Origin of the sequence: Psychrobacter sp. JB385 (assembly GCF_900163785.1) — a bacterium.
In the GTDB taxonomy this organism is placed as follows: domain Bacteria; phylum Pseudomonadota; class Gammaproteobacteria; order Pseudomonadales; family Moraxellaceae; genus Psychrobacter.
On record NZ_FUKN01000001.1, the window covers coordinates 1 to 57,671 of the forward strand.

Genomic DNA, 57,671 nt, shown 5'->3' on the forward strand with positions numbered 1-57,671 from the left:
AGGCGCTGGTGTTGTTGCTAACGTATTGAACTAATCATTAAGTCTCAGTAATGAGCTTATGAGTTAGTCATAAAAAAGCCATCCTAAATAGGGTGGCTTTTTCTTTGTCATAAGAAAATAGATTCAAATTCAGAGACGCTAATCTCAGTACTATTTTCTAGAAAGATTTTCTCAATAAGAATAATGAATTTATCTTTTCTTCTATTGTAATCTATGACATACCTTGTTATATTAGCGCTCCCTCTTATCGTTAGTATTTTTTTAGACTGATCGATAAATATGACGACTTTTGATTCAGAGGAAGCGAGATAAAAAATTATCTCTGAAGGCTTGCATTTTACACTAAATATTGTATAATGCTGTCCTTTACACCCATAGGCGATTGGCTCAATTGGTAGAGCATCGGTCTCCAAAACCGAGGGTTGTAGGTTCGAGTCCTACATCGCCTGCCATCTTCTTATCACATCTTTGTTATACCCCACCATCTCCGAAGTGAGTTCTTTATGAGCAATAATCAAGATAACCTCGAGACTAAGTTATCTGATGCCAAGGCGGTTACTGGTGGAATGCTGTCTAAAGATAAGCATGTATCAGCGGTCAATACTTCTGCCGTTGAAGTTGCTAAAACAGGCTCAATAAAAGATGTGATCTTGTGGCTACTTGCTGCAGCAGTTTTGATAGGGGCGACTTTAGTCAACCAATATCTACCCGGTTATTGGCAACCAGCCAATGATATCTGGATGCGTATTGGGATTATCGTTGCCCTTGTTGTATTTGCATTTGTCTGCTTGGCGCTGACACATCAAGGCCGTGCTTTTAAAATATTATTAAAAGATGCTGCCGTTGAACTGCGCCGAGTGACATGGCCAAGTAAAGATGAAACCTTTCAATATACATGGCAAGTGATTGTCATGATTGCTATTGTTGGATTCTTTGTTTGGTTGTTGGATAACTTCTTTAACTGGTTCGTTGGTATCTTTATTGGTTAATAGCACGTATTGGTGACTGTTGACGAGAGATTTACCCATAACAACTTATTTATAATGATCAGGAGCGTGATATGCGTTGGTATATTGTTCAAGCGTTTTCAGGATATGAAAAGCAAGTACAACGTTCATTAACTGATCGTATTAACCGTAGCGACTTTGCTGAGTCATTCGGTGATGTATTGGTTCCTACTGAAGAAGTCGTCGAAATGAAGGACGGCAAAAAACGTAAGAGTGAGCGTAAGTTTTTTCCAGGGTATGTATTGATCCAAATGGAAATGAACGACAACACTTGGCATATTGTCAAAGACTGTCCCCGTATTATGGGTTTCATTGGTGGTACGCCTGAAACGCCAGCACCTATTACACAGGTAGAAGCAGATCGTATTTTAAATCGTCTCAATCAAACTGAAACTGACCCACGTCCTAAGACGCTCTTTGAGCCAGGCGAAGAGCTGTTGGTTATTGATGGTCCATTCACTGACTTTAAAGGGTTGGTTGAAAAAGTGGATTATGAGAAATCTAAATTACATTTGACGGTAAACGTATTTAATCGACCGACTCAGGTCGAGCTTGAGTTTAGCAAAGTTGAAAAACTAGACTAAACCAGCAAAAAGTTCATCAACCGGGGAGCTGTTAGTCAATTCGGTATATACCACGTTGATTTGGCGCTATCACCCATTTAGGAGAGTATCATGGCTAAGAAGATTGATGGTTACATCAAACTGCAAGTGCCTGCAGGCAAAGCAAACCCTTCACCACCGATTGGTCCAGCATTGGGTCAAAAAGGCGTGAACATCATGGCATTCTGTAAAGAATTTAACGCTGCGACCTCAGGCCAAGAGCCAGGTCTACCGATCCCAACTGAGATCACAGTATACAGCGATAAGTCTTTTACCTTCATCATGAAGTCACCACCAGCTGCGTACTTACTACGTAAAGCTGCTGGCATTGCTAAAGGTTCAGGTACACCGAACACTGCTAAAGTCGGTAAAGTTGACCGTGCACAACTAGAAGAAATCGTTAAGACCAAAAACGCAGATTTAACTGCTGCTGATCTTGATGCTGCTGTCCGTACCATCGCTGGTACTGCACGTTCAATGGGTATTACCGTGGAGGGTGTATAATGTCTAAGCTAACCAAACGTCAAAAAGAAATCCAAAGCCGTATTGATAACGAAAAGCAATACACTCTTGAAGAAGCCGTTCAAATCCTAAACGATTTGCCAGCGCTAAAATTCAAAGAGTCTATTGATATCGCAGTAAACTTGGGCGTTGACCCACGTAAATCTGATCAAGTGGTTCGTGGTGCAACTAACCTACCTGCGGGTACTGGTAAAACCAAACGCGTTGCTGTATTTGCTCAAGGCGCTGCTGCTGAAGCCGCTAAAGAAGCTGGTGCAGACATCGTTGGTTTTGAAGACCTAGCAGAGCAAATCAAAGCTGGTAACATGGACTTTGATGTTGTTATCGCAGCTCCAGATGCTATGCGTGTTGTTGGTCAATTGGGTACGATCCTAGGTCCACGTGGCCTAATGCCTAACCCAAAAGTTGGTACGGTAACGCCAAACGTTGCTGAAGCTGTGACTAACGCGAAAGCAGGTCAAGCACAGTACCGTGTTGATAAAGCTGGTATCATCCATGCAACTATCGGCCAAGTTGGTTTCACTGCTGAGCAAATCGAGCAGAACGCGCAAGCGATTCTTTCTGATCTAAAGCGTGCTAAGCCTGCTACCTCTAAAGGTACTTTCATTAAGAAAATTACCTTGTCTAGCACGATGGGCCCTGGTCTAACGATCGACGCTGTTCCTTATCGTACTGCAAAATAATTAAAGTCTCTATCTTTGAGTATTTGAACTTCAAGTATTTTGAATGATGAGCACATACTATATTAAAAATTAGGTCAGCGTAGTATTTGCTACGCTGTCTAAGACCGTAGGTAGAAAGTGGTTTAGCGTCATAAGTAACAATTTTCGAATGGTTAAATATGATACTGAGTCTCTTTTGTTAATCGACGACAGATGAAAATCTTAGTTGTCCTACGCAGACGGTGGCCCACACAGTTTAAGACACGAGCGAATAGGGCAGTAAGGTTATTTATATAATCTTCAAACTATTACTCAACGTCATTCTGATAACGGTGCCGTAATCAGTCGTTACCAGTAGATGCTTTTTTTATTAATTGAATCCGCTGGTAATGTGTCGTATCAAGTCAGTCCTAGCTTAAAATTTGAGTCTGCGAAAATCTCGATTTTTAGCGCTTTTATGATAAGCAGATTGATAAGATTAAAGGAGTCAACTTATGGCATTAACGCTAGAGCAAAAACAACAAGTTGTGGCTGAAGTGTCTGAAGTTGCTGCTAATGCTTACTCAGCAGTAGCTGCCGAGTATCACGGAATTGGTGTTGCTAAGCTTACTCAGCTTCGCGAACAAGCTCGTGATAAAGGTGTTGTTTTGAAAGTGGTAAAAAATACCCTTGCAAAACGCGCTTTTGAAGGCACTAAGTTTGAGAGCATGTCAGACCGTATGACTGGTCCACTACTTTTGGCTTTCTCTATGGAAGATTTGGGATCTGCAGCGCGAGTCGTTTTCGACTTTAGCAAAGATAACAAAGCTTTAGAGACCAAATTGGTATCAGTCGGTGGTGAAGTTTATGGTCCAGAAGAGCTAGAGCGCGTATCGAAGCTACCAACTCGCGACGAAGCAATCTCTATCTTGATGGCGACTATGAACGCACCAGTGACCAAGCTTGTCCAGACTATGAACGCTGTTCCTGGCAAGTTCGTTCGCACTGTAGCGGCAATCAAAGACGCAAAAGAAGCTGCTTAATTGCTTGTTTTAACGTAACTTTAACATCGCTAATTTTGGTTGCATTTTATTGCCACATTCGGCAAGCAATCAAAGCGATATTAGAATCAATTAATTTTTATCAGATAACGGAGAGTTCTCATGGCACTATCTAAAGATGATGTGTTAAACGCAATCGCTGAAATGTCAGTAATGGATATCGTTGAATTAATCAGCGCTATGGAAGAAAAATTCGGCGTAACAGCTGCTGTTGCTGCTGCTGCACCTGCTGCTGCTGGTCCTGCTGCTGCTGCTGAAGAAAAAGACGAGTTTGACGTTGTTCTTGCTAGCTTTGGCGAGAAGAAAGTTGGCGTAATTAAAGCTGTACGTGAAGCTACTGGTCTTGGCCTAAAAGAAGCGAAAGATTTGGTTGAAAGCGCTCCAGCTCCAATCAAAGAAGGCGCATCTAAAGCTGAAGCTGAAGAGTTGAAAAAGAAACTTGAAGAAGCTGGTGCAACTGTTGAACTAAAATAAGTTTAACACTGTACAAAAAAAGCTGGTAATGCCTTGCATTGCCAGCTTTTTTTTACTATAATTTGTAGCTTGACCTTTTGTGTCTGCCAACATACGTATGCAACAACACGGTGGATACCCATCAAAAGGACAGACGATATACATGCAAGCACACATGCCAGTTTTTGAAATCAGTTAAATAAGCTAAACGTCCGTAGATGTTTGGCATTTTTTTGTGTCTGCATGCTTTCCCATTAACACTATAGTTTATACTGATTCTAAAAGTTATAGTTATCCCAATTATTATTAATTCCGAAAACTGTTGGTATTAGATTATCTATTTAGCATGGTTTACTGTCATTGCATAGGCTTAAAGACGGTTCATACCAGCGACGATATCAGTTTTAGTGATGAACTGGCTCAACAATCCTGTCAGTTTTAATGACGAATCGTTCAAAATTTTAGTAAAAATTATTTTTTCATAAATATATTAAAAAGTTAAGCCCTAAAGGCAATGGTTTGTACTAGGTTGAATTCTTCGGTATGCGCATCTATATAGATGGGTTCATATACTGATTATAAGATTGAATAAGGTGTGCTAAATACACACTGGTTAGTGAAGTGATAAGTGACAAAAAATATGAGTTGAACACGAACACCTGTTTTGTATTATCGTTTACGTCGCTCAGTTTGCATCGTATTTATGCATACTGGCCACGCTTTTAATTTGTTTCCACGTTTACTGTAAGGACTCTCGATGGCATATTCTTATACTGAAAAAAAGCGTATTCGCAAAAGTTTTGCTGAATTGCCCACTGTGATGGACATTCCCTATTTACTGTCTATTCAAGTAGATTCTTATGAGCAATTTTTGCAAGAGCACAAAAAGCCAAAAGCTCGTGAGAATACTGGCTTGCAAGCTGCGTATTCCTCTATTTTCCCAATTGAGAGTCACTCTGGTAATGCTGAGTTGCAATTTGTTGAGTATTATTTAGGCACGCCTGAATTTGATGAGCGTGAGTGTATCTTACGTGGTTCAACGTTTGCGGCGCCAATGCGCGTCAAAATCCGTTTGATCATCAAAGACAAAGACAGTAAAGACAAAGATAGCAAAGCTGCTATCAAAGATATCCGTGAGCAAAGCGTTTACATGGGCGAGATGCCTTTGATGACTGCTAACGGTACTTTCATTATTAATGGTACTGAGCGTGTTATCGTATCTCAGCTACATCGTTCACCTGGTGTGTTCTTTGACCATGATAAAGGTAAGTCGCATTCAAGTGGTAAAGTGCTTTATAACGCACGTATCATCCCTTACCGTGGTTCATGGTTAGACTTTGAATTTGATGCAAAAGACTTAGTCTTTGCTCGTATTGACCGTCGCCGTAAACTATTGGCTTCTATTATCTTACGTGCACTTGGCTTGACCACACCTGAAATTCTAGATTTGTTCTTTGATAAAGTCGCTGTTTATAAAGCTGAAGAGACGTTTGAAATTGATCTAGTTGCTGATCGTCTACGTGGCGAGATGGCTCAGTTTGATATCGTATCACCTGAAGGTGACGTTATTGTAGAGCAGGGCAAACGTATTAACGCACGCCGTATCCGCCAGCTTGAAGAAGCAGGTATGACGAAAATTGCTGTGCCTGATGAGTATCTATATGAGCGTATTTTAGCTGAAGACATCGTTGTTAATGACGAAATCATCGCTAAAGCAAACACGCCAATCGACCACGAGTTATTGGTAAAATTGAACTCATTTGAAGCCAGTGGTGCCATCAAAGAGTTTAGCATTCTGTTCACGAACGATATCGACCAAGGTAGTTATATTGCCGATACGCTACGTGCTGACAGTACTTCAAGCCGTGAAGAAGCGTTGATCGAAATCTATAAAGTTATGCGTCCAGGTGAGCCACCAACGGTTGAAACTGCTGAGAAACTATTTGAAAGCATGTTCTTCAACGCAGATCGTTATGACCTATCTAATGTCGGCCGTATGAAGTTCAACCGTCGTCTTGGTCTGCCATTTGAAAATACCGATGATCCAGACGTACAGCGCGAACGCAGTGTATTGACCAACGATGATATCGTTAACGTTCTAAAAGAACTTATCGAGATTCGTAATGGTCGCGGCGATGTCGATGATATTGACCATTTGGGTAACCGCCGTATTCGTTCAGTGGGCGAAATGGCAGAAAACCAATTCCGTGTTGGTTTAGTACGTGTCGAGCGTGCCGTAAAAGAGCGTTTAAGCTCAGCAGAATCAGACAACTTGTCACCACAAGATTTGATTAACTCTAAGCCAGTTGCGGCTGCAGTGAAAGAATTCTTTGGTTCAAGCCAGTTGTCACAGTTTATGGATCAGAACAACCCGTTGTCTGAAGTTACCCATAAGCGCCGTGTATCAGCGTTAGGACCTGGTGGTCTAACTCGTGAACGTGCAGGCTTTGAAGTACGTGACGTACATGATACGCATTATGGCCGTGTATGTCCTATTGAAACTCCTGAAGGTCCAAACATTGGTCTGATCAACTCATTAGCGACCTTTGCTAAAACCAACAGCTTTGGCTTCTTAGAAACGCCTTATCGCCGTGTGGTTGATGGTAAAGTAACAGACGTTATTGAGTATCTATCAGCAATCGAAGAAGTCGGTACTGTGATTGCACAGGCTGATTCTCCGATGACTGAAGATGGCGCGTTATCTGACGAGATGGTCAGTGTACGTAGCTATGGTGAATTCGTTCGTATGCCGCCAGAAAAAGTGACGCATATGGACGTATCACCAAGTCAGGTAGTATCGGTTGCAGCAGGTCTGATTCCATTCTTAGAGCATGATGATGCTAACCGTGCCTTGATGGGCTCGAACATGCAGCGTCAGGCAGTTCCTACACTACGTGCTGATAAGCCGTTAGTAGGTACTGGTATGGAGCGTCACGTCGCTCGTGACTCTGGTGTTTGTGTGATCGCTAAGCGTGGCGGTGTGATTGAAGATGTTGATGCCTCACGTATCGTTGTTCGTGTCAACGAAGACGAGATGACTGCTGGTGAAGCGGGTATCGATATCTATAACTTGATCAAATACACGCGCTCTAACCAAAACACTTGTATCAACCAACGTATCATCGTTAACCAAGGTGACGAGATCGCTTTGGGTGATATCTTGGCTGACGGTCCTTCAACGGATCTTGGTGAGCTAGCACTAGGCCAGAACATCCGCATCGCATTTATGCCGTGGAATGGTTACAACTTCGAAGATTCAATCTTGTTATCTGAAAAAGTCGTGAAAGAAGATCGTTTCACTACGATCCATATCCAAGAATTGACTTGTGTGGCTCGTGATACCAAACTAGGTACAGAAGAGATCACTGCTGATATTCCAAACGTTGGTGAAGCAGCATTATCAAGTCTTGATGAAGCAGGTATCGTCTATATCGGTGCTGAAGTTGACGCTGGTGATATTCTAGTTGGTAAAGTGACGCCAAAAGGTGAAACGCAACTAACGCCAGAAGAGAAACTACTACGGGCTATCTTTGGCGAAAAAGCGGCTGACGTGAAAGACACTTCACTACGCGTACCAACTTCAAGTAAAGGTACGGTTATTGATGTACAGGTCTTCACCCGTGATGGCGTTGAAAAAGACGCACGCGCAAGAGCGATTGAAAAATCGCAGCTTGATAGCTATCGCAAAGATTTGAAAGAAGAGCTACGTATCTTTGAAGAAGCAGCACGCGGTCGTATTGGTAATCTATTAGATGGCCAAAAAGTCAGCGGCGGTGCTGGTCTAAAAGCGGGTACAGTTATGGCATTGGCTGATATGAAAGATATGAGCCTTGAGACCTTGCTTGATATTCAACCAGTAGAAGAAGAAATCTCTGAGCGTCTAACGCAAATCGCTGATTACTTGGTTGATAAGCAAAAAGACATTGATGTGAAGTTTGCTGAGAAAAAACGCAAATTGACTGCTGGTGATGACTTACAACATGGCGTACAAAAAATCGTTAAAGTATATCTAGCGGTTAAGCGTCGTATTCAGCCTGGTGATAAGATGGCTGGTCGTCATGGTAACAAAGGTGTTGTATCGCGCATCATGCCAGTTGAAGACATGCCTTATGATGAAAATGGTAATACCGTTGACATCGTATTGAACCCACTTGGTGTACCATCTCGTATGAACATCGGTCAGGTTTTAGAGACGCATTTGGGTATGGCAGCGAAGGGGTTGGGCGAGAAGATTGATGGTATGCTCAAATCTCAAGCAGCGATCAAAGAGCTACGTGACTTCTTGGACAAAATCTACAACCAAGTAGGCGGCGAACAAGTTGATCTTGATAGCTTAAGTGATGATGACATCATGGCGCTAGCAGACAACTTACGTGGCGGCGTACCGATGGGCACAGCAGTATTTGACGGCGCAAGAGAAAGCCAAGTTAAAGACCTGTTAGAGCTTGCTGGTATGGATCGCGATGGTCAGCAGACGTTATATGATGGTCGTACAGGTCAGAAGTTTGACCGCAAAGTAACCGTCGGCTACATGTACATGCTCAAGCTTAACCATTTGGTTGATGACAAAATGCATGCGCGTTCAACAGGTTCTTATTCTCTAGTGACGCAGCAGCCACTTGGCGGTAAAGCTCAGTTTGGTGGTCAGCGCTTCGGTGAGATGGAAGTATGGGCACTAGAAGCATACGGTGCGACTTACACGTTGCAAGAAATGCTAACGGTGAAGTCGGATGACGTTGAAGGCCGTACTCGTATGTACAAAAACATCGTTGATGGTGAGCAGTATATGGATCCAGGCATGCCTGAGTCGTTCAACGTACTGACCAAAGAAATCAAATCACTGGGTATCAATATTGAGTTAAAACAAAGCAACTAGCCCGTTGTTTAACTTAGTTGTCCACTAAAGGCAGTCTGCTTTATTGCTGCTGCTTTTAGTGATTTGTCTCAACCCTATTCATTGCCTTCATTCATCTTATCTGCGTCAATGGTACGCTGTCAGATGATTATAAAGATAACGGAGAAGCAACTTGAAAGATTTACTCGATATCATGCAAAGCCCTACCGGCAACGGTAATACAGAGTTTGATAGCATTCAAATTACCTTAGCCTCGCCTGACGTCATCAAGTCATGGTCACATGGCGAAGTAAAAAAACCTGAAACCATCAACTATCGCACGTTCAAGCCTGAGCGTGACGGTCTTTTTTGTGCCAAAATCTTTGGTCCAGTAAAAGATTTCGAATGTTTATGTGGTAAATATAAGCGCCGTAAGTTCCAAGGTGTTATCTGTGAAAAATGTGGTGTTGAAGTCACCACTGCTAAAGTCCGTCGTGACCGCATGGGTCATATCGACCTAGCCAGTCCAGTGGCGCATATTTGGTTCCTAAAATCACTACCAAGCCGCATCGGTCTATTACTAGATATGACATTGCGTGATATTGAGCGCGTTCTATATTTTGAAAGCTATATCGTGACTGAGCCTGGTCTAACTTCTTTAGAGAAGTACCAATTGCTTGATGATGAAGATTATTACAAAGCCCTAGAAGAGTTTGGCGATGAATTCACTGCCAAAATGGGTGCTGAGGCTGTCCAAGACCTATTGAAAGATATCGATATGGATCTTGAGATTGACGAGCTGCGTGAAGCAATTCCGCAAACAGGTTCTGAGACCAAGCTTAAGAAGATGTCTAAGCGTCTTAAATTATTAGAAGCATTCCGTGATTCTAATAACAAGCCTGAGTGGATGGTAATGAACATCTTGCCAGTACTACCACCAGATTTGCGCCCGCTAGTACCGCTAGAAGGTGGTCGTTTTGCGACATCAGATCTAAACGATCTATATCGCCGTGTGATCAACCGTAACAATCGTCTTAAGCGTCTGCTTGAGCTAAGCGCACCTGACATCATCGTACGTAACGAAAAACGTATGTTGCAAGAGTCAGTGGATGCGTTGCTTGATAACGGTCGTCGCGGTCGTGCGATTACTGGTAGTAACAAGCGCCCATTGAAATCTTTGGCAGATATGATCAAAGGTAAGCAAGGTCGTTTCCGTCAAAACTTACTTGGTAAGCGTGTCGATTACTCTGGTCGTTCGGTTATCGTTGTAGGTCCAACACTACGTCTACATCAGTGTGGCCTACCTAAAAAAATGGCGCTAGAATTATTCAAGCCATTTACTTATAACAAACTATTATCTCATGGTTTGGCAACGACGATTAAAGCTGCCAAAAAGATGGTAGAGCGTGAAGAGCCACAAGTTTGGGATATGCTGGCCATGGTTATCCGTGAGCATCCAGTACTACTTAACCGTGCGCCAACGCTTCACCGTTTGGGTCTGCAAGCCTTTGAGCCAGTATTGATTGAAGGTAAAGCTATCCAGTTGCATCCACTGGTTTGTACCGCGTTCAACGCTGACTTTGATGGTGACCAAATGGCCGTTCACGTGCCATTGACCCTAGAAGCACAGCTTGAATCACGTGCACTTATGATGTCTACTAACAATATTCTATCTCCTGCGAACGGTGATCCAATCATCGTACCATCACAGGATGTGGTATTGGGTTTGTATTACATTAGTCGTTCATCAATCAATGCTAAAGGCGAGGGCATGATTTTTGCCACTGTTAATGAAGCATTGCGTGCGATTGGTTCAAACGATTTGCATGTGAACGCTAAAATCAAAGTGCGTGTTACAGAGACGCATATTGATGAAGATGGTAACCAAACCAAAGAAATTAGCATGAAAGAAACGGTTGCTGGTCGCTTACTGATCTGGAACATCATGCCTAAAGGTATGTCGTTTGACGAGTGTAACCAAGAAATGACGAAGAAAAATATCTCTCGTTTGATCAACTCTTGCTACCGTAAAGTTGGCGTAAAAGAAAGCGTCATGTTTGCCGATCAATTGATGTATCTTGGTTTTGCTCAAGCAACGCTATCAGGTGTGTCTATCGGTATCGATGACATGGTCATTCCGCCACTCAAAAAGCAAATAATCGAAGTGGCAGAAGGCGAAGTTCGTGAAATTGAAGATCAATTCGAGCAAGGCTTTGTAACGGCTGGTGAGCGTTATAACAAAGTCGTTGATATCTGGTCACGTACCAATGACAAAGTCGCTAAGGCAATGATGGATAACTTGGCAACGGATAAAGTCATCAATGCACAAGGCGAAGAAGACGAGCAGAAGTCATTCAACTCGATCTTTATCATGTCAGATTCTGGTGCTCGTGGTAGTGCGGCTCAGATTCGTCAGTTGGCTGGTATGCGTGGCTTGATGGCGAAACCAGATGGCTCAATCATTGAGACGCCAATTAAAGCCAACTTCCGTGAAGGTTTGACCGTACTTCAGTACTTCATCTCAACGCATGGTGCACGTAAAGGTCTAGCGGATACAGCACTAAAAACGGCTAACTCAGGTTACTTGACACGTCGTTTGGTTGATGTGGCACAAGATTTGGTTATCACCAGTGATGACTGTGGTACTGAAGAAGGCCTACTCATGAAGCCACATATCCAAGGTGGTGAAATCATTGAGAAGCTAGGTGAGTTGGTACTGGGTCGTGTCACTGCACGCGATGTGACTTACAACGATGACGAATCAAAAGTCTTGATTCCAGCTGGTACTTTGATTGATGAGCATTGGGTAAACGTGCTTGATAACAATGCCATCGATGATATCTGGGTACGTTCAGTTATTACTTGTGATGTTGAGCATGGCGTTTGTTCACAGTGTTATGGTCGTGACCTTGCTCGTGGTCACAAAGTGAACATTGGTGAATCTGTTGGTGTTATGGCTGCTCAGTCTATCGGTGAGCCAGGTACTCAGTTAACCATGCGTACGTTCCACGTGGGCGGGGCAGCAAGCTCAGCATCTGTGGACAATAGCATCTCTGTCCGTAACGCAGGTCAAGCGCATTTCGAAAACATGAAAACAGTACAGCATACTGATGGTCACTTAGTCATCGTATCACGTTCAGCTGAAATCGCTTTAACTGATGAACTTGGTCGTGAACGTGAGCGCTATAAAGTGCCATATGGTTCAAGCGTTCTTGTAAAAGACGAAGAGCAAGTTGAAGGCGGCCAAACTATCGCCAAATGGGATCCGCATACGCATCCTATCATCACAGAATTTGCTGGTACAGCGCGCTTTAGTGATATTGTCGATGGTTCAACGGCAACGGTTAAAGTTGATGATGCAACTGGTATGAGCTCATTTGAGATTTTAGCGACTCGTGATCGCTCAAGTTCAGCAAAAGATCTACGTCCTGCGATTATCTTGAATACGGACGAAGGTAAAGAAGTGGTTTACTTCTTACCAGCTGAAACCATCATCCGCGTAAGCGATGGTGAAAAAGTAGCAGCCGGTTCAATTTTGGGCCGTGTGCCACAAGCGTCTTCTGGTACAAAAGATATTACCGGTGGTCTACCACGTGTTGCTGACTTGTTCGAAGCACGTCGTCCGAAAGATCACGCTATCATGGCAGAAATGACTGGTGTCGTGAGCTTTGGTAAAGAGACCAAAGGTAAGAATCGCTTCATTATTACCAATGAAGATGGCGAGGTTCATGAGGAGCTGATCCCGAAATGGCGTCAAATTAACGTCTTTGAAAACGAGACAGTAGCACGTGGTGAGATTATTGCTGATGGTCCACAAAACCCGCATGACATCTTGCGTCTGAAAGGTCAGACGGCACTTGCTGATTATATCGTTAACGAAGTACAGGACGTTTATCGCTTGCAGGGTGTAAAAATCAATGACAAGCACATCGAAGTCATTATTCGTCAGATGCTGCGCAAAGTTGAAATTACCGATGGTGGTGATTCAAACCACTTCAAAGGTGATCAAGTCGAGTATGCTGATATCAAAGCATTGAACGCAAAACTAGAAGCGGAAGATAAATTCCCAGTACAGTATGAGCGTCAATTACTTGGTATTACCAAAGCAAGCTTGGCAACAGAAAGCTTTATCTCAGCGGCTTCGTTCCAGGAAACAACCCGTGTACTAACGGCGGCGGCTGTGACTGGTAAAGTGGATGAGCTACGTGGTCTAAAAGAGAACGTAGTGGTTGGTCGCTTGATTCCTGCTGGTACAGGTCTTGCTTATCACAAGACACGTAAAGAAAAAGCCGATCAGAAGCTACAAGATAAAGATCTGAATGCTGCTTTCGATATGACTGCAAGTACAGATGCTAAAGATTTTGCTAGCTTTGATGAAGCCTTTGCTCAAGAGTTAAATCAAGATAATTAATGGTATTCACTATTTTTGATTGTTTCTTAATTTGATAAAAAAGCCAGCCTAAGATGCTGGCTTTTTTACGGCTGTAAAAAATTAAGAAAGGCATGGTGCTATTATCCAAAAAAATAGTAAACTGGAAAATATGCCTTAATTCACTATTCATAGAAGGATCAGTCGCAAATGGCAGGTAAAACTCGCGTTGCCAAATATCAAGCAGATCGAACCAATCAGAAACTTTATTTTTGTCGCCTCTCTTGCCAAGCAGCAGGAAACACCAATGATAAGCAGTTATATCAAGCACATTGTGAGACGGCGATTTTTCATTTGTACGGCGCTTTTTTGGCATTCATACAAGAGCTGAGCCATTTTTACAGTTTGAACATGGCAATGCCTACTTTGGTGGATGTAGAAAATGCATTGGCAGAACGTACTCAAGTGTCTCCTGAGGTTCAGCGCTTGCATCAATTGCGACAGCAAGGGTTTCTTGCAGATGTAGAGCGAGCTTACCAGCGCTGTTTATATGCCGTACAATCAGATACGGTGGTAGAAGACAGTACAACCAACGGAAGGGTACAAGCACCTGATTTGATTGTGAATGTGGTCACGCTATCCAACCAGTGGTTGCCAGATGAAGCCACCATACGTGAATGGCGTCAGCAGCTTTTAGAGCTGATTGAGCAGTTACGTGCTGGTATGGTTGAGTTTTAAAAAATATCAACAGATAGCAAAAAGCCTGTTTAGTGATTACTAAACAGGCTTTTTTTGTGGCGATATATCAAAGTTTAATAGGATGATTTATTCTGGCATCGGCGGCATCTCATCAAGTGGTGTCACTGATAAGGGATTTTGCGGCACACTGTCGTTATCACGGTTAGTCGACCGTGCTGATGATGAAGTGTTTGTCTCATCACTAGAGGTATCAACTGGCACTCTACGCTGCTGAGCTTGTGTCTTGACAGGTTTTTCAACCGCGCTGTCTTCAGCGTCTTCATCCGTCACAATACCATCATCTGTCATCTCGATTATTCTTTGCTTTTGCTTTTGAGATTTAGAGCGATTGTTGATAGAAACCCATTGGTGAGGCGTGTCTTTAAGTTGGGCTTTCATAAAGTCCATCCATACGGGCAGGGCAGCAACGCCGCCATACTCTCGGCGACCCATGGTAGAGGGTTGATCAAAACCCATCCACACTACAGTGGCATTGGTAGGATGGAAGCCTGCAAACCACGCATCTTTAGCATCATTGGTTGTGCCTGTTTTCCCACCGATATCATCACGGCCTAAAGCCTTTGCTCGTACCGCTGTACCGCGCTGTACCACATCACGTAAGATATCTGCCATCTCAAAAGCCACTCTCGGTTTTAGTATGCGCGGCGCTTGTTTTGCTATCGTATACTGTACGGCAGGTGCTTTTAAACGATCCGATTGCGGGCTGGCATCATAAACGCTTGTATTCATGACTTCAGATTTTTGCGACTCGTCATCATTAGATGCTGAATCTTGTTCTTTATCGGTGACTTGATCGCCAGTGGTGCTACTGGTAGTGGCCTGATCATGTTCTTCTACTAGTTTTTTATTCAGTGTGTCGAGCTGCTCATTGAAACACAAAGCGCAGGCGTGACGCGGATTAGCTTGAAATAATAGCTCATTATTATAGTTATAAATATGTTCAATAAAGTAAGGTTGTATACGATGACCACCATTGGCAAAGGTAGAATAGGCCGTTGCCATTTGTAATGGCGTCGCTTGCCCTGCACCTAATGCAAGCGATAAGGTGGTCGGTAGCTTTTCTTTATCAAGGCCAAACTCATCTAATAAGTTGCGTACATCAGAAATACCAATAGACTGTAGCAAACGAATAGAGACCAAGTTACGAGATAAGTAGAGACCACGACGTAAGGTAATATCACCTAGGAAACGTGCATCAGAGTTTTTTGGTTTCCAGTCACCTACTTGGATAGGACGATCCGAAACAATACTGTCTGGACGATAACCTTTTTCTAGTGCAGCGGTATATACAAGAGGTTTGATAGTAGAACCTGGTTGACGCCAACCTTGCAAGGCACGGTTAAATTTACTGTGATTAAAGTCAAAGCCACCAACCAATGCATTCACTGCACCCGTTTCTGGGTTTAGCGAAACCAAACTGCCTTGTATTTTAGGAATTTGTCCTAGCTGCCAGTTGCCATTTGCAGTAGGTATCACACGAACGATATCGTTTTTCTTAACAATTTGGCCAGCATTATCAGGAAGGTAACCAACACGGTCAGCAGAGATGTACTTGCGAGCCCAGCTCATACCAGACCAGTTCACAGTCACATTCTCACCAGAAGGCATGGTCGCTTCAAAACTTCGATAGTTGACTTTGGTGACTTTAGCAGGAGACATATTGCTATAGCGACTGAAGTTTTCTAATGGTTCATCATTCGCTTCTGCACCGCGCCAACCGTGACGATGCTCATAAGCGATTAGACCCGTTAGTATGGCTGCTTCTGCATCGGTCTGTGCTTTGCTATCAACGGTAAGACGGACACGCCAACCACTGTGCATTACTTGCTCACCATAACGCTCAACCAAAGCGCCACGTGTCATTTCTGCTAGATAAGGCATATTGACGTCAAGTTTTTCTTGATATAGTTTGATGCCTACTGGTGCATTAATCGCTTCATCACGCTGTGCTTTAGTAATATATCCCAGCTCATGCATACGTCCAATGATCCAGTTGCGGCGAGTCAGGGCTCGAGTAGGATTGGCAACTGGATTGTATTTAGAAGGGGCTTTTGGCAAACCTGCCAACATGGCCATCTCAGCAATAGTCAAGTTGTCTAATGATTTACTATAGTATTTTTTGGCAGCAGCCCTAATGCCATAAGCGCCTTCACCCAAATAAATTTTATTCACATAAAGGGTTAAAATCTCATTCTTACTCAGCTCGTCTTCCATTTTGCGTGCCAAAAAAAGCTCAGTCAGCTTACGATTTAGCGTGCGCTCAGGACTCAAGAAGTAGTTTTTGGCGACCTGCATGGTGATAGTAGAGCCACCTGTCTGCCCTTCGTCATCAGTAACCACTTCAGTAACTGCGCGACCAAGACCTTTAATACTGATACCACTATGTTGAAAAAAGGAGGAATCTTCTGCGGCTAAAAAAGCATGAGTCAAGTCTTCAGGGATTTCTTGAAAAGTGACTGGTAGGGATAGGCGATTGCCATATTGACCAATGAGCTTGTCATCTCTGCTATAAATCTGCAATGGCATTTCAAGATTTGCCGTTTTTATTTCTTGAGTGCTAGGCAAAGTAGGCGATAGATACATGGCCATGCCGTAAAAACCGATGGGCACCGCGAGGGCTAATATAACTGCTAACGCTAAGCAGGCAATAAAAAGTCCCACCAAAAAATGAATGAGACGAGCGGTAGCAGTTTTTTTAATCATAATAAGGCTTATTAAGTAAAATTTGCAACAGGTCAGCTATTATACCTTGAACAAAATACACAGGTCACACTAAATGTGTAAGTTATCCTTCATGGCCAATTTAAACGCTTGAATCTCTCTATTAAGTAAAGTATTGTGTTCAATTATTACAAATAACTATCAAAGTGTACACTTAATATAAGGTATAGAGTTTGTGAGGCTATTTACTTCCAAAAGTCGACATTTGATTGGCGTGGATATTTGTGCCACCTCAGTGAAGTTAGTTGACATACAGCGTCAACAGGGTGCTTTTCACTTAAAGTCTTATGGTATTGAGAGACTGCCGGAAGGTGTGGTCGTTGATAAACTTTTAGTAGATACAGAAGCGGTTGGTCATATTATTGCTACTGTCGCTAGGCGTTGTCAAGTTGGGGGTAGCAATGCTGCAACCGCCGTATCAGGCTCGGCTGTGATTACCAAGATTATTGATATGGATGTCGCGCTAAGCGATGTAGAGCGCGAAGCTCAAATACGTCTGGATGCCGATCAATATGTTCCTTATCCATTGGAAGACGTCAATTTGGATTTTGAAGTCTTGGGTCCTTCTTTGATAAGCGATGATATGGTGCAAGTATTGCTTGCTGCATCTCGTTCAGAAAACGTCGACCAACGCGTTGATGCCCTAACTTTTGGCGGTATGCAAACCAAGGTGATGGACATCGAGTCTCATGCAATTGAGCGTGCTTTTGGACTGATGACTGATAGTTTACCAAATTTTCCAGAGTTAGTAGCACTGGTAGATATTGGGCACAATCAAACGACCTTATATATCGCCAAAAATGGTGAGTTTATCTATAGCCGCGAACAGCTATTTGGTGGTGTTCAACTGACAGAAGCTATACAGAATCGTTATGGCCTGTCGGCTGAGGAAGCGGCGTTTAGTAAGCGTGAGCGTACTTTGCCTGATGACTACTATATCGAAGTATTGACACCTTTCATTGAAAACACCATTCAACAAATCACCCGTTCATTGCAATTTTACTTCTCCTCTAGTCAATACAGTAGTATCGATCATATAGTGCTTGCTGGTGGCAGTAGCGCTATAGCAGGTCTTGCAGGTATGGCTCAACAGAGACTTGGTGTGCCTGTTAGTGTGGCCAATCCATTTACCAATATGACCATTGCACCACATATTGACAATGAGCAATTGGCCATTGATGCACCAAGTTTAATGGCCGCTTGCGGTCTTGCGTTAAGGAGCTTTGACTGATGGCTCGTATTAACCTTTTACCGTGGCGACAAGAAGAGCGCGAACGTCGCAATAAAGAGTTTATAACTCTGGTGGTTGCCATCACTTTACTGACTCTACTGGCTGCATTTGCTACGTGGAGTTATTTTAACAATGAGTTGGATGAACAATTGGATGCCAATGCACTGGTTGAGCAAGAAAACGCTCGTCTAGATGCAGTATTGACTGAAATCGATGGCTTGGAGCAACGTAGAGAAGATATCATCTCACGTATGCAGGTCATTCAGGATTTACAGGGTCGACGTCCTGTGCCTGTTCGCTTGTGGGATGATCTGGCAAGAGCCGTACCGCCTGCGCTCTATTTGACCAACCTAAAACGCGAAGGCGATGTCCTAACTTTAACGGGTCTTGCTGATAATCCAAATGTCGTATCGAGCTTGATTCGCAATCTAGACAATAGTAAATGGATGGGCAACTCAGCGGTCAGTAATATTCAACAAAACATTAATGCTTATGAGACGGCGCCTACGCTTAACGCGCCTGCGACTACGGGCAACAGTGAAACGCCGCGCCCTGTGTACCCTGAAGACAGCTATGTTCAGTTTGTGGTAACAACGAAAGTACAGTCAGAGTCGGCTGTGCCAGCTGATACTGAAGCCAATACTAATGCTGGGCTTGGAGGTGCGTCATGAAGCTTGTCCGCAAAAAAAGCCTAGTCAAAACCAAAAAATCAGATTTGAAACCCAAAAAACAGTTTGATTTACAAGAGTTTCGTCGAAGTTTTGAGTCGTTAGATTCAGAAAACTATGGTAGTTGGCCAACGCCAGTAAAAGTGACAGTCATCGGACTGATTATTACTTTTATTGCTGCGATGGCATGGGCGTTACCGATTAGCAGTAAGATCGACGAGATCACGGCAGCTGAAAGTCAACAACAAACCTTGCGTGATAGCTACCGTGAAAAAGAATCACGCGCGCGTCATCTAAAAGCTTATCAAGCTCAAGTTGTCCAGATGGAAACAGAGTTCAATACCTTGCTTGATCAGCTACCAAAGGATACTCGTGTGTCGGAGCTTGTCGAGGGCATCAACATGACAGGCGTGGGTAGTAACATCCGCTTCCAAGATATTTCAGTAGAGCCTGAAATTGAAAACGAGTTCTTTATTGAGCAGCCTATTCGTATTGCTGCTTTGGGTGATTACCACCAATTTGGCAGCTTTATCAGTGGTCTTGCTGCTTTGCCGCGAATCATCACGATGCACGACTTTGAGGTGAATAACCCTCAGCCGTCATTGGATGTGCTACCAGAGCTTACTTTGGTATTACAAACCAAAACGTACCGCTCAAAAGAAGCCGCTCCTGAAGGCGAAGAAACTGCGGCGGCAGGTGACGCTGCTGCTACCCCTGATACTGCTGGAGGCAATTGATGAACATTCAAAAACTGCCTACGCTACTGGCTTTGAGTGTGGCTGCTTTATCAATAACAGGATGTACGGATCGTATTGGCTTGGCAGAACAGGCAATGGCCGATATACGTAATCAACCTGCACAGCCCATTGAGCCACCGCCCAAGGCTGAATTGGTAGAAGACTTTGTTTATAGTGCCAGTGCCCTGCGTAGCCCATTTTTGCCGCCAAGCTTGGTCAATGTAGAGGGTCCTACCACTTCTATCGATGGTGTGCGCCCAGACATTACAAGGGTAAAACAACCTCTTGAACAGTATGAGCTATCGCAACTGATCTTTCGCGGTGTGGTGATTTCGCCAGAAGGCCAGCAATACGCGTTGATACAACGCCCTGATGGCTCGGTTGCTAGTGTAAAAGTAGGTGATTATCTTGGATTAAATGACGGCCGTATTGTTGAAATCACGCCGACTCAGATTAACTTGATTGAAATTGTGCCAGACAGCCGCGCTGGGTTTGTTGAAAAACCCCAGTCGCTGGTTTCCCCTATAAGCTAAGTCGGCAGATTTTTTGAGGAATACATAATGACAGTACGCAATAACAAGGTAATGATGATGAGCAACCGCGTGTCTTCTGCTTTTGCCATTTCAGCATTGGCAATCAGTATGGTAGCAGTGAGTAGCAGTGCCCATGCTGCACAGCGTATTAACAACATCTCTGTGGTACAAACGGCGCCTGCTGTAACACAAATGCGTTTGGGTTTTGCAGGCGCGCCAGTATTACCTGCCGCTTATCAGCTTGATGATCCGAGTCGTTTGGTACTAGATTTTGAACAGGTACAAAACGGCTTGGTAAGCCGTTTTAATGAGTACAATGTTGGGATGGTCAATGAGGTCACTACTTTAAGTAGCGACAGTACCACGCGTCTTATTGTTGGTCTTAAACAGTCAGGTAATTATACGACAGAGATTGAAGGTAACGATCTACTACTCACCATCACAGATCCTGCTCGCCCTGCTGTGACTAATGACCCGGTTCAAGACGTAATCAATAACAGCAATGCGATGACGACCACGGCAGTTGTGACACCAATCGTTGAGACCAGCGTTGCCCCTGTTGCTGCGGTTCGTACAACCAGCACGGCGGTAGTAAAAAATGAAGTACCAGCTGATACGATGGTAGTCAGAGTTAATCCATTATTAAACCCGCAACTTGCTTCTGCACAGGTCAGTAAACAATACAGTTATGATGGTCTGAGCGCAGTTAATTTTTCGGCAGGTAACGATGGTGGCGGTGATGTCAGCATGGTACTTGCCAACGAAGCCATTCCAGTAGATGTGCAACGTCAAGGTAATAAACTGGTCGTACGTTTGACTGGCAGTACCGTACCTAGAAACCTGTTACGTCGCTTAAACATCAATAGTGGTCTTGTGAGTAGCATTGATACCCAAAACCAAGGCCAAAACGGTGTTATCACTATCAACATGGCGGAAGACTATGAATATCAAGCGTATCAGTCAGGTAATCAGTTAAATATTAGTATCAGCAAGCCTGAATTGCTACGTGAACCAACGCTTGAAGAAAAAGTGTATAGCGGTGAGCCGCTGTCTATGGAATTCCAAGACGTCGAAATCCGCAGTGTGTTAGATATTCTAGCGCAGTTTACAGAAATGAATATTGTGGCGAATGATTCGGTCACTGGCAATATTACCTTACGACTGATCAATGTACCGTGGGATCAAGCGCTTGATATCATCCTAAAAAGTAAAAACCTAGGCAAACGCGAAAATGGCAACGTCATTTTGGTGGCGCCTGCTACTGAACTGGCTGAGCAAGAAGCGCGTGAACTTGAAGCCCAGCAAGCGGTTGAATCTTTTGCCCCACTGCGTACTGAATACATTCGTCTGAGCTATGCTAAAGCCCAAGATGTATTAACTCTGATTTCTCAGGGTAGTGGAGCGACTGGTGGCGCCAGTAGTAGCGGTATTGCAAACCGTGCCAATGACAACAATACATTGTTGTCCGATCGCGGAACGGTAACGGTTGACGAGCGTACCAATACTTTAATCGTTAAAGATGTCGCCAATAGCATTGAGAATATTCGCACATTGATTGGGAAAATTGATATTCCTGTGCGTCAAGTTATGATTGAAGCGCGTATCGTAAGTGCTACTGATAGCTTTAGTAAAGAGATTGGTGTGCGTTGGGGTATTTTATCCAACGGTGCGGCCAATAATCGCAGCTTATTGGTGGGCGGTAGCGATCAAACCTTATGGGATTTGAAAAACTTCGACGTAGAGACGACAACGGTCAATGGTCAGACCGTTTCTTATCCTTCGTACGATATTAGCCGTCCTGATAATTTAAACGTTGATTTAGGAGTGGCTAACCCAGCAGGTAGCATCGCTTTTGGTCTACTTAGCCTGTCTGATGTGATGCTTGATCTTGAACTATCAGCATTGCAAGCAGACAACCGCGGTGAGGTTATTTCTACGCCGAAAGTTTTGACAGCTGATAAGCAAACGGCAAAAGTCTCTTCTGGTACTCAGATTCCTTATCAAGAAGCATCAGCAAGCGGCGCAACTACAACCAGCTTTAGAGAAGCGGCATTAAGTCTAGAGGCGACACCAAATATTACGCCTGATGGTAAAATTGGTTTGCAGTTGCTGATCACTAACGGTACGCCAGTATTTACCAATGGTATTGTTGCTATCAATGAAGACTCTATCTCAACCAATGTGACTGTAGAAGATGGTCAAACCGTGGTGCTGGGTGGAATCTTTAGAAACCGTACCAATAATGATGTGAGTAAAGTACCTTTCTTAGGAGACTTGCCCTATATTGGCCGCGCCTTCCGTAAAGATGTGCGTAACAATAACAAAGAAGAGCTATTGATATTTATTACACCAAAACTCATCAATGACGGTGTTAGCCGCTTGAATTAAGCAGCTACTGATGGATTTTTACTTAAAAAGGCAAGCAGTGATGCTTGCTTTTTTTACGCATGACTTTTGAGCAGTACGCACAATAATCATGACTGCTTACTAGCCAGAATATCAATGACGTTGTATCATACCTAATTTAGCTGAGTGAGTATTATGGTGGAGGAATTACCGTCGGTGTTTTTAGTAGGACCGATGGGAGCAGGGAAGACCACGATCGGTAAATTGCTTGCCAAGCAATTAGGGCGCTCTTTTGTAGACAGTGATTGGTATATTGAGTCTCAGACAGGGGCGGATATTGCTTGGATCTTTGCTAAAGAGGGCGAAGCTGGGTTTCGGGAGCGTGAAACACGAGCCATTGATGAGTTGACTCAAAAAAATCAAATTGTCTTAGCGACTGGCGGCGGCGCAGTCATGTGTGCCGAAAACCGAGAGTTTTTAAGGCAACGTGGTATCGTGGTCTATTTGAATGCACCAGTTGATGTGCAAATGGCACGTACTGCCAAAGACAAAACAAGACCATTACTACAACAGCCCAATCCCAGAAAAATCTTGCAAGAACTGTACAATAAACGCGATCCCTTATATCGCCAAGTTGCACATATCATTATGCCGACCGGTCATACTTATCCACGCCACATGGTGAATCAGCTCTTACAGCAGCTGAGCGCATTTATTCCTTCTATCTCTAAAGAACCAGAACCCAAAGAAGAGTAAGACTGACGAACGACTGATGGTAGAGTCATGCGACGTCTTCTGCTTTTACTTTATTACATACGTTTAGGGAGTATTCAATGTCATTGTTTCAGGATGGCTTAACGGTTCATACGCAAAGCCATGATTATCCCATTGTCATCACTGAAAAAACAGTGACAGAGCACGACAGTATGGCGAAGCAAATTGTCCCTTATATTGTTGGTCGCCAAGTACTGATTGTCACGAATGATACAGTAGCACCTTTATATTTAAACGCGTTAGAAGAAGAGTTGGCAGGGCAGTTTACAGTTAAGGTATGTGTGCTGCCAGATGGTGAGCAGTATAAGAATCAGGATAGTATCAACCAAATTTATGACGCGCTAATGGCTGAGCATTTTAATCGTGATGTCACACTGATCGCGCTTGGCGGCGGGGTAGTTGGTGATATGACAGGTTTTGCCGCGGCAAGCTTTATGCGCGGTGTGAATTTTATCCAGATTCCAACGACGCTATTGTCACAAGTAGATTCAAGCGTCGGTGGTAAGACAGGTATCAATCATGCTCAGGGCAAAAACATGATTGGTGCCTTTTGGCAGCCGCAAATGGTACTTGCTGATATGAGTACGCTGAAAACATTGCCTGCGCGTGAGCTATCTGCAGGACTTGCTGAAGTGATTAAATACGCCCTCATCATGGATGAGGCGTTTTTGACATGGCTTGAAGACAACCTACCTGCCATGATGGCACTAGATCTGGCGGTACTTGGCGAGGCAGTAAAACGCTGCTGTCAGTATAAGGCCGATATCGTGGCGCAAGACGAAAGAGAGTCAGGCGTGCGTGCATTGTTGAACTTTGGACATACCTTTGGACATGTGATTGAAACCCATCAAGGCTACGGCAATTGGCTCCATGGCGAGGCAGTTGCAGCTGGCATGGTACAAGCGGCTGAGCTGTCACAAAAACTTGGTTGGTTAACGACCGAGGAGGTTGCTCGTGTTAAACGTATTTTAACGCTAGCCAATTTGCCCACCACACCGCCATCTATTGATGTACAAACGGCATTGAACTTGATGGGGCATGATAAAAAAGTGAAACACGGACAAATCCGCCTTATTTTGTTAAAATCATTAGGCAAGGCTGTCTTAACCAATGAGTTTGACACCAATCTTTTGACTGACGTTTTATCGCAACATAGCGAATGATATATTAAGTGACCAACGCGCGTAAATGTTCATTGCGCGTCACCATTTAGCATATATTGGTCAGCCATAACGTTAGTTGAACACGCATTTATTTCATGCGGTTACCTATATTTTTACCAAGGATATTTTCATGGCTGCTTTAAGATCGACGCCTCGTACCGCTAGCCAATCCTATCGCCGACAAGCTTTGATATGGCTAGTCGCAACCTTACTACTGGGTGTGGTCACAGCATTACTTTGGATGTTGAGTCAGACACCAGCGATGGGTGCTAAAATCGAAAATGCCCCGATATCGACACCGCAAGCCCTGAGTACTGAGCTTAAACAGCCATTGAAAATCGAATCATTGCATGAGCTGGATACAGATGTGCAGCCTATCAGTTTTGATACGACGGTTCGGGATTTGCGCAACTACCCCAAAGAGTTTAAAGATAAACGTTATCTGCTGGCCAATAAGGGTAAGTGGACAGTGCAGGTCATGAATGTGGCTGAAAATGACGTGATTGTCAGTTATTTAGAAGGTCGTGACGACCGCGAAAAATTCGCTTACTTCCGTTATCTCGATGATGAGAAGCAAGTGCGCTATATGCTCACCTATGGCATCATGAGCAGCCCGCAAGAAGCGATTGGCGCCGCAAAACTCATTGACTTTAAACTGCCCAATAACGTGCGCGTGTTGCCAGAAGAGATCAATCGTTATGTGGGTATCATCGATAACTACGAGCGTCCTGATCCTGTCAAAGACTTGAGTACCAAACGCACCCGTTCTGTGAATCTAAAGCCCACCAAACGTGAAGTACCTGTGCGTCAGCAAACACAAGAAACTAATGATGCGGCTGATCAAAACACAGGAAACAACACCAATCAGAGCAATCAATCATCAACGCGCTATAGTGAAGAAAGTATTCGCCAGTCAGCTGATACTTCTGATACGTTATCTGTTACAGAAGAGCGCATCGTTGGTTTTGATGAGCGCACTACATCTGCACCGCCTAAGAGCGAAGAGGGCGCTGCCAAACCTGCGAGCCAAGACAACAAAAAACCGTCAGGATCTGAGGCAGATAACGGCGCTGCTAAAAAACCGCCAGTCGTACCCGCTCCTAAGCAGCCAACTACCAACGGTAACGCAAATTCGAACAGTACCAGCAGGAACGCCAATGCGGCTCCTAAGGCTAACCCTGATAGTATGAAAGCGCTGATTGAAGATAAGAACAACTAGTATGTAATGGTTGCTGTTATTCAGTCATAATAAGAAGTACAAAGAACCCACGAGTAGACATACTGAGTGGGTTTTTTTGTGGGCTTTATTATTTAACTATAACGGTATTCAACTATGTTGGAAGGGTTTTATTAATGCTGCCCAACCTGTAATGATTACTCTATTTGAGGCCAAGAAACGTTACTCTAATTTAGTGCCAGATTAGTATTTTCTTTTGTCTTATAACCAATAGGAATACGTAGTCTTACAAAATATGGCTAATGAATTGATAGAAAAGACTAGATTTTTTCCAAATCATTAACTAATATAACTGTGGGCGACGTTCTGTATAGTTATCGTAAAAACTGTATATTTAACAATTATTTAGTAAGGTTTTTGGCATTTATAGAACATTTTACTAAAACTTGTTGTCTCAAGCGTGGCTACTTGCGTTTTGTATTAAAACGCTCATAAGTGGTCCAACCTCTCTTATAGTCGCTTTGATTAGGGTGACTAAAGCGCTTGAATACAGAGCGTCAGATATTCAAAACCAATCGAATGCACTGTCATTCAAAGCCTTGCTTAGCAGTTTTAAGCGCTAGGCATGACACAGTGACAAGCGTTACTCAAGATGCGATAGTACATCATTGATGAATGAATAACGGATATACAGGGTCGTATTTCCTCCCATTGTAAAGGGTTACTGCTGACTGCCTGTTGATATCCCAATTATCCGTCAAAACATCATCTAATAACTGGAAAGGGTGAGTTTTAATTTTCCTCTCCAAATATGATGTGTATGAGCATCACGCCATTTATTAATGTTGATATACGAATATTAATTATCAGCCCGTTCTGCCTACGGGTGTCAGCTTATGTGCCGCATTGGATATATACGCTACCCGTTTACTTAAAAGGACCAGCTATGTCAATGATTTCCTCGCAAACCCACCTGGCCACGCCAGATGATTTTTCTGATAATTGCGGTTTTGGTTTGATTGCTCACATTGAGGGTGAAGCCAGCCACAATTTGGTAAAAACTGCTATTCATAGCTTGAGCTGTATGACCCACCGCGGCGGTGTTGCTGCTGACGGTAGAACGGGCGACGGTTGTGGCCTATTATTGGCAATGCCAACCAAATTTTTTAAAAATATTGCCGCTGAACAGCAATTCGTCGTGACGGATAATTTTGCCGTGGGCATGGTATTCGTGAATACGGACGAGACAAAAGCCAACCATAGCCAGCAAGTGCTAAACGAGGAGCTGGTGGCACAAGGGCTAGACGTCGCTGGTTGGCGCGATGTACCACTTGATTTGAGTATTGTCGGCGAGATTGGTCGTGAGACATTACCAGATTTTAAGCAAGTATTTGTGAATGCGGCTGATGATTTGGCAGCAGATGACTTCAATCGTAAGCTGTTTGTTGCGCGTAAAAAAGCAGAGCAGCGTCTGACTGAAGATGAGTTGTTTTATGTTTGCTCATTGAGCTGCCAGACGATTATTTATAAAGGTCTGGTGATGCCATCAGACTTGCCAGCCTTCTTTTTAGATTTACAAGATGAGCGTTTGGCCTCTCACATTGTGGTCTTTCATCAGCGTTTTTCAACCAATACACTACCGCGCTGGCCACTGGCGCAGCCATTCCGCTATCTTGCTCACAATGGCGAGCTAAATACCATTACAGGTAACCGTAATTGGTCTGAAGCACGCACACCAAAGCTAAAATCTAAAAAATTGCCTGAGTTGAATCAGCTAACCCCTCTAGTAAATAGCACAGGCTCAGACTCCTCAAGCTTAGACAATATGCTTGAAGTACTGATGTCAGGTGGCATGAATCTGTTCCACGCAATGTCAATCCTAGTACCACCAGCATGGCAGAATGTCGATAGCATGGATATGGACTTGCGCGCATTTTATGAGTTTTACTCGCAGCATATGGAAGCGTGGGATGGTCCAGCAGGTCTAGTGATTCAAGACGGACGTTATGCTGTTTGTATGCTGGATCGTAACGGCCTACGTCCATCGCGCTGGGTAACGACCAAAAATGGTTATATCACGGTCGCCTCTGAGGTTGGCGTTTGGGATTATGCGCCACAAGATGTATTGGCAAAGGGTCGCGTTGGTCCAGGTCAAATGCTGGTTATTGATACATTGACGGGTCAAATTTTAGATACCAAAGCCATTGCAACCCTACTCAAAAAGGCGCATCCATATCGCAAATGGCTGCGTGAAGAGGCAACACGTATTCGTGATGATGAGCGTTTGGAAGAAACCTTGGCAGCGCAGTCTTGCCGCGGTGATAAGCTAAAAGCCTTACAAAAGATGTATCACATCACCAACGAAGAGCGTACAGAAATCATTCGTCCCAATGCCGAAAACGGTCAAGAGCCAGTGGGTTCGATGGGTGATGACACGCCGATGGCGGTACTGTCGCAGCAAATCCGCCATGTCGGTGACTTCTTCCGTCAGCAGTTTGCGCAGGTAACCAATCCACCGATTGACCCATTACGTGAATCTATCGTAATGTCATTACAAACGTGCCTAGGCGCTGAAACCAATGTGTTTGCGCCTTCAGCAAGAGACGCGCACCGTATTATCTTATCGTCGCCAGTATTGTCAGCCAGTAAAATGCAGCAGCTTGAAACGTTGAATGATCCAGCGTTCAAGACCGCTCGTATTGATTTGAACTATGATCGCACCTTGGGCTTGTCTGATGCTATTAAGAGTATCTGTGAGCAGGTGGAGAGCAGCATCCGTGCTGGTAATACATTGATCGTACTGTCTGATAAAGCCATCGATGCAGACAAAGTGCCTGCCAACGCGATCATGGTGACAGGCGCTGTGCATCACTATCTGATTGCCCGCGGTATTCGTACCGATGCCAACTTGATTGTGGAGACAGGTCTTGCCCGTGACTCGCATCAAGTGGCGGTATTGATTGGCTTTGGTGCGACCTGTATTTATCCATACTTAGCCTACGATGTCATTGATGATTTGGTCGCAACAGGTGAGCTGCTCGGCGATCCGATTCAAGCGAGAGTGAATTTCCGTAAAGGCTTGGATAAAGGGTTATTAAAAATCTTATCAAAAATGGGTATCTCTACCATTGTGTCTTATCGCGGTGCTCAATTGTTTGAAGCAGTCGGGCTGTCTGAAGAAGTCGTAAACTTATGCTTTAAAGGGGTGCAAAGCCGTATTAAAGGCGCAACTTTTGAAGATTTGGCAGCCGATCAAGCGCAATTGGCAGCGAATGCTTTTAAACGCCGTGCACCACTGGATCAAGGCGGTTTGCTCAAGTTTGTCTTTAACAAAGAGTACCATGCCTTCAATCCAGACGTGATCAACAGCTTGCACACGGCGGTACGCACAGGCGACTATGAGAATTATCGTCAGTATGCCAATCTGGTCAATAGCCGCCCAGTCGCGACGTTGCGTGATTTATTGCAGTTGAAGACGGACAACAGTATTGATGTTAATGATGTTGAAGACATCTCTGAGATTTTGACGCGTTTTGATTCAGCAGGCATGTCATTGGGAGCATTGTCTCCTGAAGCGCACGAAGCCATTGCCATGGCGATGAACACCATCGGTGGACGCTCGAACTCTGGTGAAGGCGGTGAAGATCCAGCCCGCTATGGTACGCTACGCAACTCTAAAATCAAGCAAGTTGCTTCGGGTCGTTTTGGGGTGACGCCAGCATACCTGCGCTCAGCAGAAGTGATGCAAATCAAAGTCGCTCAAGGCGCAAAACCAGGTGAAGGGGGTCAGCTACCAGGTGGTAAGGTCAACGCGTTGATTGCGCGCTTGCGTTACTCTGTACCAGGGGTGACGCTGATTTCACCACCGCCGCATCACGATATTTACTCTATCGAAGATTTGGCGCAGCTGATTTTTGATTTAAAGCAAGTCAACCCAGATGCTTTGGTATCGGTAAAATTGGTCTCACGCCCTGGCGTTGGTACCATCGCAACAGGGGTGGCAAAAGCCTACGCGGATTTGATTACCATCTCAGGTTATGATGGCGGTACAGCGGCGTCTCCACTGTCATCTATTCATCATGCAGGCTCACCGTGGGAGCTTGGACTGGCTGAGACTCATCAGTCGTTACGTGTCAATGGACTGCGTGATAAAGTCCGTGTACAAACGGATGGCGGCTTGAAGACGGGTCTTGATGTGGTAAAAGCGGCGATTCTTGGCGCAGAAAGTTTCGGTTTTGGTACCACACCGATGATTGCGGTTGGTTGTAAATACCTACGTATCTGTCACCTTAACAACTGCCCGACAGGCGTTGCCACACAAAAAGCCATGTTGCGCGATGATCATTTCATTGGCGAGGCTGAGATGTTAATCAACTTCTTCAAATTCGTCGCAACTGAGACACGTGAGTGGCTTGCAGTACTGGGCGTTCGTAGTATGGAAGAGTTGGTTGGACGTACAGATTTGCTTGAAGTGTTAGAGGGTAATACCGATAAACAGCGTCATCTTGATTTAACGCCATTATTGTTCAGTCATCCAGCAGCAGAGGGTAAAGCGCAAACGTGTCAAGTAGCACGAAACGAGCCTTTTGATAAAGGTTTACTCGCTGAGCAGATGATCAGTGATATGTTATTAAGTATTCGTCAAGGCACAGGCGGCGACTATAGCTATTATGTTGGTAACTGTGACCGCTCTATCGGCGCTCGTATTTCTGGCGAAATTGCTCAATTGTGGGGCAATCTTGGTATGAGTGATATGCCAATCAAACTGCACCTGACAGGCACAGCAGGGCAGAGTTTGGGCGTTTGGAATGCTGGCGGTTTGAATATTGAGCTTGAAGGCGATGCCAACGATTACGTCGGTAAAGGCATGGCAGGTGGCGAGATTGTCATTTATCCACCAAAAGACTCAAGCTTTAACGCACAAGACACCGCCATCATTGGCAATACCTGCTTGTATGGTGCCACTGGTGGTAAATTGTATGCAGCGGGTACAGCAGGTGAGCGTTTTGCGGTTCGTAACTCTGGTACGCATGCCGTCATTGAAGGCACTGGTGATCATTGCTGTGAATATATGACAGGGGGCATCGTTACCATATTGGGCCGCACTGGTCTGAATTTTGGTGCAGGCATGACAGGCGGTTTCGCTTACGTGCTCGACATGGATGGTGATTTCTTTGATCGCTGCAACCATGAGCTGATTGATTTGAACCGTATCTCAAGCGAGCAAACGGAAGAGCATCGTATTTACTTACAACGAGTGATCAAAACGCATGTAGACAAAACTGGCAGTGCATGGGGTCAGACGATATTGGCTGATTTTGAACATTACATTCGTAAGTTTTACTTAGTGAAGCCAAAAGCGGCGAACATTGCGAGCCTTCTTAAAACCACCATGGCTGATCCTCAATAGAGGGTCTGTTATGACTTTGATTGGTCATTTAGCAATAGGTTTTTAGAGGTATTTTAACTCACAGGTTTTAAGCAGGTAAGTGACAACAGCTGCCCACGCGTCTTAAATGATAAGTTTGATTGAGTATTGCTGGTTGTCACCGCCCACTATAAAAGAGATTTTTACCATGGCAAAACGCTTAGAAAATAGTTTTCAGTTTTTAGATGTACCAAGGTTCGATCCGGCGAAAAAAGACATTGCAACGCGCTCAACGGAGTTTGTTGAAATTTATAAACCATTTGAGAGCGAAGCGGTATCACAGCAATCGCATCGTTGTCTTGAGTGCGGTAACCCGTATTGTGAATGGAAGTGTCCTGTACACAATTATATTCCCAACTGGCTCAAGCTTGCGACCGAAGGACAAATCTTTCAAGCGGCAGAGTTGTGTCACCGCACCAACACGCTGCCTGAGGTTTGTGGTCGCGTTTGTCCGCAAGACCGTCTGTGTGAAGGCGCTTGTACGCTCAATGATGGTTTTGGTGCTGTGACGATTGGTAATGTTGAAAAATACATCAATGACACAGCCTTTGCCTTAGGCTGGCGTCCAGATATGTCAGATGTGGTTTGGACGGACAAAAAGGTGGCCATCATTGGCGCAGGACCAGCAGGACTTGGTTGTGCAGATATTCTAGTCAGAAATGGCGTCAAGCCAGTCGTCTTTGATAAGCGTCCAGAGATTGGTGGCTTGCTGACGTTTGGTATTCCAGAGTTCAAAATGGAAAAAGACGTGATGCGTAATCGCCGCGTCATTTTTGAAGGCATGGGCATCGAATTCCGTCTTGAAACAGAAATCGGTACGGATATCAGTATTGATGAGCTATTGAGCGATTATGACGCCGTCTTTATGGGTATGGGAACCTATACTTATATGCGCGGCGGTTTTGCAGGCGAAGAGTTAGAAGGCGTTTATGATGCGCTAGATTACCTCATTGCCAATGTGAATCGCTGTAACGACTGGGAAAAGAACCCTGAAGAGTATATCGATTTTAAAGGCAAAAAAATTGTGGTGTTGGGCGGTGGTGATACCGCCATGGACTGTAACCGTACCAGTATCCGTCAAGGCGCCGAAAAAGTGGTCTGTGCCTATCGCCGCGATGAAGAAAACATGCCAGGCTCGCGTCGTGAAGTGGTCAATGCTCGTGAGGAGGGCGTTGAGTTCTTGTTCAACCGTCAGCCAACTGAAATCATTGGCTTGAACGGCAAGGTAAATGGGGTCAAAGTGGTCACAACCCAACTAGGCGCGCCTGACAACCGCGGTCGTCAACGCCCTGAGCCCATTCCCAATTCAGAAGAAATCATTGCTTGTGATGCCGTGATTATGGCTTTTGGTTTTAGACCGAGTCCTGCTGACTGGTTTGAGTCGCAGCAAGTATCAATGGACAGCTCTGGTCGGGTCTTGGCTCTGGAGTCGCAAACCTTTAAGTTCCAAACCAATAATCCAAAGATATTTGCGGGTGGTGATATGGTACGTGGGTCTGACTTAGTAGTGACAGCAATCTGGGAAGGCCGTGAAGCGGCAGAAGGTATCCTTGATTTCTTAGAAGTATAAGTAAAAGCTTTTACTTAAAGTAGTCATGAGCTTTGACCTCAAGCGTCTTTTGTCTTTTAATAGGCAAAAGACGTTTTTTTTTGAGAATGGCTTTGTAAATACAGATGTGGCTGCTAGCATGTTCACTTGTAGCTTGTCATTTATCTTCCTGATTCTAACCATCAACTAACAAGAGTGGTTTTGCGTGAAATTACCTATGTGGCAACGATTTACCGCACCGTTTATTGAGCCTTATGTTCGCTATCAGTATGCGGATGTGTTGCACGCCATACGTTTGGGTGTGGCAATAATACTGGCGTTTTTAGCGAACAAACTTACCAATCTTCCTCATGGAGAGTGGACGACCATTACGGTCTTTATCATATTGGGCTTGTTACAGTATCAAGGGGCGATCTATACCAAGGCCAAAGAGCGAGTACTTGGTACATTGTTCGGTATTGTTACCGCGCTTGGTGTGCTTTGGTTTACTCACAATGTCGGTGCGTGGTTATGGGTAGATTATGCACTCATTGGCTTACTAAGTGGCATCATTGGCTATTTGGCAATCAGGCAACTTGGGTACACAGGGTTACTGACGGGTATCACTATGCTGATGATTGTCTCAGACTTGGGCCATAGCACTATCGCTCAAGATGGGATTTACCGTGTCCTTAATATTTTAATTGGAACTGGTGTTGCGGTCGCAGTGACGTTGATTTTGCCGCTCAAATCTACCTTGATGTGGCGCTTTTTATTGGCAAGTAATCTTGAGGCTTGTGGCAGTCTCTATGCAGGGGTGGGCAATCACATTGATGCCACAGAAGGTGCAACTGAGCACACGGCCAAGCAACCAAATACCGTCGCTTTTCCTGCTAATGATGTGCCCGTTGATAAAGTGCTGGTCACCTCATTACAGCAGATCAATAAGCGATTGCTGGCGGTACGTCCTCATATCGCAGCGACTGCGAGTGAATCAGGCATCAAAAAAGAGACCCTAGAGACCATTCAACGTACGCATCGCAATATTATTGGCACTATTGATTTGTTATTAAGTGCGGCACCGCGTTTGGCAAATATTGAGATTGATGATGAAAACCACACGCTGTTGATTCATTATCAGCATGAGTTGACTCAAGCCATGCAGCACATGGCAGCAGTGCTGCGTAGTCCAAGTGATGAGATGTTTCGTCCCATTACGCGCATTACTGTATCAGAATACCCAAGCGTCCATCACTTGGCATTTGAGTGGCAAGGATACTTTTGGTTAACCAAGACCTTACAAGCGCAATTGCAGCAGCTCAGTGACTTGTTGCAGACCACCAAGCCGCATTGGTATGCCGCTTCAGGTCTGGGCTATCAGCGTCGTGAGCAGAGAAAAATCAAGCAGCAAGGCGGTGAGACAGATTTGCACTTATAAAAAAACGCTGACTCAAAAAGTCAGCGTTTTTATTTCGGTATTATTAAGGGTACAGAAGAAAGGATTAACGCCCAGTTTTTAGCTTGTCCCAATACTGCTGATACACTTGCAAGGCTTCATCACCCACATCTTCTTGGAATTCAGCTTTGGCCAATACTTCTTTGCTTGGATAAATCGTTGCGTTGTTGCGCACACTTTCGTCCATGAGCTCACGCGCTGCTAAATTCGGTGAGGCATAGCCAATCTCTTCACTGACGATCTTGGCGACTTCAGGACGCAATAAGTAATCGATAAACTTGTGGGCCGCATCGACCTGTTTGGCATTTTTTGGAATGACGAAGTTGTCCATCCACAAGATTGCGCCTTCAGTAGGATATTTATAAACCAAGCTGGTTAGACCTTCATCGTTTGCCATAACAGCTTCGCCATTCCAGCTCATACCAAGCGCTGTTTCGCCTTCAATGTAGGGCATACGCGTTGCATCAGAATTAAAGGTTTTGACGTTTGGCATGAGGGTCGTCAGCTTATCATAAGCGGCTTTAATCTCATCAGGGTTGCTGCTATTGCCTGAATAACCTAGTGTCAATAATGTCATACCGAATACTTCGCGTACGTCATTGGTCAACATCACCTGACCTTTATACTCAGGACGCCATAAGTCGTTCCAGCTGTTTACCTTGCTAGCATCAACCGTATCACCATTGATTGCCAAACCTGTGCTGCCCCACATATAAGGGATCGAGTATTTATTCTCAGGATCAACTTTGGTATTGGTAAATGAGGTATCTAGGTTTTTAAAATTGGTTAATTTGGATTTATCCAGCTCTTGTAAAAGACCTTCTTTTGCCATCTTTTCGACATAATAGGTCGATGGAATAGCAAGGTCATATTGACTGGAATCATCAAGCAACTTTAGCTTTGCGTACATGGCCTCATTAGAATCAAACGTGGTGTAATTCACATTGATACCCGTCTCTTCCTCAAAGCCATCCAAAACCTCTTGCGGCATATATTCTGACCAGTTATACAAATTAAGCGTCACATCGCTCGCGGCAGCACTACCATCAGCCGATGCATTATCAGAGTTGCTACAGCTGGCAAGTGCCAAACCCACTGTCATCGCCAATAAGGCTTTTGGCAGCGTACGACTGAGAGAGGCAGTAGTGCTAAGGGATAGGTGGGACGAGGATAAATGGGTCAAAATTTCTCTCCTAAAGAAGGTAGTACAAATGGATAAAAGCTTATAAACAATAAACCAGTAAATACGAGCAAGTAATCTTACTATTATGGTCATTGTCCTTTGGTTTTTAAAGGGGCAAGGTCAATAACGCCAATCTGCAATCATACTATGAGACGTTTAGACGTAGCTTCAGCCAGATGCTTATCGTTATACTGGCGCCTGTCTCTAATTCAATTGATGGTCATATAAATGGAATAAATTTTGCCAATTTAGCACTGCTTATGGCATCTGATTTGAGTGCAGCCATCACTGAACAATCTATTGCGGTCGATGGTGGTTCGACGGTGCCATAGCATTGACTTTGAACGCTTGATAAACCAATGAATGCTCGATATAGTTAGCTCAAAACAAAAAAGATATCTTTAAACCGGTTTTTTAATGAATCAACGATAAGCCTTACACCACAAAGAAGACAGTTAATTGATTTTGATAAACGAGAGATGAAATGGACAATCGTAGACTTGCTGGCATGATCACTATTCTTATAGGTCTGTTCGGTATTATCGCCTACTTGAATGCGGGTAATGGAATGCCAGTAGAAAGCTGGCCATTAGAGGCTTATCTTAGTCTGGCCGCTAGTATTGAGACACTAACGAGCGTATCGACAACGTTGGTTTATGTTCTCACAGTTGGGCTATTGTTTTTGATTATTACAAGACTTTATAAAACTGGTATTTGGGCTTATGATCAGATGTCTCGGCGCGGATGAGTGCTAATGCGCGCCTAAAATTTCTACGCTATACAAAATTGATCTAGCACAGCTTGTATCCCAAACTCTTCAATCGTTCCTGTCACAAAATCTGCTCGCTCGATTAGGGCAGGTTTTGCGTCACCCATTGCCACAGCAAATCCGACCAGATCAAACATCTCAAGATCATTCATGCCATCACCAAATGCCATGCACTCGCGCACATCCACACCATAGTATGCACACATGTCTTTGATACCGCGCGCTTTGGATGCCTCAATCGGTAAAATATCAGCACCGATATGATGCCAATGTACCAACTTCAAATCATATTTCTCAAAATCGACCTCTTGCATTTTGTCTTCTTGATCGTTGAAAAATACCGAACACTGATAAACCGTATTTGACTTGTAGTATTCTGGATCAACGATAGAGTTGGGCGTTCTGGCATTATAGTCACGCAAACGCTCGTTTTCATCTGACCATACAATATGCGTCGCTGAGTCAAACTTATGAATAAGGTTACTTTGCTGACAAAGATAAGAAATCTTATCGGTCTGCTCAGTACTCAATGGGTAGTGGCTAATCATGCCACCGTGATCAAAACTGTATTGACCATTCATACAAATAATCGCATCCAAAATATTGGCATCCAGCAGTGCCAAAATGTCATTAGGCAAAATGGCTTTGGAGCGTCCAGTCGAAATCACAAGCTTAATATCCGTTTCTGCCAGCTGTTCAAGGGTTGCTTTATTATGCTCTGCGATAATTCCATTACGGCTCAAAGTATCATCGATATCAAAGAATATAATCTTAGGCGTGGTTACTTTATTCATTATCTCTTTTGCGATCTTATCTTTAATAAACATGATTATCCTTCGTGATTTACACCCTAGGTGCGAGGGTGATAAAAATACAATGAGCCACATTGATGGCATTTGATTGCTTGTCTGTATTGGTTTTATCGTACCGTTTCATCAATTGTAAGTGAAAATTTTTTTGACTAGATTGTGTAACGTATTGACAGCTGGTTTTGTTTAGTCAAACAATTGCACAGACTATGGTTGATTTTACTACTGATGGCTATATATATATTCTACATATTTGCTTCAAGTTTTTTAGTAAAGCTAATCAATATTGTTTGATTATTGAATTTTAAGTGATCTATCAAAATATCGATAACGCATATACGAGCACTACTAAAAGAGTGAGTGAGCAAAGCCAATTTATAAGGATAATACCATGACGACCTTTACTAAAAATTCAAACTCTCAAGAAGCCTTATCACCGCGTCATCCTGACAGTCGGCTTCAAGCGGATTGGCTGTTTTTGTATGATAAACTGCCTCCTGCCCAATGGTTCAGCGCACAGTATGTCTATAAAACGTCAGGCTGGTTAAACATTCATGCCGATATACGTAAACGTCAGCATATCTTGACGCAGATTAGTGATGCCTATCATTCTGGTAGTATTGAATGGGCGCAATACCGTGTGCAACTCTTACCACGAATCAATCAGTATATTATGAAATTGCATCATCACCATAATATCGAGGATCAGGCGTATTTCCCAACGTTTATTCGTATGTACCCGCAGCTAAAATCAGGCTTTGAGATACTGGATCGAGACCACATACACTTGGATACCATATTAAATGAGCTGCAAACGTTAAATGGCAAGCTTGCAAATAGTGAGGTGGAAAATAAAGCATTGGGGGAGCAACTGCACAAGATCTTGATTGACGTCAGCAATTTATTGTCTCAGCATCTGACAGATGAAGAGGATCTGGTGATTCCTATTTTGGGTTTGAATTGAACCTACAAGCAATAATAGAATAAACGTTCTAATTATTGATATAATATTTTCACATATTTTAAAAAGTACTGAGGCTGAATGGTCAGGATGTTATGAAAATACAAAAACATGGCAAAAGACGAAAAAATGTTATTGCGTGTATTTAGTATTAAATAGTATCTTAATCTAAATGAATTTCTTATAAATAGGATTTCTGATGCAGACAAACACTCGCCATACTTCAGATAAGCATAAGAGAAATGGAGAGCATATTCTCATTAGCTTGACTTATATTGCTAAAAAAACTGAAAAAAATTCAGGTGTAGAGTTGGCTCGTGCGCTTGAGCATTGGCGCAGATACTTTGAAAACAATCATATAACCTCAGCCTTGGTCGTTAATGATGATTATTTTATTCAAAATATTCAGGGTTCAAGACCTGCCATCAATCAGGCTTTGGCAAAAATAATCAGTGAGTATTTAGAAATCTCACCCAATGTGATCGAGGTCGAAGAAATAGAAGTACGCACGTGGGATAAGTTTTTAATCAAGCATCTGACCTCAAGCGTTGAGGATGAGGAATATGCCTTGCAACATTTTTCAGCAGGTGCTGATTTTAATCCCTATTTGATGAAAAGTGTTCAGATTAGACGTTTTTTAAATGCCATTTTTGCAGAGGATAAAATTGTATCGTAGCTTAACTAAAGCTAGAGACAGGTTTTGATGTATCATTTTTAATAAGGAGCATCTGATAATTGCTCTGTCTTGTCGCTCAAAATCATAGAAAAATGCCACTCATATCTTTTAATAATTAGCATAGCGCTGCTGCCTTGACTGAGCCAGCTTTCTACCACCACTGCTTTATAGTAAATGCCACCATATTACTTGTTTAATATCGCCATATTGCCTTCATAGGAATGGCGATAGCAGATTACAAGACAGTCATTAGAATACAAAAACATGGTAAAAGACAGACAAACGTTGTTGGCTATGTTCCGCTTTAGACGTTATCTTGATTAAATGAACTTTTTATATACTGGACTCCTTATGCAGACAAACACTCGCCATACTTTAGAAAAGCATAAGAGAAATGGAGAGCATATTCTCATTAGCCTGACATATATTGGTAAAAATAGTGAAAAAAATAATGGCATAGAGTTAACTCGCATACTTGAACAGTGGCGAAGGAACAATGAAAAAAGCGATATTACTTCAGCGCTGGTCATCAATGATGATTATTTGCTTCAAAGCATAGAAGGATCAAGACCTATTATTAATGAAGTTTTAGCAAAACTGATCAATGAGTATTCGCACCTTTTGCCTCATATCGTGGAAGTCAAAGAGATCGAAGCACGCAAGTGGGATGGTTTTTTAATAAAGTACTTAACCTCAAGCGCTGAAGACGAAGAATACGCACTAAAAAGCTTCTCAGCAGGTGCTGACTTTAACCCTTATCTCATGAAAAGCACGCAAATCACCAGTTTTTTGGATGCTATCTTTGCCTAGAGACAATTACTTCAAGGAAGAAGTATGAAAATTTTTACCTTAAAATCAATCCCTGCTTTGACGGCACTGGCAACATTGACACTTTCTGTCACTGCGTTTGCGATGGATGTTAAGTTTACTGATGCCGCTTGGAATGGCAAAAAAATACCGGAAGGTCAGCAGTGTGTGAACTATGACGGCAAAAGCCCTGCTACACCAAGCATGACAGTCACAAACATTCCCGCGGGCGCAGAGAGTTTGGTATTCGTCTATAACGATGTGAGCAATAAACGTATGCAAAATGGTGGCCATGGCATTGTAGAGTTTGCATTACCAAAAGGTGCCACGAGCGCTGAGGTGCCACGAGTGTTTGGTCATACCTATGAAGTACCAGTCGGTATTGAGATGATCGCGGAATATCGTAGCCGTAAAGGTGAGATAGGTGGTGCTTATAAACCGCCTTGCTCAGGTGGTAAAAACCATCTATATACGGTAGATGTGCAGGCGTGGCAAGGCGATACGGTACTTGCTGAAACAACGGTTGAGATGGGGCGTTATTAATGTCTTAAGTGATTTTCCTAACTTTAAAACTGTCTTTTTATAATGAGGGACTGGGCTAGAAATTCAGTATACGGTTGCTATAAGTGCTTTTATAGTTAGCTAAAAATTGTTTGTCTATGATAATAATATTACTTTAGATAGTTAATTAGCATCGAGGTATTGTATGACTTGCAAAAATGATTTGCCTAAATCATTCAATTCTAGTTTAAACATATATAAACCTACTTCACCACTCAAAACCTCGTACGGATAGGCTCTATTTCTTTTTAAGTTAGCTTTAGGGAAAATGCTATATACTGATTCACAAAGGTTATCTGCATAGAAGTCTTCGTCTAAATGTACGGCAGCCCATGGATAAACGGTTTCAACTGCTTCAGTAATTTCATACCCAGAGTAAACAAAATTATTACTTTCAATAATTTCTTGAGTTCCATTAAGATTAGTTTTAATTAGCTGTACAAGACCACGACTCAGGGACTTGTGTAGCCAGTCCTCCTTTTTTACTTGTAAAGTGCCTCCATTGTCTAGAAATTCCATAAGACCTGCATGAAGCAGTAAATTTCGATATCGTACTTCAAACTTTGTACCATCAGCAATACTACTGAGAGTTAATAAAGACGTTTCATTAAGCAATTGTGACTTCGGAATTTTAATTTTCCACGATTTTTCAGTCATTTCAATAGAGTCTTTGGATATTTCTACCCAACAAATTTGTTTGTTTTCGGGAAGGTAACTAATTAAAATGACTGGTAATGAATGTTTCAACCAGTATTCTAAATGAGTAATTGAGCCGTAATATACTAAATGATCGGTTTTATCTTTGAAGTGACTAGCACCTGTTTTTATTTGGACTCCCAGTAATCTACCAGTTGGGTTTTTGTTAAAGTCGACTACTTCGATATGTGCATCAATACCCATATCTACAATCGGTTGTTCACGAAAAATCCATCCTAAAGATGAAATTTTATTTTCAATGGCGGACACACCAATTCTTTCAGTTGGACTATATCTACTCATAACCCAACCTCAACACTCGTCACATTCTGAAAGCCTCTTGGCAACTGACCACCGCGATTACCACGAGTGCCTGTATAGTTGGCCAAATCATTTGACTTTAGCGTCACATGACGTTTGCCAGCGGTAATGACAAGGCTGTCTTGCTGATTCAGTGGCGTGATAGCGAGTACTTCTTCACCGTCTTTTAACTTAATCAATTTGTTGCCTTTACCGCGTGCTTGTTCAGGCAAATCATCAAGAGCAAATATTAATAGATATCCTGCGTTGGTCACAACAGCGAGATGGTCTGGTGCCGCGTTTGCACGACTGCTGGTTGTTTCATCATTGTCATCACCACCATTGGTAACCATATCTGCTGGTGCATCGATACGTGCAACTGGTAGCAAGCGACTGTCTGGCGTTAAAGTGATGATGTTTTTACCCGCTTTCTGATTACTATCGAGATTACCAAGGGTATTGATAAACCCATAACCTGCTGAGCTGGCGAGAATGATACGTTGAGCATTATCACCTGTGAGTAACTGCTCGAAGCTCGCACCAGCGGGTGGCTTCAACACACTGGTCAGCGGATCGCCCTGACCACGCGCGGAGGCGAGGTTGTGTGCATCGATACTGTAGCTGCGTCCCGTACTATCGAGGACGTAGATTTTTTCATTAGATTTACCACGCACATGCGCCTGATAACTATCCCCTGAACGATAACTCATACCAGCGGCATCGACGTCATGGCCTTTGGCCGCGCGAATCCAGCCTGCTTTGGACAGGATGGCGGTGACAGGCTCGCTCGGTACGAGGTCTGACTCTTTTAGTGCTTGCGCTTCTTCGCGTTCTGCCAATGGTGACACACGCTCATTGCCGTGCTCTTTCATATCGGCGGTCAGCTCATCGATCATCAGGTTAGTCAGACTGTCTGGATTGTCCAGGTACTCTTGAATGATGGCGCGTTCAGCGGCCAACTCGTCTTGCTCGCGGCGCAGTTCAATCTCTTCTAATCTTGCCAATTGACGCAGACGAATATCCAAGATGGCATTGGCTTGAATGTCAGTCAGGTCATAGTCCTGCATCAATGTCGCTTTTGGGTCGTCTTCTTCACGAATGATGCGTATCACTTCATCGATATTGAGATACGCAATCAATAAACCTGCAAGGATGTGCAAGCGCTTATCGATTTTATCAAGGCGATATTGCAGACGGCGCGTGACCACTGAGCGGCGACAAATGAGCCATTCTTCTAAGATTTCTTTTAGATTTTTGACCTGCGGCTTACCGTTTAGGCCAATCATATTCATATTGACGCGGTAGTTGCTCTCAAGATCGGTACTGGCAAACAGATGACTCATCACACGCTCAACATCGACGCGCGTGGAGCGTAGCTCAAGGACGATACGACAAGCGTTCTCATGATCTGACTCATCATGAATATCGGTAATCCAAGGCAGTTTTTTGTCCGTCATGAGCTTGGCGATTTGCTCTTGGATTTTGTTGCCTGAGACTTGATAGGGCAGCGCATCGATAATGACTAAATTTTTCTCTTTAGGGTCGATATGAAAAGTCGCGCGCATTTTATAACTGCCACGCCCCGTCTCATACATCGCTTGTAAGTCTTTTTTGCTAGTGATGATTTCCGCTGGCGTTGGCAAGTCTGGCGCTGGTATTGACTGAGTTAGCTGCTTAACCGATAGTTCTGGATTTTTCAGTAATCGAATGGCAGCACGTACCACTTCGTTTAGGTTATGCGGCGGAATGTCGGTTGCCATGCCGACCGCGATACCTGTGGTACCGTTCAATAAAATATTAGGCAAGCGGGCAGGTAGTGTAGTTGGCTCCTGCATCGTACCGTCGAAGTTATCTTGCCAATCGACCGTACCTTGTCCTAGTTCTGCGAGCAATGTATTGGCATAAGCAGACATTTTGGCTTCGGTATAACGCATGGCCGCAAAGGACTTAGGATCATCAGGGCTACCCCAGTTACCTTGACCCGTGATGAGCGGATAGCGATAGCTGAACGGCTGTGCCATCAGCACCATGGCTTCATAACACGCGCTGTCACCATGTGGGTGGTATTTACCGAGCACATCACCGACCGTACGCGCAGATTTTTTCGCCTTGGCAGAGGATTTTAGCCCAAGCTCGCTCATGGCGTAGACAATACGGCGCTGCACAGGTTTTAGGCCGTCAGCGATATTTGGCAGCGCCCGATCCATGATGACGTACATAGCATAATTGAGATAAGCCTGCTCAGTGAATTCCGCGACTGAGCGGGTATCCATCGGTTCACTTGGAATGATTGGGGCAACAGTAGGATCAATAACATCGGACATAAAATAGGGTTCACTTTTGAGTTTTAATAGGTATTAATAAATGGGACAAGTAGACAATAAGAATAGTGCTATCGTAAAGGATATTGCGGCAATTAAAAAGGTGCATGTCAGTATAGACGACAATGCATGACGTGCTCATATCGTTTTAGACAATACTCTGCACCACACTTTAATCAATAGCTTTTAGAAAACAACTTGAGTATAGTTAATCTAAATATTTTTTATCATTTTACTTATGAACGTAAAATCTAGCGATGTGATATAGCCATTTTCTCTATACCTCTATTATCTACTTTTTAAAGAACTCGGTGTGAGTGGGTGGCATAAATTATCATAAATAGATGAATACGGACAATTCATCATTGATCGATGTGACTTATGGAGTACTTGCTATGTCGCCTGTCTATTTACCACAAAAATATCCTCATTATTTTACCAAAAGTGCGCTGCTAGCCAGCATGGTTATTGGTGCAGGGCTGAGTGCTTGTAGTTCATCACAAATGACTCCGCCAGTATCAGAACCGAGTAGTAGCACGATTGGTCAGAATACGGCTAATCAAAGTGCTGTTGCTCCAATGAGCATTGTGGCATCAGAGCCTGTCATGACTATGCAAAATGCCGTAAGCAGTAATATGCTGATACGCGCAGCGCCTCAAATGGGTGTTCGTCCAGTCCCAAGTATCAGCATACCGTCCCAAGAGCGCGACAATTATCAAAAAAATGCGGCCAATCCTGTCCATCGTACGACAGAAATGGCGATTTCTACTTTATCTATCGATACTGATACGGGCAGTTATGCCAATGTACGTCGCTATCTGAATGAAGGTCGATTACCACCTGTCGATGCGGTGCGAGTAGAGGAGTTGATCAACTATTTTCATTATCAGTTTGACGATGGTAAGCGCCTTAATAATGCGCCCTTTGTGGTGGCAACTGACGTGGTTGATTCGCCATGGGATAGGGCAGATCAAGACAACAAGATTGTCAAAGTCGGTATCAAGGCAGTTGACAATAACTGGTCTAAAAATAGCAATGCACAGCCAATGCCACCTGCCAATCTTGTGTTTTTGGTCGATGTGTCAGGTTCTATGTCCTCTCGCGATAAGCTGCCATTGGCGCAAGCCTCTCTCAAATTACTGACAGAGCAGATGCGTGCAGAAGACAGCATCAGTATCGTCACTTATTCTGGTAGTACCACGGTGGCATTACCTGCGACCAGCGGTGACCAAAAAGCCAAAATACTGGCTGCGATCGAAAGCTTAAACGCAGAAGGCTCCACCAATGGTGAAGATGCGTTAAAGCTGGCTTACAGACAAGCTGAGCAAGCCATGAAAAAGAATGGCATCAATCGTATCATGATGTTGACTGATGGCGACTTTAATGTCGGCATTAGCGATGTCGATGACATGCTAACGCTGGTTAAAGCCAATCGTGATCGTGGTATTTCCTTATCGACAGTTGGCTTTGGACGCGGCAATTTAAACGATTATATGATGGAACAAATGGCAGACAATGGTAACGGTAACTACAGCTATATCGACAGTTTGACCGAAGCCAAAAAAGTCTTCGGTGACGAGCTGGCTGCGACTTTTAATACGGTTGCCAAAGACGTCAAAGTCCAAGTTGAGTTTAATCCAGAGGTGGTCAGTGAGTGGCGCTTAATTGGTTACGAAAATCGTGTGCTGGACGAGCAAGACTTTAATAATGATAAGGTGGATGCAGGGGAGCTTGGTGCAGGAAAAGCAGTGATTGCACTATTTGAAGTGACACCCAAAGGTAAAAAGGGTCTATATAGCGACCGCCGTTATGACAGTAGCAATAGCAAGTCCAGCACCAAAAAGACACAGAACATGAATGAGCTGGCTTATCTCAAGATTCGCTATAAAGCACCGACAGGCGGCGGCTCAAACCTGCTCAGTCAACCAATTTATAAAACCAGTCGTGCGTTAAATAGTGCCAACATCGATACGCAGTTTGCGGTGGCAGTGGCTGGTTTTGGTCAGCGCTTAACGCAAAATGAATACATCAATGATTGGCAATATGCTGATAGTCAAAAACTGGCAAGTAATGTGCTCACTCGTCAACCAAGCAGTGATAAAGATGGGATACGTCGCAACTTTGTCACTTTGACAGAGCTTGCAACAGCGCTTGACCGTAGCAAATGATTAGTAAGTAAAAGACAATATGTACAAAATTAATGAGTCTGCCATCATCAAAAAAGTATGAATTTTTACTCAAAAATTGCGCAAAAGAAAAAGCAGTATAGGTAACATTGTTGAACGTCAAATCTGTTTGCAAACGCAAGTAACAATCTTTTGTATTGAGTAGTCTGTATAAAGTGTGTATGTTAATTAAAAGAGGGTTTTTGACCATTATGTTGTTTGCTCATGATCATACGATAACATGACAACTTTGCTTACCAGCGTAAGCCTAAATGCTCAGTTTTTGTATGTATATCACACTGTGATTGTATGAGTGATCGCTCGCGTACTATGACTAGGAGAAAAAAGATTATGGAAAATCAGGGCAACCCCATTCGTCGCAATGATAAAGTATGGCTAAAAACTTACGAAAAACTTGGTATTCAGTATGACATCACGATGCCAGCTGCCAATACCTCTTTAATCGACATACTCGAAAAAAACTTTGTTACCTATGCTGGCAAAACAGCATTTGTGTGTATGGATGTCAAACTGTCCTATGAAGAGTTGGATCGCTATAGCAAACAGATGGCCGCTTATCTGCAATCGTTGGGGCTAAAAAAAGGCGATAAAGTGGCGGTAATGATGCCTAATATCTTACAGCTGCCAGTGGCTGTCCTAGGCGTACTGCGCGCAGGCATGACGTTGGTCAACGTCAATCCACTTTATACCACAAAAGAGCTGGCACATCAGTTAGAAGACTCTGATGCCAAAGCTCTTATTTTGCTAGAGAACTTTGCCAAAACCTACCAAGACATTGGTAAAGACTTGGTTGACCATGTTGTGATTACCTCCATGGGCGATCTTATGAGCCCACTAAAAGGCTTTATCGTGACTGCTGTGGTTCGTCATGTCAAAAAAATGGTGCCTGATTATAGTATCAAAGGCAGTGTTAAATTTAAAAAGGCACTGAATCGTTTTTCTGCTGACCACTACAAGCGTCCTGATAATATCGGTCTTGATGATGTGGCAGTTCTGCAATATACCGGTGGTACAACGGGTGTTGCCAAAGGCGCAATGCTCACGCATGGCAACTTAGTGGCAAACCTTATCCAGTGTGATGTTTATTTAGGTGATGCTTTTGATAAATTTGAAAAGCTAGATGAGCAGCCAGTGATCATGACGGCGCTGCCCTTATATCATATTTTCTCATTCACTGTTTGTGGGATGTTTGGCTTGTACCGCGGTTGTATCGGTCTACTTGTGCCAAATCCACGCGACTTTGATAGCTTGCTTAAAGCCTATAAAGCGTATCCGCCTGCCTTCTTCCCAGCGGTCAATACGTTATTCAACGCCCTTGCAAATAGTGAAGAGTTCCAAGCCATAGACCATAGCAAGCTTGAGATGTCTATGGGTGGCGGTATGGCAGTATTAAAAGACACAGCGACTAAATGGCAAAAAATAACGGGCAATATCATTGTTCAAGGTTATGGTCTATCAGAGACCTCTCCGGTTGCTTCAGCCAATCCAGAAGGCACCAACGAGTTCTCAGGTAACATTGGTCTGCCAATGCCTTCAACGGATATGGCCATTTTGGATGAAGAGGGTAATGAAGTCGCCCTTGGTGAGCGCGGTGAGATTTGTGTTCGTGGCCCACAGGTCATGAAGGGCTACTGGAAACGCGCGGATGCGACAGCAGAAGTCATGACAGAAGATGGGTATTTCCGTACTGGTGATATCGGCGTGATGGATGAAGACGGTTACTTTAAAATCGTTGATCGTAAAAAAGACATGATTTTGGTCTCAGGGTTCAACGTCTATCCAAACGAAGTTGAAGACGCCATGTCGACACATCCAAAGATTTTGGAGTGCGGCGTGATTGGTATTGAAGACGAAAAAAGTGGTGAAGTACCAAAAATTTATGTCGTACGCAGTGATGACAGCTTGACGGTCGAAGAGGTTCTCGCCTACGGTAAAGAAAATCTGACTGGCTATAAACGCCCTCGTTATGTTGAATTCATCGATGAGCTGCCAAAATCGAATGTGGGTAAAATCTTACGTAAAGACCTACGCGCGCTTGAAGAAAAGAATCATGGCCAATCGTGATTGCTCACACGGTAGAGAGTTATAACGGCAGTAAATGTAAGGGACTGTAATAGTTATAGGGTCGCGTTCGCTACAAGTGATAAGGTTGCTTATAGGCAGCCTTATCGTTTTTTATTTTGATCATTTTAAGCGTTTTTGACAGTGCTAGTATAGATAGAGAAACTCTAGTAAAACTGCTATAGTGCTCAGCGACGTATTTTTATAAGTATCTAAAAAACGTCAGTGTTACTGTATAAACCATGATGTCAAAAATGATGGCCAATTTGGTTTTGCTAAATGATTGCGCCAATTATCACGGGCCTGATAAGACGCTTTTATTGACCAGCTTATGAATGATAAGCCAATTGGGTTATTGCCGTTTATATTCATAAGGGTTTGCTGTCACTGATCAATCATAAAAAATGGTGTTTTCGTTAAAATATTCTACATTTTTCATAGTAACGTTTAGGGAAAGTTATGACCGATAATATCAATAAAGAGACAGCAAACGATAAAGCTGCAACCAACAATAACGACAGTGCTCATAAGAGCAGCGCTGATAAAGACAATATTTATCAAGAAAATGCATTCCCTACCATGCCAACCATCCCTAGCGATAGACCTTGGTTAAGCGCTTATGAGCGCTACGGCATTGATGCTACTATCGATATGCCAGACGACAATACCTCTTTGCTAGAAGTGTTTGAGCGTAATTTTAGCCGCTATGGCAAAAAAACCGCTTATATCTGTATGGGCGCTGAGATTAGCTATAAACAATTGGACTTGTACAGCCGTCAAATTGCCAGCTACTTACAATCATTAGGATTGGTTAAGGGTGATAAAGTCGGGGTCATGATGCCCAACTTGTTGCAGTATCCAGTGGTTGCATTGGGTATCATCCGTGCAGGTATGGTATTGGTCAACGTCAATCCTTTGTACACCAGCCGAGAGCTGTCGCATCAACTGCATGATAGCAGTGCCAAAGCCTTATTTATTGTAGAAAATTTTGCAAAAACTTATCAAGATGCAGAAGACAAAGGCCAGGTGGCGCATGTGATCGTCTGCAAAATTGGTGATATGTTAGGGTCTGTCAAAGGTGCTGTGGTCAACCTTGTGGCGCGTCACATCAAAAAAATGATTCCAGCTTATCACTTACCTGATAGTGTGAGCTTTAAGCATGCGCTAAACGCAGTATCGGCCAGTCATTATAAACGCCCTGACTTGAGCTTAAGTGACGTGGCATTATTGCAATATACAGGTGGTACGACGGGAGTAGCTAAAGGCGCGATGCTGTCTCATGGCAACTTAGTCGCCAACATGTTACAAATCAGCGCCCTTATGAACAGTGCGTTTGAAGATGACGTGGAGGCAGGTGATGTTATTTTGACCGCGTTGCCCCTATACCATGTGTTCTCATTTATGGTTTGTGGTATGTACGGCATGTATCAGGGTTATGCAGGCTTATTGATCCCAAATCCACGCGATCTTGATGGTTTGATTAAAGAGATGGGCAAATACAAGCCGTCCTTTATCCCTGCGGTCAATACCTTATTTAATGGCTTGGTGAATAAAGACAGTTTTGCAGAGTTGGATTTTTCTAATCTAAAAGCCCCTATCGGTGGCGGAATGTCAGTGTTGCCAAGTGTGGCCAAAAAATGGCATAACATCACAGGTCTGCCAATTGTAGAAGGGTATGGGTTATCTGAGACCTCGCCAGTGGTCGCCTTTAATCCAATGACCATCGCTGAGTTCACCAATAAGATTGGTATTCCTGCTTCTAGTACGGATGTGATACTAATCGATGACGACGAAAATGAAGTGGTCATGGGCGATCGCGGCGAGATATGCGTCAAAGGGCCACAGGTCATGATTGGCTATCAAAACCGTCCTAAAGAAACGGCCGAAACCTTTACCGCTAATGGTTACCTAAAGACAGGTGATATCGGTATCATGGATGAAAAGGGCTTTATTAAAATCGTCGATCGCAAAAAAGACATGATTTTGGTCTCTGGCTTTAACGTCTATCCAAATGAAATCGAAGAAGCCATGAGCGAGCATCCAGCCGTGGCAGAGTGCGGTGCTATCGGAGTGCCAAACGAAGAGCGCGGTGAAGAACCAAAATTGTTTGTGGTCAAAAAGGGCGAAGTCACAGAACAAGAATTGCTAGATTTTGGTAAAAAACAGCTGACCGGCTATAAGCGTCCCCGTCATATCCAGTTCGTGGATGAATTACCAAAGTCAAACGTTGGTAAGATTTTGCGTAAAGAATTGCGTAAGATGGAAGGCCTAGAATAAAGGGTTGAGTACATATATAAATACAAAGGCTCAAGCGTAAAGCCGTCAGAGTAATCAATCAGTGCACCGTTTTATGATTACACCGCTTTTTGGTAAAACCACGGCGTCATAGCTTGAGCGAATCTTGCTATTACGCCGCTGTCACGTTAGGATGGCTGTCTTTTTGAGCCTGTTAAGGTATTCATTCATCATTTTCTCCGATATATACCAATAACGAATTACTTATGTATTGCGTTATTTATCGAATCGCCAAACGGCACCAGATTTGTTATTTTTATGACACTGCTTTTAAAACATTGTACTAGGAATTTTTATGCGTATTGACAATCGTGAGCTTGACCAACTTCGCTCGATCAGCTTTGAGCGCCACTATACTAAGCATGCCGAAGGATCAGTATTAGTAAGTTTCGGCGATACCAAAGTGCTGTGTACTGCTAGCGTCGAATCGGGTGTACCGCGCTGGCTAAAAGGCAAAGGCAAAGGCTGGATCACTGCCGAATACGGCATGTTGCCACGAGCGACAAACACACGTAACCAGCGTGAGGCGGCACGTGGCAAACAATCAGGTCGAACCCAAGAAATTCAGCGTTTGATTGGTCGTAGCCTACGCGCCATGATTGACTTGAGTAAGCTTGGCGAAAACACCATTTATCTTGATTGTGACGTGTTGCAGGCGGACGGTGGTACTCGTACGGCGAGTGTGACGGGTGCAGCGATTGCGCTTGTTGACGCGTTAGAAAGCCTGCAAAGAACCAAAAAACTCAAAGCAGATCCGCTGATTGGTTTGGTTGCGGCTATCTCTGTCGGTATGAAAGATGGTAAAGCCTACTTGGATCTGAACTATGAAGAAGACGCCAGTTGTGACACGGATTTGAATGTTGTCATGACACAAAAAGGTGAGTTCATTGAGCTACAAGGCACGGCCGAAGAAAAACCATTTACCCGTGCTCAGGCTGACGATATGCTCGCTATGGCAGAAAAGGGCATCGCTGAATTGATCAAATTGCAACAAACTGCTTTAGGTTGGTAGTTGGTTCTTTTGGTGAGCACATTGTCAGCTCTTTTAAATCTGTCATAAGCTGCTCATACATACTTGGCTTTTTACTCATAAATGTCTAACGATAGGTAATAATGCATGCTCAAGCTGACCGATGATGGCGCTAAAATTACGTTACAGGGTCAGTCGCAAGCGGCTGACAACGGTCTGTTTTGGTTCGGGTCAGCGTTACTGGTAGGTGCAGTCGCGGTGGCGTTAGCCATGAGCTTGCTACCAGAGCGCCTTGCTATTGGTGCCTTGGCCCTACTTATCGTTGGCAGCTTTGTGTTTAATCTAAAGCGTCAACAACGCAAAAAAGCCAAGGCTGGTGTGATCACAAACGGTGTATTATGGGTGCGAGCTGGTGAGTTGGTACATGATTATCAAGGCAAGCATGAGCATATCCATTTGACCGATGGCGATAAAATGCTACTTATTGGTGAGCAGTTACAGATTGTCGATAGTGAGGATAAGCCAAAGTATCATATTAGTGGTTTTGAGAGTCTTCAAGAAGCCACTGCGACCAAAGCTATTTTGCAAGGTCAGGCACTGACCAAGCGCCATGTCAATATCAAGATGAATGCTGATTCAGACGATTCTTAGCGGATCAGCTATAGATGAGTATCATTTTTTATCATTAAGCCAAGTTCTTATTACTCAGTTTTTTATTACTAAATTAAGACCGTTTTAACCTATTGATATTCTCATATACATCCTCTTCTTTAAACCATTGGTCTGGGTTTTTATACCTTTTATCTATTCTAAAATCTGAATAGTGCTTGCAGATTCCTATCCAAATAGTTTATAAGTAAGCTTGAAAAGTCTAATCATCATTCATGCTATTACTTATATTTTATTGGCAAGGAGTTAGCCATGTCGCGTTTGCCCATTTCGTTGGTTACAGCGTCGTGCAGTTTGTTATTATTTACTTTTGGTTCAATCGGTTCAGCTTATGCAGATAGCATGAGTGCACTCATCGCCCAAAAGTCTGTCCAATCTAATTATTCATCTCCAGCATACTCTGTAGTCCCTTCTGCCAAAGTCAGTACTCGCTCTACTATTCAGCGCGCTGGCACTTACCGTAGCAATACTGCCACCCAGCCTATTATCAGTACCAGATATTCAACTGCCAATGTGATAAACACACCCAGTTACGGCACTCAGCAATCGGCCTATCGTTATCCTAGCGTACAAAATCAAGCACCAGTAGTGCTGCCTGCTTTTTTGTCTGGTAACTACGATAATGTTGATAATGAGTATTTACCGTTGTTGAGTAGCGCAGAGACGCAAAGCAGTTTGGCGGCGCGTGAAGTGGTCAGCATGGCTCGCAAAATGGCGCTCAATGAGCGTACGATTATTAAGGGCGGCTGTTGGGACTATCTTAATGCGGTGTTTAATCGCGCAGGAGTGAGCCGCGATACCATTCATAAAGGCACTTATAGTCAGGGCCCTTATGCTCGTAGTGATGAGATTGAAGTAGGCGATTGGCTCTATTATATCAACCACGGTTATAACCGTGTCGAGCATAGTGGGCTGTTTGTGGGCTGGGTTGATGAAGCGTCCAAACAAGCTTTGATACTCAGCTATGCAGGTGAGAACCGCCGCGAACCTGCACGCTATCGTGTATATGATTTGAGCAACGTCTATCAAATCATGCGTCCTAGCGTGTAGTGAAGGCTAAATATTTGAGTGTCTGACAGTATAATAGCGTTATCAAGCTCACTTAGTTGACAAGAAAAATGGCAAATAAAAAAGCGTCCAGCATATAAAAGTGCTGGACGCTTTTTTGTGAAATGGTGGCTACTTTACTTATTTACTTATGTGTTAGTTTTTCTAAAGGCTCACCAATAAAGCGCTTAAAAAGGTTTTACCACCACCAAAATCACAATAATGACCAATGCAAACACAGGCACCTCATTAAACCAGCGCCAAAATTTATGGGTTTTATAATGTGGATTGTCTATCAGTTTTTTGCGATAAAAACCACATGCACCATGGTAGCCAGATAACAGAACGACCAATAGTAGCTTAACATGTAGCCAGCCTTGGGTTTTGTAAACCTCCCAGCCCATCCCCAACATCCACAGACCAAACACCCAGGTGGCGATCATCGCTGGTGTCATGATACCGCGATATAACTTGCGCTCCATAATAACGAAGCGCTCTTGGCTGATGCTGTCGTCACTCATCGCATGGTACACAAACAGGCGCGGCAAATAAAATATGGCGGCAAACCAGCAAACCATAGAGATGATGTGTGCGGCTTTGATCCAATTAAAATAATCTGGCATGATGTCTCTCTTTTATACACCTAAGCTTAGCTGGGCAGTAAATCATGCTGGCAAGCTTAGTGCAGATTGCTTGCTAATAGTAGCGTGAGACACGACTACTCAGCCAATACGACTCTTGATTGATGGCCGCTCATGGCGTCCAAAACAGGCACTTGCTTTGGCGCGCGTGGCGCGGCAAACTGTTTGGTCAAACCCAGCTCTCGCATCAATCTATCATCGCCTGACTGACTGGCATTGCCTGTGGTCAGTAGTTTATCACCATAAAAGAACGAATTGGCACCTGCCATAAAGGCCAAGGCCTGCTCAGAATCAGACAAGCTTTCGCGTCCAGCGGACAAACGCACATAGCTGGTTGGGCAGCAAATACGAGCCACCGCAATCGTACGTATCCATTCAAGTACAGATAGCTGTCCTTCTGCCAAGACTTTATCACCAATCGGTGTGCCAGCAATCGGCACCAACAAATTAACGGGAATAGATTCGGGTGCTTTAGGCATTTTGAGCAATTCATGTACCCAATCAATGCGATCGTCGCGGCTTTCGCCCATACCAACAATATTACCACTACAAACATTGATGCCTGAGTTGCGCACATTGGCAAGCGTGTCTAAGCGCTCATCATAACTGCGCGTACTGACCACTTGCTCATAATAACGTCGTGACGTATCGAGATTGTGATTATAATAATCCAATCCTGCGTCAGCCAATTGGGTAGCTTGGTCGGTATCTAGCATACCAAGAGTCATACAAGTCTCTAGTCCCAACGCTTTTACTTCTTTTACCAGCTCAACCACGTAAGGCATGTCTTTGGCGCTAGGATGCTTCCAAGCTGCGCCCATACAAAATCGTGATGAACCAGTGGCTTTGGCACGTTTGGCTGCGGCAATGACTTTATCAATCTCCAAGCGTTTTTCTGCTTGTAATTTGGTGGTATCGCGATGGTGACCAGATTGTGAGCAATAGCCGCAATCTTCAGGACAGTTACCCGTCTTGATTGACAATAAAGTACTGATCTGTACTTCGTTGGGATTAAAATTCTCTCGGTGAATCGTTTGTGCTCGTAGCAATAAATCCATCAAAGGCAAATCGAACAGTTGCGCAATGTCTTCACGAGTGTACTGCTCAGTGACGTTTTTTGGTGCCTGAGTAGCATCGCTAACTAGGCTTGCCAAGAAGTCATTGTTGGTGTCGTTTTGATTATTCATATCAGTGGGGCTACCGGCATGAGGTTCTGAGATGCTAAGTAATCCTGCCATGGTATAAGTCCTTTTATCATACTGTTAAGGTGTATCAGATAGTGGCTGATACGCTTATCGTTTTTAAGGTCATAAAAAAGGTTGCGCTATAGTATAACGCAACCTTTTTAGAAAAACAGACCACTACCAAATAAGATTTATAATCGACACAATTATGAACATGAGTAGCAACTATTTATAAGCTAATCCTAAATAAAAAAGGTACCACAATGATAATGGATTGCCAACGATATATTTTCGTAGCCTCTGTCTGCGAAGGCACAGTAAGCGAGAAAATATGACGTTGGCAGCGCCGTATATCTTTTATATTGGATTGACTATAGTTTGGCTACTTAGTCAATAACTTGCAGGTTATTTGCCCATTTTATGCTTTGCCACACCAATCCAATGATTGGCAAAACTTTGTGCTTTATAAGCGTACGGCTTGGCTTTTTGGAGATATGGTTTATATTCTTCTGGAATAGGTGGCACGATATGTTTGGCAAGCTTGTTAAACCACATCATTAAGCTGTAATCGCCTTCAATACTTAAGTTGCCTTCTTGAACCGCTGTCATAAACGAGGGCAGATCGCCTTTGGTCAAAAGCTTAACGCCAGTCATAGAGTCTTTAAAATTAATGGTCAAATCTGCTTTTTCAGCATGGCCACTATGTTGGCTAAATTGACCATCATCAAATCTAAAATAACGAGCGATATTAGACTCATCGCTTGCGATTTCGATAGTGACTTTACGGCCAGCAAATAATGCTTTGATCTCTTCATTGTCGCTATCAGCAAGCATCGACAAACGATAACCCACGACCGCCAATAATACATCTAATGGATCAGACTTAATATTTAATACAGGCACAGTAAACATAGATAAACTCCCAAAGAATGAGTACGCAAATAATGCGTACTTTATACCAGTTTTATTGACAAATATATAAATAGATTATAAACGATGGACAGGTGGCAATTCTTTAGGAGTTACGTAGAGAGCGTTAAGTATCTTGTAACATTCAATGATGCCAACATAATGGTGGCACTATTAGTGAAAACGTGGCTGATAGTCATCATCATAGACAGGCGTATGTTCTTTATAACGAGCGGCTTCCAAGGCACGCTGCTGCTGTACCCTGCGACTCACATCTTCGTATCGCAGCGCTCGATATAATACCCAGCCGACCAACGGCAGCCAGCTAATACCCATCGCAATCACGTAGCTGTGCCATTCTGACAGCTCTGCCAGCATAGGACGAGAAGCGAGTAAACTTTGGAGCATCTCCACACTCATCCAATAAGCCATACCACCGAACAGATACCACAGTAGCCAGCGCTGAGAGGACAAAGCGAGCGCCACGATTAAGCCGATCAGTCCGCCATAACCGAGCACTGCCGAGCTACTCAAGGTAGCGATACCAATAAAAGAAAAGACAGTTAATAACATCATTCATCTCTCTATTCATAAGGTGAATTTCAATGTCATCATTATGAAAGTTTGTTGAACAAAGCTAAAGAGGGTAAAGGCGACTTTGCGACAACCGTTGACGTTTGATTTTTTGATGAGTTTTGAGTGTTATTTATCACAGATTTGAAACTAAACGCCACAAAATGCGCGTTTAGTTTTTATGATAAAAAAGATTTTCAATGATACTTGCAGTAGCGTCTAAAGAAAGCGACTAAAGGTAGACGTGGCACGAGTTTAGACTCAAGTATCGTTTATGCGCGATTGCTACGAGTGCCCCACCACGATAATAGTGATACCAAAACCGCACCCAATAACATGAGCCCTATGGTGGTCACCCACTGGGCGCCAGTAGGGTATTGCCACGGCATCACATTGGTCACGGCGGTGCTATTGAGCGTGCCCAACGCATCGACTTTCCAAGGCCATACCTTTACTAAAGAGCCTGCGATAAACCCTGTCAGTAGCGCGAGGGTTGCTTGATAGTAGCGCGACAATAACCATTTGAGCGCACGAGTGAACAATAAAAGACCCGTTGCCATACCAGCGATCACCGTAAAAATAATGGCAAAATTTAGGGTATGTACTGCTTCTAAAACCGTGTCATAAGCACCCAGCAATAATAGGATAAAAGAGCCTGATATGCCCGGTAGTATCATGGCGCAAATAGCGATTGCCCCTGCAAAAAACAAATAAGGTAAGCTTGGTGTTGAGGTGAGTAAGGGCAAGCTACTAATAGTCACTGCGGCGACAAGCCCGACAAAGAACAGTGCTACCCGCCCTATATTCCAACGTTTTATCTCAGTCAATAAGATAAGAACAGTTGCTACGACCAAGCCAAAAAAGAATGACCAGATGAGTAGTGGTTGATGATCCAACAGATACTTGATCATGCCCGCTAACGTAGCAAAGCTGGTGGCAATGCCTAACAATAAGAAAAGCAAAAAGGTAGCATCCACGGCGCGCCATACAGCAAATAATCCTTTGATGCCGCCCTGCTGTCGAAATATTTGCCAAAGATTGGGGCCGATACTACTGAGCGCGTTGATCAATCGCTCATAAATACCCGCAATCAGCGCAATCGTACCACCAGAGACACCAGGGACGATATCTGCTGCACCCATGGCCATGCCTCTAATATAGATGCCCAATAACTGTTTGGGACTGTCAGTGATTAGACGGGTGTTTTCATCCGGTAATTGCGGCGTTGACGACTCGTTTGGTCGCGGTGATTGTGGTGCCGTCATGGACAAATCCTTTAGTATTTAACGATAAGTGCTGAAAATGAATGCCAACAATCACGCTAAAACAGCGATGTAGTAGGTGGCCGTATCAAATCTGATAAGTGCGTTGAAATGTTGTGCCGCATAAAAGCCAGATTGACGATGCGACCATCAATCTGGCTTACAGGTTCGTTAATCTGGCTCATAGTATGCACTTGAGTATGGAGCGATTACTTAGTAGGGGCAAATGCAGGGTATCCGAGAGCATAAAGTGTGCCTTCAAGACCCGTTACATTGATGGCAGCATCGGCGCGCGCTTGGACAATAGGTTTGGCACGATAAGCCACGCCTAAATCTGCGACGGCCATCATCGGTAAGTCATTGGCACCGTCACCAATGCAGACGACTTGTGACATCTCAATTCCCAAACGCTCAGCTGTATGCTCGACGATAGCGGCTTTTTTGGCACCATTGACGATAGGCAGCTGCACATGTCCCGTGACTTCTCCGTCTTCGATGTCCAATGGGTTGGCGTGTACTTCATCAATGCCAAGTTGCTCTGCGATATAACGAGCAAAATACGTGAAGCCACCTGACACAAGTACCGTATGATAGCCCAGCGCTTTTAGCGCGCTAATGGTGGTGCGAGCGCCAGTCGATAGTATCAAGCGCGCGCATATCTCATCAAGTACATCCGTTGACAGACCTTTTAATAACGCCACTCGCTGAGCAAAGGACTCATCAAAGTCGATTTCACCGCGCATGGCCGCTTCAGTAATGACTTCGACCTTGTCACCTACGC

Annotated in this window: 43 protein-coding genes and 1 tRNA gene (1 of these 44 running past the window's edge); 33 read left to right on the top strand and 11 right to left on the bottom strand. The window is 43.7% G+C overall.

What is annotated here, in order from left to right; genetic code table 11:
* Positions 1 to 376 precede the first annotated feature (376 nt).
* From CZ794_RS00010 to CZ794_RS00055, 10 genes are all read left to right on the top strand, one after another.
* A tRNA-Trp gene (locus CZ794_RS00010) sits at positions 377 to 452 on the top strand.
* A gap of 51 nt (positions 453 to 503) precedes the next feature.
* Positions 504 to 989 carry a preprotein translocase subunit SecE gene (gene secE / locus CZ794_RS00015; protein WP_087039614.1) on the top strand — a complete coding sequence of 162 codons (486 nt, stop codon included), beginning with the start codon at positions 504 to 506 and terminating at the stop codon, positions 987 to 989.
* Between the two features lie 71 nt (positions 990 to 1,060).
* A complete protein-coding gene (gene nusG / locus CZ794_RS00020; RefSeq protein WP_010201718.1) occupies positions 1,061 to 1,591 on the top strand; it encodes a transcription termination/antitermination protein NusG in 531 nt (176 codons plus the stop codon).
* Positions 1,592 to 1,681: 90 nt separating this feature from the next.
* Positions 1,682 to 2,113 carry a 50S ribosomal protein L11 gene (gene rplK / locus CZ794_RS00025; RefSeq protein ID WP_058025423.1) on the top strand — a complete coding sequence of 144 codons (432 nt, stop codon included), beginning with the start codon at positions 1,682 to 1,684 and terminating at the stop codon, positions 2,111 to 2,113.
* Positions 2,113 to 2,814, top strand: a complete 702-nt coding sequence (gene rplA, locus CZ794_RS00030) for a 50S ribosomal protein L1 (RefSeq protein WP_087039615.1) — start codon at positions 2,113 to 2,115, stop codon at positions 2,812 to 2,814. The genes rplK and rplA overlap by 1 nt, the downstream gene beginning before the upstream one ends.
* 473 nt (positions 2,815 to 3,287) lie before the next feature.
* On the top strand, positions 3,288 to 3,815 hold the full coding sequence (rplJ, locus tag CZ794_RS00035; protein WP_025652244.1) for a 50S ribosomal protein L10: 528 nt from the start codon (positions 3,288 to 3,290) through the stop codon (positions 3,813 to 3,815).
* A gap of 120 nt (positions 3,816 to 3,935) precedes the next feature.
* A complete protein-coding gene (rplL, locus tag CZ794_RS00040) occupies positions 3,936 to 4,307 on the top strand; it encodes a 50S ribosomal protein L7/L12 (protein ID WP_087039616.1) in 372 nt (123 codons plus the stop codon).
* A 736-nt stretch (positions 4,308 to 5,043) separates the two neighbouring features.
* On the top strand, positions 5,044 to 9,162 hold the full coding sequence (gene rpoB, locus CZ794_RS00045; protein ID WP_087039617.1) for a DNA-directed RNA polymerase subunit beta: 4,119 nt from the start codon (positions 5,044 to 5,046) through the stop codon (positions 9,160 to 9,162).
* Positions 9,163 to 9,313: 151 nt separating this feature from the next.
* Positions 9,314 to 13,531 (top strand): DNA-directed RNA polymerase subunit beta', encoded by a 4,218-nt coding sequence (gene rpoC / locus CZ794_RS00050; RefSeq protein WP_087039618.1) that lies wholly within the window; start codon positions 9,314 to 9,316, stop codon positions 13,529 to 13,531.
* Between the two features lie 168 nt (positions 13,532 to 13,699).
* Complete coding sequence (locus CZ794_RS00055; protein ID WP_087039619.1) at positions 13,700 to 14,227, top strand: DUF6586 family protein; 528 nt, start codon at positions 13,700 to 13,702, stop codon at positions 14,225 to 14,227.
* 87 nt (positions 14,228 to 14,314) lie between these two features.
* On the opposite strand, the gene CZ794_RS00060 is transcribed toward CZ794_RS00055, so the two are convergent.
* Positions 14,315 to 16,951 carry a penicillin-binding protein 1A gene (locus CZ794_RS00060; protein WP_087039620.1) on the bottom strand — a complete coding sequence of 879 codons (2,637 nt, stop codon included), beginning with the start codon at positions 16,949 to 16,951 and terminating at the stop codon, positions 14,315 to 14,317.
* Between the two features lie 193 nt (positions 16,952 to 17,144).
* Here CZ794_RS00060 and pilM point away from each other — a divergent pair, with 193 nt between their 5' ends.
* The 11 genes from pilM to CZ794_RS00115 all read left to right on the top strand — a co-directional run bounded on the left by pilM (position 17,145) and on the right by CZ794_RS00115 (position 33,992).
* Positions 17,145 to 18,200, top strand: coding sequence for a type IV pilus assembly protein PilM (gene pilM, locus CZ794_RS00065; RefSeq protein WP_087039621.1), 1,056 nt, complete (start codon positions 17,145 to 17,147; stop codon positions 18,198 to 18,200).
* Positions 18,200 to 18,871: a PilN domain-containing protein gene (locus tag CZ794_RS00070; RefSeq protein WP_087039622.1), complete on the top strand. Its 672-nt coding sequence runs from the start codon at positions 18,200 to 18,202 to the stop codon at positions 18,869 to 18,871. The genes pilM and CZ794_RS00070 overlap by 1 nt, the downstream gene beginning before the upstream one ends.
* Positions 18,868 to 19,605, top strand: a complete 738-nt coding sequence (locus tag CZ794_RS00075; RefSeq protein WP_087039623.1) for a type 4a pilus biogenesis protein PilO — start codon at positions 18,868 to 18,870, stop codon at positions 19,603 to 19,605. Before CZ794_RS00070 ends, CZ794_RS00075 begins: the two co-directional genes overlap by 4 nt.
* Positions 19,605 to 20,138, top strand: a complete 534-nt coding sequence (locus CZ794_RS00080; protein ID WP_087039624.1) for a pilus assembly protein PilP — start codon at positions 19,605 to 19,607, stop codon at positions 20,136 to 20,138. The genes CZ794_RS00075 and CZ794_RS00080 overlap by 1 nt, the downstream gene beginning before the upstream one ends.
* 27 nt (positions 20,139 to 20,165) lie before the next feature.
* A complete protein-coding gene (gene pilQ / locus CZ794_RS00085) occupies positions 20,166 to 22,526 on the top strand; it encodes a type IV pilus secretin PilQ (RefSeq protein ID WP_087039625.1) in 2,361 nt (786 codons plus the stop codon).
* A gap of 153 nt (positions 22,527 to 22,679) precedes the next feature.
* Positions 22,680 to 23,240 (top strand): shikimate kinase AroK, encoded by a 561-nt coding sequence (gene aroK / locus CZ794_RS00090; RefSeq protein ID WP_087039626.1) that lies wholly within the window; start codon positions 22,680 to 22,682, stop codon positions 23,238 to 23,240.
* Between the two features lie 77 nt (positions 23,241 to 23,317).
* Positions 23,318 to 24,421, top strand: coding sequence for a 3-dehydroquinate synthase (gene aroB / locus CZ794_RS00095; RefSeq protein ID WP_087039627.1), 1,104 nt, complete (start codon positions 23,318 to 23,320; stop codon positions 24,419 to 24,421).
* A 130-nt stretch (positions 24,422 to 24,551) separates the two neighbouring features.
* Positions 24,552 to 25,640, top strand: coding sequence for a hypothetical protein (locus CZ794_RS00100; protein WP_087039628.1), 1,089 nt, complete (start codon positions 24,552 to 24,554; stop codon positions 25,638 to 25,640).
* A gap of 904 nt (positions 25,641 to 26,544) precedes the next feature.
* Positions 26,545 to 31,008 (top strand): glutamate synthase large subunit, encoded by a 4,464-nt coding sequence (gltB, locus tag CZ794_RS00105; RefSeq protein WP_087039629.1) that lies wholly within the window; start codon positions 26,545 to 26,547, stop codon positions 31,006 to 31,008.
* A gap of 166 nt (positions 31,009 to 31,174) precedes the next feature.
* On the top strand, positions 31,175 to 32,596 hold the full coding sequence (locus tag CZ794_RS00110; protein WP_087039630.1) for an FAD-dependent oxidoreductase: 1,422 nt from the start codon (positions 31,175 to 31,177) through the stop codon (positions 32,594 to 32,596).
* Between the two features lie 184 nt (positions 32,597 to 32,780).
* Entirely contained in the window at positions 32,781 to 33,992 is a 1,212-nt protein-coding gene (locus CZ794_RS00115; protein WP_227681390.1) for an FUSC family protein, read from the top strand.
* Between the two features lie 64 nt (positions 33,993 to 34,056).
* On the opposite strand, the gene CZ794_RS00120 is transcribed toward CZ794_RS00115, so the two are convergent.
* Complete coding sequence (locus CZ794_RS00120) at positions 34,057 to 35,193, bottom strand: PotD/PotF family extracellular solute-binding protein (RefSeq protein WP_087039632.1); 1,137 nt, start codon at positions 35,191 to 35,193, stop codon at positions 34,057 to 34,059.
* Positions 35,194 to 35,369: 176 nt separating this feature from the next.
* Here CZ794_RS00120 and CZ794_RS14130 point away from each other — a divergent pair, with 176 nt between their 5' ends.
* Positions 35,370 to 35,525 (top strand): hypothetical protein, encoded by a 156-nt coding sequence (locus CZ794_RS14130; protein ID WP_256958792.1) that lies wholly within the window; start codon positions 35,370 to 35,372, stop codon positions 35,523 to 35,525.
* Between the two features lie 152 nt (positions 35,526 to 35,677).
* Entirely contained in the window at positions 35,678 to 35,941 is a 264-nt protein-coding gene (locus CZ794_RS00125) for a hypothetical protein (RefSeq protein WP_087039633.1), read from the top strand.
* A gap of 23 nt (positions 35,942 to 35,964) precedes the next feature.
* Here CZ794_RS00125 and CZ794_RS00130 read toward each other — a convergent pair whose 3' ends face one another.
* Positions 35,965 to 36,789, bottom strand: coding sequence for a Cof-type HAD-IIB family hydrolase (locus CZ794_RS00130; protein WP_087039634.1), 825 nt, complete (start codon positions 36,787 to 36,789; stop codon positions 35,965 to 35,967).
* A 373-nt stretch (positions 36,790 to 37,162) separates the two neighbouring features.
* Here CZ794_RS00130 and CZ794_RS00135 point away from each other — a divergent pair, with 373 nt between their 5' ends.
* From CZ794_RS00135 to CZ794_RS00150, 4 genes are all read left to right on the top strand, one after another.
* Positions 37,163 to 37,735, top strand: a complete 573-nt coding sequence (locus CZ794_RS00135; RefSeq protein ID WP_087039635.1) for a hemerythrin domain-containing protein — start codon at positions 37,163 to 37,165, stop codon at positions 37,733 to 37,735.
* Between the two features lie 196 nt (positions 37,736 to 37,931).
* A complete protein-coding gene (locus tag CZ794_RS00140) occupies positions 37,932 to 38,408 on the top strand; it encodes a BLUF domain-containing protein (RefSeq protein WP_087039636.1) in 477 nt (158 codons plus the stop codon).
* Positions 38,409 to 38,759: 351 nt separating this feature from the next.
* The gene (locus CZ794_RS00145; RefSeq protein WP_087039637.1) at positions 38,760 to 39,218 is read left to right on the top strand and encodes a BLUF domain-containing protein; all 459 of its coding nucleotides are present in this window, start codon (positions 38,760 to 38,762) and stop codon (positions 39,216 to 39,218) included.
* Positions 39,219 to 39,242: 24 nt separating this feature from the next.
* On the top strand, positions 39,243 to 39,758 hold the full coding sequence (locus tag CZ794_RS00150) for a hypothetical protein (protein ID WP_087039638.1): 516 nt from the start codon (positions 39,243 to 39,245) through the stop codon (positions 39,756 to 39,758).
* 141 nt (positions 39,759 to 39,899) lie between these two features.
* Here CZ794_RS00150 and CZ794_RS00155 read toward each other — a convergent pair whose 3' ends face one another.
* Positions 39,900 to 40,775 carry a DUF4365 domain-containing protein gene (locus CZ794_RS00155; protein WP_087039639.1) on the bottom strand — a complete coding sequence of 292 codons (876 nt, stop codon included), beginning with the start codon at positions 40,773 to 40,775 and terminating at the stop codon, positions 39,900 to 39,902.
* Positions 40,772 to 43,096: a DNA topoisomerase IV subunit A gene (gene parC, locus CZ794_RS00160; protein ID WP_087039640.1), complete on the bottom strand. Its 2,325-nt coding sequence runs from the start codon at positions 43,094 to 43,096 to the stop codon at positions 40,772 to 40,774. The genes CZ794_RS00155 and parC overlap by 4 nt, the downstream gene beginning before the upstream one ends.
* A gap of 341 nt (positions 43,097 to 43,437) precedes the next feature.
* Here parC and CZ794_RS00165 point away from each other — a divergent pair, with 341 nt between their 5' ends.
* From CZ794_RS00165 to CZ794_RS00190, 6 genes are all read left to right on the top strand, one after another.
* Positions 43,438 to 45,261, top strand: coding sequence for a VWA domain-containing protein (locus tag CZ794_RS00165; protein WP_256958793.1), 1,824 nt, complete (start codon positions 43,438 to 43,440; stop codon positions 45,259 to 45,261).
* Positions 45,262 to 45,609: 348 nt separating this feature from the next.
* Positions 45,610 to 47,343 (top strand): AMP-binding protein, encoded by a 1,734-nt coding sequence (locus CZ794_RS00170; RefSeq protein ID WP_087039642.1) that lies wholly within the window; start codon positions 45,610 to 45,612, stop codon positions 47,341 to 47,343.
* Positions 47,344 to 47,799: 456 nt separating this feature from the next.
* Positions 47,800 to 49,617: an AMP-binding protein gene (locus CZ794_RS00175; RefSeq protein WP_087039643.1), complete on the top strand. Its 1,818-nt coding sequence runs from the start codon at positions 47,800 to 47,802 to the stop codon at positions 49,615 to 49,617.
* Between the two features lie 313 nt (positions 49,618 to 49,930).
* Positions 49,931 to 50,647, top strand: coding sequence for a ribonuclease PH (gene rph, locus CZ794_RS00180; RefSeq protein ID WP_087039644.1), 717 nt, complete (start codon positions 49,931 to 49,933; stop codon positions 50,645 to 50,647).
* Between the two features lie 105 nt (positions 50,648 to 50,752).
* Positions 50,753 to 51,256: a hypothetical protein gene (locus CZ794_RS00185; protein WP_087039645.1), complete on the top strand. Its 504-nt coding sequence runs from the start codon at positions 50,753 to 50,755 to the stop codon at positions 51,254 to 51,256.
* A 270-nt stretch (positions 51,257 to 51,526) separates the two neighbouring features.
* Positions 51,527 to 52,324 (top strand): hypothetical protein, encoded by a 798-nt coding sequence (locus tag CZ794_RS00190; RefSeq protein WP_087039646.1) that lies wholly within the window; start codon positions 51,527 to 51,529, stop codon positions 52,322 to 52,324.
* Between the two features lie 185 nt (positions 52,325 to 52,509).
* Here CZ794_RS00190 and hemJ read toward each other — a convergent pair whose 3' ends face one another.
* The 6 genes from hemJ to serB all read right to left on the bottom strand — a co-directional run.
* The gene (hemJ, locus tag CZ794_RS00195) at positions 52,510 to 52,944 is read right to left on the bottom strand and encodes a protoporphyrinogen oxidase HemJ (RefSeq protein ID WP_087039647.1); all 435 of its coding nucleotides are present in this window, start codon (positions 52,942 to 52,944) and stop codon (positions 52,510 to 52,512) included.
* A gap of 95 nt (positions 52,945 to 53,039) precedes the next feature.
* Positions 53,040 to 54,200 (bottom strand): biotin synthase BioB, encoded by a 1,161-nt coding sequence (gene bioB / locus CZ794_RS00200; protein WP_087039648.1) that lies wholly within the window; start codon positions 54,198 to 54,200, stop codon positions 53,040 to 53,042.
* A gap of 351 nt (positions 54,201 to 54,551) precedes the next feature.
* On the bottom strand, positions 54,552 to 55,058 hold the full coding sequence (locus CZ794_RS00205) for an SCP2 sterol-binding domain-containing protein (RefSeq protein ID WP_087039649.1): 507 nt from the start codon (positions 55,056 to 55,058) through the stop codon (positions 54,552 to 54,554).
* Between the two features lie 171 nt (positions 55,059 to 55,229).
* A complete protein-coding gene (gene aciT / locus CZ794_RS00210; protein WP_256958795.1) occupies positions 55,230 to 55,631 on the bottom strand; it encodes an AciT family ciprofloxacin tolerance protein in 402 nt (133 codons plus the stop codon).
* A 269-nt stretch (positions 55,632 to 55,900) separates the two neighbouring features.
* Entirely contained in the window at positions 55,901 to 56,893 is a 993-nt protein-coding gene (locus CZ794_RS00215) for a DUF368 domain-containing protein (protein WP_087039650.1), read from the bottom strand.
* 206 nt (positions 56,894 to 57,099) lie between these two features.
* A protein-coding gene (serB, locus tag CZ794_RS00220; protein WP_087039651.1) for a phosphoserine phosphatase SerB crosses the window boundary here: on the bottom strand, positions 57,100 to 57,671 show its 3' portion. The gene runs 619 nt beyond the window's last position; only the last 572 of its 1,191 coding nucleotides appear in the window; its start codon lies off the right edge, out of view; the stop codon is at positions 57,100 to 57,102.

What these genes read in the sequence shown, in the direction of transcription:
- CZ794_RS00110 (WP_087039630.1), top strand. Translation starts at nt 31,175, where the DNA reads ATGGCAAAACGCTTAGAAAATAGTTTTCAGTTTTTAGATGTACCAAGG.
- bioB (WP_087039648.1), bottom strand. Translation starts at nt 54,200, where the DNA reads ATGGCAGGATTACTTAGCATCTCAGAACCTCATGCCGGTAGCCCCACT.
- CZ794_RS00080 (WP_087039624.1), top strand. Translation starts at nt 19,605, where the DNA reads ATGAACATTCAAAAACTGCCTACGCTACTGGCTTTGAGTGTGGCTGCT.
- CZ794_RS00125 (WP_087039633.1), top strand. Translation starts at nt 35,678, where the DNA reads ATGGACAATCGTAGACTTGCTGGCATGATCACTATTCTTATAGGTCTG.
- CZ794_RS00070 (WP_087039622.1), top strand. Translation starts at nt 18,200, where the DNA reads ATGGCTCGTATTAACCTTTTACCGTGGCGACAAGAAGAGCGCGAACGT.
- CZ794_RS00175 (WP_087039643.1), top strand. Translation starts at nt 47,800, where the DNA reads ATGACCGATAATATCAATAAAGAGACAGCAAACGATAAAGCTGCAACC.
- CZ794_RS00130 (WP_087039634.1), bottom strand. Translation starts at nt 36,789, where the DNA reads ATGTTTATTAAAGATAAGATCGCAAAAGAGATAATGAATAAAGTAACC.
- CZ794_RS00170 (WP_087039642.1), top strand. Translation starts at nt 45,610, where the DNA reads ATGGAAAATCAGGGCAACCCCATTCGTCGCAATGATAAAGTATGGCTA.
- CZ794_RS00140 (WP_087039636.1), top strand. Translation starts at nt 37,932, where the DNA reads ATGCAGACAAACACTCGCCATACTTCAGATAAGCATAAGAGAAATGGA.
- CZ794_RS00075 (WP_087039623.1), top strand. Translation starts at nt 18,868, where the DNA reads ATGAAGCTTGTCCGCAAAAAAAGCCTAGTCAAAACCAAAAAATCAGAT.
- secE (WP_087039614.1), top strand. Translation starts at nt 504, where the DNA reads ATGAGCAATAATCAAGATAACCTCGAGACTAAGTTATCTGATGCCAAG.
- pilQ (WP_087039625.1), top strand. Translation starts at nt 20,166, where the DNA reads ATGACAGTACGCAATAACAAGGTAATGATGATGAGCAACCGCGTGTCT.
- CZ794_RS00055 (WP_087039619.1), top strand. Translation starts at nt 13,700, where the DNA reads ATGGCAGGTAAAACTCGCGTTGCCAAATATCAAGCAGATCGAACCAAT.
- CZ794_RS00060 (WP_087039620.1), bottom strand. Translation starts at nt 16,951, where the DNA reads ATGATTAAAAAAACTGCTACCGCTCGTCTCATTCATTTTTTGGTGGGA.
- hemJ (WP_087039647.1), bottom strand. Translation starts at nt 52,944, where the DNA reads ATGCCAGATTATTTTAATTGGATCAAAGCCGCACACATCATCTCTATG.
- CZ794_RS00165 (WP_256958793.1), top strand. Translation starts at nt 43,438, where the DNA reads ATGAATACGGACAATTCATCATTGATCGATGTGACTTATGGAGTACTT.
- CZ794_RS00100 (WP_087039628.1), top strand. Translation starts at nt 24,552, where the DNA reads ATGGCTGCTTTAAGATCGACGCCTCGTACCGCTAGCCAATCCTATCGC.
- aciT (WP_256958795.1), bottom strand. Translation starts at nt 55,631, where the DNA reads ATGATGTTATTAACTGTCTTTTCTTTTATTGGTATCGCTACCTTGAGT.
- rplA (WP_087039615.1), top strand. Translation starts at nt 2,113, where the DNA reads ATGTCTAAGCTAACCAAACGTCAAAAAGAAATCCAAAGCCGTATTGAT.
- CZ794_RS00215 (WP_087039650.1), bottom strand. Translation starts at nt 56,893, where the DNA reads ATGACGGCACCACAATCACCGCGACCAAACGAGTCGTCAACGCCGCAA.
- gltB (WP_087039629.1), top strand. Translation starts at nt 26,545, where the DNA reads ATGTCAATGATTTCCTCGCAAACCCACCTGGCCACGCCAGATGATTTT.
- aroK (WP_087039626.1), top strand. Translation starts at nt 22,680, where the DNA reads ATGGTGGAGGAATTACCGTCGGTGTTTTTAGTAGGACCGATGGGAGCA.
- CZ794_RS14130 (WP_256958792.1), top strand. Translation starts at nt 35,370, where the DNA reads ATGCTTATCGTTATACTGGCGCCTGTCTCTAATTCAATTGATGGTCAT.
- CZ794_RS00155 (WP_087039639.1), bottom strand. Translation starts at nt 40,775, where the DNA reads ATGAGTAGATATAGTCCAACTGAAAGAATTGGTGTGTCCGCCATTGAA.
- aroB (WP_087039627.1), top strand. Translation starts at nt 23,318, where the DNA reads ATGTCATTGTTTCAGGATGGCTTAACGGTTCATACGCAAAGCCATGAT.
- rplL (WP_087039616.1), top strand. Translation starts at nt 3,936, where the DNA reads ATGGCACTATCTAAAGATGATGTGTTAAACGCAATCGCTGAAATGTCA.
- rpoB (WP_087039617.1), top strand. Translation starts at nt 5,044, where the DNA reads ATGGCATATTCTTATACTGAAAAAAAGCGTATTCGCAAAAGTTTTGCT.
- rph (WP_087039644.1), top strand. Translation starts at nt 49,931, where the DNA reads ATGCGTATTGACAATCGTGAGCTTGACCAACTTCGCTCGATCAGCTTT.
- CZ794_RS00185 (WP_087039645.1), top strand. Translation starts at nt 50,753, where the DNA reads ATGCTCAAGCTGACCGATGATGGCGCTAAAATTACGTTACAGGGTCAG.
- CZ794_RS00135 (WP_087039635.1), top strand. Translation starts at nt 37,163, where the DNA reads ATGACGACCTTTACTAAAAATTCAAACTCTCAAGAAGCCTTATCACCG.
- CZ794_RS00145 (WP_087039637.1), top strand. Translation starts at nt 38,760, where the DNA reads ATGCAGACAAACACTCGCCATACTTTAGAAAAGCATAAGAGAAATGGA.
- rplJ (WP_025652244.1), top strand. Translation starts at nt 3,288, where the DNA reads ATGGCATTAACGCTAGAGCAAAAACAACAAGTTGTGGCTGAAGTGTCT.
- CZ794_RS00205 (WP_087039649.1), bottom strand. Translation starts at nt 55,058, where the DNA reads ATGTTTACTGTGCCTGTATTAAATATTAAGTCTGATCCATTAGATGTA.
- nusG (WP_010201718.1), top strand. Translation starts at nt 1,061, where the DNA reads ATGCGTTGGTATATTGTTCAAGCGTTTTCAGGATATGAAAAGCAAGTA.
- rplK (WP_058025423.1), top strand. Translation starts at nt 1,682, where the DNA reads ATGGCTAAGAAGATTGATGGTTACATCAAACTGCAAGTGCCTGCAGGC.
- parC (WP_087039640.1), bottom strand. Translation starts at nt 43,096, where the DNA reads ATGTCCGATGTTATTGATCCTACTGTTGCCCCAATCATTCCAAGTGAA.
- CZ794_RS00150 (WP_087039638.1), top strand. Translation starts at nt 39,243, where the DNA reads ATGAAAATTTTTACCTTAAAATCAATCCCTGCTTTGACGGCACTGGCA.
- CZ794_RS00190 (WP_087039646.1), top strand. Translation starts at nt 51,527, where the DNA reads ATGTCGCGTTTGCCCATTTCGTTGGTTACAGCGTCGTGCAGTTTGTTA.